Raw genomic sequence first — 56163 nt, 5'->3', positions numbered from 1 at the left:
ACAGCATCGCAGGCCGTCAACGACTGGGGCGTCAACTGAGCGTTACTGCCCGCCACAATTACAATCGCGTTCTGGCTGCTGTCATCCACCACGATCAGCGCGACACCACTGGAGCCGTCCACGGTGCTGATGGCCTGACAATCGATACCTTCGACCAATAGCGCATCGCGCAATTGGCCGCCATAGGCATCGCTGCCGACGCAACCGATCATGGCCACATCCGCCCCGAGACGCGCCAGGGCGACGGCCTGATTGGCGCCCTTGCCACCGGGGACAGTGGAAAACGTCTGGCCGACAAGTGTTTCACCGGCACGCGGCAAGCGACTGGCGCGGGTGACCAGATCCATGTTCAAGCTGCCTACTACCACTACGTTCGCTGGCATACATCAGTACTCATCAATTCGGTTCAGCGGTATTGGGCAAACACACCCGCCAACGGCGCCGTCGACTCACGCAAGACAATGCTTGGCGTCACGATGCGTTGATCGACCGGCAGTTGGGGTGTCGCTATACGTCGCAGTAATAATTCAGCCGCTGTCTCACCCAACTGTACGATCGACTGCCCGACCGTGGTCAGCGCAGGATAGACATAGCGACCCATTTGAATATCATCGAAACCTATCACCGACAGCTCGCCCGGCACACGGATATTGCGCTCTGCCGCGGCGCGAAGCACGCCAAAACCGATCATGTCGTTGCAGGCAAAAATCGCACTGGGCGGTTGCTGCGCAAGCAATTGCACGGCGGCGGCATAACCGCCGGTGCTGGTGAAATCACTTTCCCGGATGCGCTCGGCCGCTGTTTCAACACCCGCCTCGCGCAACGCACGTCGATAGCCTGCCAGACGCATTTGCGCCACGCGCGTATGCGCAGGGCCGGCGATGCAGGCGATGTCACGATGGCCCAATTCAAGCAAGTGCCGGGTCGCCAGGTAAGCACCCTCTTCATGATCGATGCGCACCAGGTCGACATCAATACCATCCAGTGCCCGGTCGACGATCACCATGGGCGTGCGCACCGCGCTCAAGCCAGCAGCAAGGCCGCTGTCATCGCCGCCCACCGAGGTCACGATCAAGCCGTCGACACGTTTCTCCAGCAACACGCGCAAATAGCTGCGCTGCTTTTCGGCGTTGTCGTCGGAGTTGCAGAGGATCACGCAATAGCCATTACGCTCGCAGTAATCCTCGATGCCCCGGGCCAACTCCGCGAAATACGGGTTGAGGCTGTTGGGCACCAGCAGCCCGATCGTCGCCGTGGTCTTGGCCTTGAGCGAGCGCGCTACCGCACTGGGCACATAGTCCAACTGCTTGATCGCCGCCTCGACCTTGACGCGCACAGGTTCGCTGACCGGGCGCGTCTTGTTCACCACATGGGACACCGTGGTATAGGAAATGCCCGCCAGCGCCGCCACATCCTTGATCGTTGCCATGGTTCAGCCCCGCCGACTGGCGCGCTGGCTGCGGTACGTATCGAGGACGACGGCGATCACGATCACCGCACCGGTAATGATGCGTTTGGTGGGTTCTGTCGCGCCGATCTGCGCCAGGCCCGCCGCCAGTACCGAAATAATCAGCACACCAAAGAACGTACTGATGACCGAGCCGCGTCCGCCCATCAGGCTGGTACCGCCAATCACCACAGCGGCGATCACTTGCAACTCCAGGCCTGAGCCGGCATTCGGGTCCGCCGCTTCCAGACGCGAGATCTGGAACAGCGCGGCCACACCGGCGAGCAGGCCCATCAGGCTGAACACCAGGATTTTGTAGGGCTTGGGGTTGATGCCGGCCAGGCGTACCGCTTCTTCGTTGGTCCCGATACCGATCAGGTAGCGACCGAACACGGTGCGGGTCAGCACCAGCTGCGCGGCGATGATTACCAGCAATGCGATGATGAACGACGGCGAAATCCCGAACGCGATCGGATTGGACAGCCAGGCAAACGAGTCACCGATGTAAGCGGTGCGCGAGCCGGTCATCTGGTACGCCACGCCCCGGGCCATCTCCAGCACGCCAAGGGACACGATAAAGGACGGAATACGCCAGGCCACGGTGATAGAACCAGTAAGCGTGCCGGCCAATGCGGCGCAGCCCATGCCCAGTACGGCAGCCGGCAATACGCTCCAGCCCCAGCTCAGAATCGCCACGCTGACCGCCGACGCCGCCAACGCCAGCACCGAGCCTACCGAGAGGTCGATGCCACCGATGATCAGGATGAAGGTCATGCCCACCGCCAACACCATCAGGTCCGGAATCTGGTTGGCCAGGGTGCTGAACGTGTCATAAGACAGGAAGTGATCGCTGAGTACCGAGAACAGCGCAATCATCGCCAGTAATGCGCCCGCCAGGCCCAGGTAGGTGCCCAGGCCGTAGAAGTTGCCGCCCGTTTTACCGGGGGAAGTGGTTGTTTTCATGGGGTATTCCTAGGCGCTGCCTCGTTGAGCAGCGCGTCACGTTTGTGATAGCCGGCAAAGGCGGCGGCGAGCAATTCGTCCTGGGTCCAGCGGTCGCGTTCGAATGTTTCGATCAGGCGTCCGGCGGACAATACGCCGATGCGGTCACAGATCAGCATCAGCTCGCGCAGATCACTGGAGACCACCACCAGCGCTTTGCCCTGGCGCGTCAACTCGCCGAGCAAGGCATAAATGTCGAACTTGGCGCCGACGTCGATGCCGCGCGTAGGCTCATCGAACAGCATCACCGCACAATCGCGCTCCAGCCAGCGGCCAATCACCACCTTTTGCTGGTTACCACCGGACAGCTCGGACACCAATTGCGCCGGGCTGGAGCTGCGGATGCGCATGGCGTCGATCTGACGCTTGGCCAGGGCGGTTTCATCGCGGCTGTTAACCAGACCGCCCGCAGATATCTCCGGCATGTTGCCCAAGGCGATGTTGGCGCTGATGGACTGGGTCAGCAGCAGGCCTTCACCCTTGCGGTCCTCGGTGATCAGGGCAATCCCATGGGCGACCGCGTCGACCGGGGAGCGAATGCTGACCACGTTGGCCTGCGGCCCCAGCGCCACCGTACCGCTGTCGGCCGGATCGGCACCAAAAATCAGGCGCAGCAACTCGGTACGACCGGCGCCGATAAGGCCGGAAATACCGTAGATTTCACCGGCGCGCACCTGAAAAGATACGTCGCGGACCTTGTCCGAGCGCGTCAGGCCTTTGACCGTCAAGGCCGGCTCGCCGATGGTGCGCGGGCCCAGGTCGATATGCTCGCCCAACTCGCGCCCTACCATCAGGGTCACCAGTTGTTCACTGTTGTAATTGGCCATCGGCTCGACACAGACCAGCTTGCCGTCGCGCAATACAGCGATGCGCTGGGCCACACGGGCCAGCTCTTCGAGCCGATGCGAAATATAAATAATCGCCACGCCTCGGGCCTGCAGGCGGGTGATCTGTTCGAACAGCATCTCGACTTCACGGGCAGTGAGCATCGCCGTCGGTTCGTCGAGAATCAGCACATGGCAATCGCCGATCAGATTGCGGGCAATCTCGACCATTTGCTGATGACCAATGCCCAGGCTGCCCACTAGGGTGTCCGGGTCGATTGCGTCCAGGCCCACCTGGGCCATGGCTTCGGTCGCGGCCGCGCGCAACTGTTTGCGGCTGATCCAGCCACCACGGCTGGGCAGGTTATGCAGGAACAGGTTTTCAGCCACCGTCAGCGTCGGCAGCAGGTTGAGCTCCTGCATGACCATGCGCACACCCAGCGCTTCGGCCTGGGTGCGGCTGCCGGGTTGATAATCCTGACCCTTGAACTGCATGTTGCCGGTGGTCGGCGTGACCAACCCGCCGATGATCTTCGACAAGGTACTTTTGCCTGCGCCGTTTTCACCGGTCAGCGCCAACACTTCACCACGATTGAGCGTGAGCGTGACGTCGGACAGAACCGGCTGGGCGTAGGTCTTGCCGATACCGCTGACCGAGAGGACAGCGTTCGGGGCGGAAGATGACATAGGAAAAATCTCCAGGCGCCCGCTCAGGACGAGCGAGCGCTGTTGGCTACTGCCGGGATTACTTCTTGAGGACGAGTTCGACCGGGGTTTCGATCACGCCATCGGTGGCATCGACCTTCTCGCCCTTGACCAGCTTCAGCGCATTCTGGATGCCGAACACGGCTTGCTGGGCAGCGGCCTGGTCGGCGGTTGCCAGCACGCGACCGTCCTGCAGCATCGGCTTGATGGCTTCGATATTGTCGTAGCCCACCACCAGCACTTTACCGGCCTTGCCTGCCGCACGTACGGCGGAGACGGCGCCCAGGGCCATGTTGTCGTTACCGGCCAGAAGTGCCTTGAGGTCCGGGTATTCGCTCAGCATCGCCGAGGCGACTTTCTGGCCCTGGTCGATTTCCCAGTTACCGGATTGGGTGGAGACAATCTTCATACCCGCCGCATCCATCGCATCCTTGAAGCCTGCGGTGCGCTGCTGCGCATTGGTGGTGGTCGGCACGCCTTCGATGATACCGACCTTGTCGCCCGCGGCCAGTTGCTTGGCCAGGTAGTCACCGACCAGCTTGGAGCCTTTGCGGTTGTCCGGGCCTACGAAAGGGATATCGAGTTTTTTGCTTTTCAGCACGTCCGGGTCCAGGCGGTTGTCAATGTTGACCACCTTGATGCCGGCATCCGAGGCTTTCTTCAGCACGGTGACCAGCGCTTTGGAATCGGCGGGTGCGATGACGATGGCGTTGACCTTGGCCAGGATCATCTGATTGACGATATCGATCTGCGCGCTGGTGTCGGTTTCGTTCTTGATGCCGTTGGTGATCATGTCGAAGTCGGCGGCGTGGGATTTCTGGTAGTCCTTGGCCCCTTCTTGCATGGTCACGAAAAATTCGTTGGCGAGGGACTTCATCACCAGGCCGACCTTGGGCTTGGCGGCAGCGTCGTCAGCGAATGCAGAAGAGAGAGGCAGGGCAGCGGATGCGGTGGCAAGCACAGCGACAGCGAGAAGACGTCCTGCAAATGGCAGCTTCATGGGTGTACTCCGATCTTATGATTATTGTGAGCAACGCTTGCACCGAAGAAACATCTCGCAAACGTTTGCGTTGGCAGAACTATGAGAACCTTGTCGAGATTTGTCAACGGTCGCCGCTCACCTTTCATTCCTGAAACCGCCGTTCACTCAGGCGCTGTTTAAAACGACAGGGCTGGCAACGATTTCACACGTGGCCCGACGTAAATACCATCAAGGCTTTCGGACAACCGAACATCACCGCCTCCCGCGTTCGGAAAGCCGGACAGCACCGTGTCAGACCAGCCTGAACAAGCAATTTAAGTTGTTCTAAATCAATAAGTTATTTTATCTATGCTTTCATCATTGGCCTGGTACAAATCCTGCTTTTTCACAGCGCCTCGGACGTTCAGAGTCGCCCGGGTGTTCTGGATAAATCTGCTACCGCACTCGTCAAAACCAGAGAGAAAAATAATGAAATCTGCATTGAAGTCCTTTGTTCCCGGGGCGCTAGCCCTCCTGCTGCTGTTCCCTGTCGCTGCTCAGGCAAAAGAAGTCGAGACCAAGCTCGCCAATGTGGTGATCCTCGCCACTGGCGGCACCATTGCTGGCGCGGGCGCCAGTGCGGCCAACAGCGCCACTTACCAGGCGGCCAAAGTCGGCATCGAACAATTGATCGCCGGCGTTCCTGAGCTTAGCCAGATCGCCCATGTTCGCGGCGAACAAGTGATGCAAATTGCGTCGGAAAGCATCAATAACGAAAACCTGCTGCAACTGGGTCGCCGCGTCGCCGAATTGGCTGACAGCAAGGACGTGGATGGCATCGTGATCACCCACGGTACCGACACCCTTGAAGAAACCGCCTACTTCCTCAACCTGGTTGAAAAAACCGACAAGCCTATCGTGGTGGTCGGCTCCATGCGCCCGGGTACCGCCATGTCGGCGGACGGCATGCTCAACCTGTACAACGCCGTCGCGGTAGCGGGCAGCAAGGATGCACGCGGCAAAGGCGTGCTGGTGACCATGAACGACGAGATCCAGTCGGGTCGCGACGTAAGCAAGATGATCAATATCAAGACCGAGGCGTTCAAGAGCCCATGGGGCCCATTGGGCATGGTCGTTGAAGGCAAATCCTACTGGTTCCGCCTGCCGGCCAAGCGTCACACCATGGATTCGGAATTCGACATCAAGACCATCAAGAGCCTGCCTGACGTTGAAATTGCCTACGGCTACGGCAACGTGAGCGACACTGCCTACAAAGCCCTGGCCCAAGCCGGCGCCAAAGCGATCATCCATGCCGGCACCGGCAATGGCTCGGTGTCATCCAAGGTCGTTCCGGCACTGGTGGAGTTGCGTAAACAAGGCGTGCAGATCATTCGCTCTTCGCACGTTAATGCCGGTGGCATGGTGCTGCGTAACGCTGAACAGCCAGACGATAAATACGACTGGGTGGCAGCCCTTGACCTGAACCCGCAGAAGGCCCGCATCCTGGCAATGGTCGCCCTGACCAAGACCCAGGACAGCAAAGAGCTGCAACGGATGTTCTGGGAATACTGATTCCAGACCTACCTGAAAGGGTGGCGAGGTAGCCTGCTTCCTCGCCACATCAGGTTTACGCCTAAAACTTCTCGCAGCAAATCACAGCAAATTTCCATTTTCGCTGTCAGACGGACGTCTTTGAATTTAAGCAGTTGCGAAATTACCTACAGTTAAATACTGTATGTGCGTACAGCTTACTAAGGAATACTCCGTGGCAAAGCCCTCCTCCGCAGCACCCGCAATGCCGGACGCCTACCAACGCCTGGCCATTCGCGTACAAAAAATCATTAATTCGACCAACGCCCAGAAAGCCAAGGCGGCGTTGATCTTCCGCCTGCCGGAAGAGCCCGAGGACGAGTGGGCGCGCCTGCTTGAAGAAATTGCGGAAAACGACAACGTCACCCTCGCCTACAGGGATGATGGCGGCGTGCAGATTTTCTGGGTTGTGCCGAAGGAAGATTGATTGAATGAGTGTCCGTTTTTTCGCTGTGTGCTGCCTGTTTTTTGCCGTCACCGCCAACGCCCAAGCCCCCCGAACCTTCAGTGAAGCCAAAAAAATCGCCTGGAAGCTCTACGCCCCTCAATCCACCGAGTTTTACTGCGGCTGCAAATACACCGGCAACCGCATAGACCTGAAAGCCTGCGGCTATATCCCGCGCAAGAACGCCAACCGCGCTGCGCGCATCGAATGGGAACATATTGTGCCCGCCTGGCAGATCGGCCATCAGCGCCAGTGCTGGCAAACTGGCGGGCGTAAAAACTGCACGCGCCATGACGACGTGTTCAAGCGTGCCGAAGCAGACCTGCACAACCTGGTGCCGAGCATCGGCGAGGTGAATGGCGACCGTAACAACTTCAGCTTCGGCTGGCTGCCGGTGCAGAGCGGGCAATACGGTTCATGCCTGACCCAGGTGGACTTCAAGGCCAAGAAGGTCATGCCGCGTCCGTCGATTCGCGGGATGATCGCACGCACCTATTTTTATATGAGCAAGCAATACGGCCTGCGCCTGTCGAAACAGGATCGCCAACTGTATGAAGCCTGGAACAAGACCTACCCGGTGCAAGCCTGGGAGCGCCAGCGCAACCAGACGGTGGGCTGTGTAATGGGCCGAGGCAATGAATTTGTCGGCCCGGTGAATCTGAAGGCCTGCGGCTGAAGGTGGGCGCAACTGGCGCCCACCCGGCCCGTTACTGCGCGACCTTGTGCTCGATGACCTCTGACACGGTGTCGTTCTTCTTGGCCCGCGCCATCTTTTCGTTGAGCAGTGCCTGCTTGGCCTCAGCCTCGGCCTTGGTGGCAAACGGGCCAAGCAGTACCTGGTCCTTGCCGTCTGCCTTCACGATATAAAAATTGAAACCATGTTCCAGCAACCAGGCGGTCAAGTCAGTGATCGCCTGCAGCTTGTGATCCGGCGCCCCCACCCATACATCCCATTCCTGCGCGGCAATCGCACCGGTCTGTGGCTGGCTTTCGGTCACGACAGGCTTGGCCTTGGGGGCATCGACAGGGTTACCTTCGCCGCATCCGGCCAATGCCAACACCGCAATTGCCATCGCTACTTTACGCACTGCCCTGCTCCTTTGAAGATAAAGAGGCGACTTTACCATTCACTGTCTATTCTGGCCGTCATAAACGTTGGCTTAAACAATGCGAATCATGTATCGCGACCTGTATGATGCCGCCATGGGAATTAATGTCGCCTCTATGCGTCCTAAAAGAGGCAGTCACAGGGAAGCGCTTCGCAGTAAGCTACGCACATCTGACACCTGCCCTGTCTGAACATGTGTCCTTAAAAGTAATCAAGGAGAAGTCCATGCTTATACTCACCCGCAAAGTTGGTGAAAGCATAAACATCGGTGATGACATTACGATCACCATCCTGGGCGTTAGCGGCCAGCAAGTACGAATCGGCATCAACGCCCCCAAGGATGTGGCCGTGCATCGCGAGGAAATCTATCAGCGCATCCAGGCTGGCCTCACTGCGCCGGACAAAAACCAGACGCCTTGAAGCACCTCCAGTAGCCAGCCTTTTGCTTCACCGTAACGGCTGGCGAAAACCTGATCGGCCCTTTCGCCTTCTTTATCCCAGCTGTACGCCTCGTACATGCCCCCGCGCTGCAAGATGAAACTGCCATGATGCCAGGAACTTGTTGCATCATTTGCAGCCAAATCCCACGTCATCCTGCGGTCCGTGTGCATTCAGGAGCACGTCGATGAGGCCAACCGTTACACAGCCCATGGTTTCCCTGTCCTGGACGATCACCTTGCTGATAGGCCTGGTCTTTCTGGCGCTAGGGTATGGGTTGCGATTGGAAGTCCAGGGGGCTGTCGACGCGGCTGACCACTCCTGGCTGGACCTGGCATTACTGCTGTGTGCCTACCTGTTTGCGTTCTGCCTCAAGCCGATGCAGAAGACAATCTTGCGCAAGCTATGCCAGCGTGAGGCGCATCGCGCGCATCAAAAAGCAACACGCTGACGGTCTTCCAGCTCGCGCACAGTCAGCAGGCCATCCGCTTCTCGCAGGACCTGCAGCCCCTCATACCCGTCGATACAGGCATGCTCGGTCGCCATGGCAGCCAGGTGCGTCGAGGTCACCACCATCACATCCGCTCCCGCCGCTTCTGCGGCTCGAATGCCTACCGTCGCATCCTCGAACACCAGGCAATCCTGCACCGCCACGCCCAGGCGCTGGGCACCGAGCACATAACAGGCCGGATTTGGCTTGCCGCTGGCGACATCTTCGGCCGTCACCATTACCGCCGGCACCGGAATACCCGCAGCGTCCATTCGGCGCAATGCCAGTGCCTTGGGCGCAGACGTGACCAGCGCCCACTGATCGGCAGGCAAGCGCTTCAAGAACTCTACCGCGCCGGCAATCGCCACGACGCCCTCGACATCGTTCACTTCAGCTGCGGTAATCCACGCCGCTTCAGCCTGGGCGTCCACACCCGGCAACGCCTGGCGCGTGATCGTATCAATCGCGCGTGCGCCATGGATGGTGGTCAGGAACGCCTCCACATCCAGGCCATGGCGTTCGGCCCAACGGCTCCATACCCGCTCGGCGGCGGCAATGGAGTTAAGCAGGGTCCCGTCCATATCGAACAGAAAGGCACGGTAACGCTGAGTCAATATGGCAGGATTTCGGTTGGACACGACGCGGCTTCCTCAAGTGCTCAAACCATGAGCGGCCCCTGCAATCTACGTTTCACCTCGCCACTTGTAAACGCTGCGAGGCACCCGCCTCAAGCCTTGAATGACGAACTTGTCATCATCCTGTTGGCTGGCTGTTCGGGTCGCCTGATTACTGTGAACTCACTGCCGACCCCGGCAGCCAACCTTCACAGAGAGATTTGGCCATGAAACGCTTTGCCCTCGCCTTGATTGCCTTGTTCGCCACCGCCTCGGTGTTTGCCGCCGACACCGCCCCAGCCGCTCCCGTGATCCATGATCAAACCGGCTTTTTCGTGCACCTGGATGTGGCGAAGGTGCTCTCCAGTACCGACACCTATGGCCAATGCGGTATCGTCCCGGCGCAACTGCGCTACCTGGATCATCAGGACCGGGAACATGTGCTGGACTACCGGGTGCAAGGCATCGGTTGCGCCAGTGACAATTGATCAGGCTACACTGGCGCAACCCATTGAATCAGGGCATTTCCCATGAACATCCTCATAGTCGAAGACGAACCCAAGGCCGGCAATTATCTGCTCAATGGCTTGCAGGAACTGGGCTACAGCGTGAGCCTGGCCCGCGATGGCGTGGACGGTTTGCACCAGGCCCTGGAAACGCCGTTCGACGTGATCGTGCTTGATGTGATGATGCCGAAAATGGATGGCTGGGAAGTGCTGCGCCGCCTGCGCAAGGAGGCCGATACGCCGGTATTGTTCCTGACCGCCCGCGATGATATCGCCGACCGCATCAAAGGCCTGGAGCTGGGCGCCGACGACTATCTGATCAAGCCCTTCTCCTTCGCCGAACTGGTCGCGCGCCTGCGCACCCTGACCCGACGCGGCCCGACTCGGGAAGAAGAGCACCTGCAGATCGCCGACCTGCAAATCGATGTGCTCAAGCGCCGCGTCACCCGCGCCGGCACGCGCATTACCCTGACCAATAAAGAGTTCGCCCTGCTGCACCTGTTCGCCACTCACCAGGACCAGGTGCTGTCACGCTCGCTGATTGCCTCGCGGGTTTGGGACATGAATTTCGACAGTGACACCAACGTGGTCGACGTGGCCGTGCGACGCCTGCGCTTGAAAATCGACGACCCGTTCCAGCTCAAGTTGATCCATAGCGTGCGCGGCATCGGCTACCGCTTCGATACCCAGCCATGAGTCGCAGCCGTCATCACTCGCTGACCCTGCGCCTGGCGCTGATCTTCGCCCTGCTCGCCTTTGCCCTGATGACCACCCTGGGCGTGGCACTGTACCGCGAGCTGGAGCGCGAGCTGATCCGCCGCGACGACACCGCGCTGATCTCCCGAGTGGATCAACTGCGCAACCTGCTCAGCGACAGCAATACCCTGGACCTGATCAAGACCAAACCCGAGTTGTTCCAGAACATGCTCGGCAACCGCGAATCCGTATTGAGCATCGCAGCCCCCGGTCAACAACCCTTGCTGTTGGTGAACCCGGCGAATATCAAACTGCCTGCGATAGAGCCGGTGCCCAGGGATCACGTACTGGCGCTGAGCGATGTGCAGCACGTGCCGGGGCTCAACGGCATTCCCTTCTCGACGGTAGCCGCGACCATCAACACCGGCGACCTGGGCAGCCTGCAAGTCACCAGCGGCCGCCTGATGACCGAGCGCACCGCCGTACTCGCCAGCTATCGATTGAGCGTTTACATCCTGGCGAGCATCGCTGCGATCATCCTGGCATTGGCCGGTTACCTGCTGGTGCATCGCGGCCTGCTGCCCTTGCGCCGCCTGGCCCGGCATGCGCATGGGATCGGCGTCGGCAACCTGGCCGAGCGCCTCGACAGCGAGGGCGCCCCGAAAGAACTGCTACCGATGATCGAGTCGTTCAACACCATGCTTGAGCGTTTATCCAAGGGCTTTGTGCAACTGGGCCAGGTCTCCACCGACATGGCCCACGAACTGCGCACGCCGATCAACAACCTGCTCGGCGAAACCCAGGTTGCCCTGCAGCAGCAACGCAGTGTCGACAGCTACCAGCAACTGCTGGCGTCCAATGTCGAGGAGCTCGAACGCCTGGCGCGGATGCTCGACAACATGCTGTTCCTGGCGCGCACCGACCCGGCCAGCGCGTTGCGCCAGCGCCAGGCGCTGGACGCAGCGGATGAAGTGGAGCGCATCGCGGATTATTTCGAAGGGTTGGCCGCTGACGTGGGCATGCATATCGTGGTCCAGGGCGCAGGCGAGATCTGGGCTGAGCCGATGCTCCTGCGCCGCGCCCTGGCGAACCTGTGCGCCAACGCCATCAAGTATGGAGCGCCGGGCTCGGCGCTGAGCATCCAGGCGATTGCAACCGACGAGGGCGTCAACGTGAGGGTCAGCAACCAGGGTGAGACCATTCCCGCCGAGCATTTGCCGCGGCTGTTCGAACGGTTCTACCGGGTGGATGAGTCCCGCGAGCGCTCCTCCCAATCCAATGGACTGGGGCTGTCGATCGTGGCCACCATCATGCAGCTGCATAACGGGCGGTATCGCGTCAGCAGTGAAGATGGCGTAACGACTTTCGAGTTGTTTTTTCCCGTACGGGAAGCGTGAACCATCGCCCCTTCAATCAAACGCCCCGTTGAGCACTTCGTAGATAATACCGGTGGCGATCGTTACCAATATCAGATCCGTACCCGCTTGCTGCCACTCATACCCATCGTAATGAGGCAGGCGCCCCGCCAGGCGACCATCGAGTTTCTTCGCGATACCGGGCGGCAGCGGCTTGCCGCGAGCCAGATTTTTCTGAATACCCGGCGGCAACGCAGGCCCTGGACTCCAGTAATCGCGGTTACCACCCACCAGGCTCAGCACACCGCCTCGATCAACGCTGGGCCCGCGGTTACCGGCCGAGCCTTTGCCTTTGGGTTTGTCGTGGCCCTGCCCCGCCGAATGATTACCTTTGTTGTTGCCCTGACCCTTGCCATTGCCGGGGTCAGCCAGGGCCATACCGCTGCCTGCCAACACTGCGAGCGACAACGCGACAGAGACGAACTTAGAGGACTTGATCATGGTGTACTTCCTAGGTGGACGCTTGTTTAACTGTAGTCGAGGTTATAGCCCCTCGAACTAAATCAGCTCACCCGGCCACCTGTTTCCACGATATCCATCCGGGTTCGCCAGGCGGCCGAGACCGCCAGGCGCAAGCCCTCCACCAACACAGGCAATTCCATCGACGGCTGACCGAACGCCGGCAAGCCCGGCACATGGATAAATCCACTGCGCACCTCAGTACCCACCAGCGCATGCTGCAATCGATAAAACACCTGATTGCACACGAAAGTCCCAGCCGTCTGCGAAACCGAGGCCGCAATACCCGCCTCACGTACCGTCCTGACCATGCTCTTGATCGGCAAAGTCGAGAAGTAAGCGGCAGGCCCACCTTCCACCACTGCCGTGTCGATCGGCTGGGCGCCGAGGTTGTCCGGGATACGCGCATCATTGACGTTGATCGCGACGCGCTCAATGGAAATATCACTGCGCCCGGGGCCCAGGCCGGTCGCGATGACCATGGCCGGTTGCAGCTCCTCTATCAGCCCAAGCAAGGTCTGGGCAGCAGTGGCAAAGGCGCAGGGCAATCGGCGCGCGACGATCCGCACGTCATCACTCAGCTCTACCCCTTCCAGCAGGCGTACCGCCTCCCAGGAGGGGTTCACCACGTCGTGGTCGAAAGGCTCGAAGCCGGTCAGCAATAGGGTTTTCATCCTGGCCTCACATCAACAGATAAAGCAGCACGATATTGACCACCAGCATCATCAACGCGGTGGGCAATTGGGCCTTGATCACCGCGTTCTTGTCCGGCAGTTCCAGCAATGCTGCCGGTACGATATTGAAGTTGGCCGCCATCGGTGTCATCAGCGTACCGCAGTAGCCGGAGAACATGCCGATCGCGGCCATGACCGCCGGGTTGCCGCCGTAGATGCCCACCAGCACCGGCACGCCGACGCCGCCGGTCATCACCGGAAACGCTGCGAAGCCGTTGCCCATGATCACCGTAAACAACGCCATGCCCAGCACATAGACCATTACCGCCACCAATTTGAAATCCAGATTGATGTAAGTGGTGGTGATGTGGGCGACCGCTGTGCCAACCCCGGCTTCATTGAACAACAGCCCGAGCATGGCCAGCATCTGCGGCAGCACCATGGCCCAGCCCAGGGCTTCGGTCAGGCGACGCGATTCGCGCAAGGCCTGCACGGGTGTATCGCGCGTCAGCCAGCAGGCCAGGCCAAGGGCGATCAGGCAGCCGATGCCGAGAGAGACGAAGGTAGTATTCTTCGGATCAAGCAGCGGCACACCGCCGATTTCGGTGTGCTTGAGCAATACCGAGCCAATCACCGTGGTCAGCGGAATGGCCAGCGCGGGTATGAATAGCTTGTGACCCAGGCGAGCGGCACTGGCGCGGGCCGCCTTGTCATGCAATTGCGCATGCTGGCCACGGCCAACGCCACCCAGGCCGGCAATCAGCGCCATTACTACAACGCCACCACCGATGACCACCGAGGGCAGGCGCTCTCCCACCAGGAACGGAATGGCAAACAGCAGCCAGAACAGCGCGCTCGACCAACGCTTGGGATGGGTGCGATCCAGCAGGATCATGCCGGCGGTGATCAGCAACAGCACACCGGCCAGCCAATACAGATATTGAATGGAAATAATCATTGCGCAGCCTCCACCGAGGGGGCGACGGTCATCTCACGGGTCAACCGTCGATCGAATCGATGCAGTCGAATGGCATGAATGATAAAGGCACAGATCGCCGTCGGGATGCCCCACACTGCGATATGCAGGGGCTCCACATCGATCCCCGAGCCCAGCAGAAAGGTATGCATCAAGGCGATCGCACCAAAGGCGACGAAGATGTCTTCACCGAAAAACAGCCCCACGTTGTCGGTGGCGGCACACATGGCCAATACCTTGTGACGCAGCTTGTCCGGCAGCTTGCCATAGCGTTTTTCCGCCGCGCCTTCGGCCATCGGCGCCAGCAACGGCCGCACCATCTGCGGATGCCCACCCAGGCTGGTCAGTCCCATGGCCGCAGTGGATTCACGTACAAACAGATAGATGATCAGCAGACGCCCGACCGTCGCGCGCTCGAAACGGGCGATCCAATTCTGTGCATGCAGGCGCAAGCCATGTCGCTCCAACAGGCCAATCACCGCCAGCGGTAATAACAGGATCAATTGCAGTGCACGGGTCTGAAGGAAACCGTCACCCATGGTGGCGAGAATTTTCTCCAGCGGAAACTGAGCGGCGAGCCCGGTAGCGATAGCGGCGGCAGTGACCACCAGCAACGGATTGAAGCGCAATACAAAGCCGACCACGATGACAAGTACGCCGATCAACGGCCATAAATTCACAACAGTTTGCATGGCGGAGAGGTCCTTTAGTGCGCGCTGCGGCGCCATTACAGCAGGATGTGAGCAAGAGGCTCACAGCATGAAAGTGGCGTGCAGTCGGCTCGGTTTTTTTATTGTTGACCCGGAAGGTCGAGCAGTGGCGGCAACTTTGCTGCCTTGAGGCGGGAGGTGTCCAACAAGAAAAACTGTTGCTGCAGACCAATAAATTTTGTCGAGATTGGCACTGCTGGAATCGGCAACTGGAGGGATTCGGGATTCGCCCTATACTCAACGATGATGCGCCTACGCAGCATCCAGGGTGCTATTGCCGACAATGAGGGCTCCAGCTATGTATGCCGGTCAGATGAGCAGTATGGCGACAGCAATTGGCGAGATACGTTGCCAGATGGTGGTCCAGATCATTTGCCTGCTGTCGGTGGCGACGCTTTTCTGTTGACCGAGACGTCAGCGTCGCAAGTGCGCCGCAACGCGCCGCTTTGCGTGGTATTGCCCGAATTTCAGGCAACAAAAAAGGGCCCACCTTTCGGTGAGCCCTTCTAGACCGCCCAGCAGAGCGGATTTTGTTTGGTAGGCGCGATTGGACTCGAACCAACGACCCCCACCATGTCAAGGTGGTGCTCTAACCAACTGAGCTACGTGCCTGCTGTGAGGCGGCATTCTACGGAATTCCGTAAGGGTGTCAACATCTTTTTTGCAGCTAACCCTATGAATATGCGAATTTTTTATTCGCGGGTCAGGCGCCCGCGAATTACGCGTGGCTGGCAGGCAATTTTCAACTCAGGTAGGATCGCCGCACTCGTAAAAAATATAAAACAGAGGTTCCAGGATGGCGAACACCCCCTACCCCCAGTCGTATTACGCCGCCTCCGCGAATGCGGTTCCGCCGCGCCCGGCATTGCAAGGCGAGGTCGAAACCGATGTCTGCGTAATTGGTGCCGGTTATACCGGTCTTTCCAGCGCGCTGTTTCTGCTCGAGAACGGTTTTCGCGTAACCGTCCTGGAAGCCGCCAGGGTAGGTTTTGGTGCGTCCGGCCGTAATGGCGGGCAGATCGTCAATAGCTACAGCCGCGACATCGACGTCATCGAGCGCAGCGTCGGGCCCAGGCAGGCGCAGTTGCTGGGCGAGATGGCATTCGAGGGTGGCAGGATCATTCGCGAGCGCGTGGCCAAATATCAGATCCAGTGCGACTTGAAGGACGGCGGTGTGTTCGCCGCCCTCAACAGCAAGCATATGGGCCATCTGGAATCACAGAAGCGCCTGTGGGAGCGCTACGGCCATACGCAACTTGAACTGCTGGACGAGCGCCGTATCCGCGAAGTCGTGGCCTGTGACAACTATGTGGGCGGCCTGCTGGACATGAGCGGTGGACACATCCATCCGCTCAACCTGGCATTGGGCGAAGCGGCGGCCGTCGAGTCCCTCGGCGGCACAATCTATGAGCAGTCGGCCGCCGTGCGCATCGAGCGCGGCGCCAACCCGGTGGTGCATACCGCCGAAGGCAAGGTCAGGGCCAAGTTCATCATTGTTGCGGGCAATGCCTACCTGGGGAACCTGGTGCCGGAGCTGGCGGCGAAATCAATGCCGTGCGGCACCCAGGTGATCACCACCGCACCACTGGGCGATGAGTTGGCCAAGACCTTGTTGCCGCAGGATTACTGTGTCGAAGACTGCAACTACCTGCTCGACTACTACCGCCTCACCCGCGACAAGCGTCTGATTTTCGGCGGCGGCGTGGTGTATGGCGCGCGGGACCCGGCGAATATAGAAGCGATCATTCGACCAAAGATGCTCAAGGCGTTCCCACAGCTCAAGGACGTGAAGATTGACTACGCCTGGACCGGCAATTTCCTGCTGACCCTGTCGCGCTTGCCACAGGTGGGCCGCCTCGGCGACAACATCTATTACTCACAGGGCTGCAGCGGCCATGGCGTGACGTATACGCACCTGGCAGGCAAGGTCCTGGCCGAGGCATTGAGAGGCCAGGCCGAGCGCTTTGATGCGTTTGCCGACCTGCCCCATTACCCGTTCCCAGGCGGACAGCTCTTACGCACACCGTTTGCCGCAATGGGCGCGTGGTATTACGGGCTGCGGGATAAACTGGGTTTTTGATGAACAACGGGAGCCGGTTCGCCGGCTACTCGCCTGGATTAGACAAATCGCAGACACAAAAAACCCCGGTCTTTCGACCAGGGTCTTTGCTATCGGATCAAAGCAGCCATCGGCTTCTTTGTGCTCCAAGGCGTTCAGCGGGCCTTGAGGCAGATATGGCGCAGCGGACGGGACTCGAACCCGCGACCCCCGGCGTGACAGGCCGGTATTCTAACCGACTGAACTACCGCTGCGTATCGCTTGGCTGACTGAGCGTAAAGCCTCAATCACCTTTGAACATCTGATCGATCAACCTGGGCTGTTCAATCTCAAGCTCGACACATCGAACCTGGAAAATATGGCGCAGCGGACGGGACTCGAACCCGCGACCCCCGGCGTGACAGGCCGGTATTCTAACCGACTGAACTACCGCTGCGCGTCGGTGCAACCTTTAACGTTGCGTCTTGCCCTAAGGCAAAACTCTCAAGAAGTGGTGGGTGATGACGGGATCGAACCGCCGACCCTCTGCTTGTAAGGCAGATGCTCTCCCAGCTGAGCTAATCACCCTTTGCTTCGTTGAGGCCGCGAAATTTACGCAGGTAGCGGACCTAAGTCAATAGCAGGATTGAGTTTTTTTCAAAAACAGCTGTAAGCAGCAAGCTTCAAGCCGCAAGTTCAAAGCCAGCAAAAATCTGCTCTCACTTGCAGCTTGCAGCTTGAATCTGCATCTCACTGCTCATAGATCATCTTCTTGCTCATGCCGCCGTCCACCACGAACTCTTGTCCGGTGACAAACCCGGCCTGGCGCGACAGCAGCCATGCCACCATGGCCGCCACGTCCTCCACCGTCCCTACCCGGCCCGCCGGATGCTGCGCATGATCGACATCGGTAAGCGGCTCGGCCCGCCGCGCAGCAGGATCACGCGCATCGATCCAGCCGGGGCTGACCGCATTGACCCGCACTTCCGGCCCCAGGCTCATCGCCAGGGCGTGAGTCAGCGCCAGCAGGCCACCCTTGCTCGCCGCGTAGGCTTCGGTGTCCGGCTCCGACTGGCGGGCCCGTGTCGAGGCCAGGTTGACGATAGCGCCACCATGGGCGCGCAGGTACGGCGCGCAATGCTTGGCCAGCAGCATCGGCCCACTGAGGTTCACTGCCAGCACGCGGTTCCAGTACGCCAGGTCGAGGCTTTCCAGGGTGATATTGCGCGGATCGGCCACCGCCGCATTGCACACCAACGCATCCAGGCGCCCAAACTGCCCCAATACCTCGGCGACACCCTGGGCCACCTGCTTCTCGTCGGCCACATCCATGGTGATAAACCAGGCATTCTCGCCCAGCACCTTGGACACCTTGGAACCGCGCTCTCGGTCCAGGTCGGTCAACACCACCTGCCAGCCCTCACTGATCAGCCACGCCGCAATCCCGAGACCAATGCCGCGCGCCGCGCCGGTTACCAGCGCAACGCGCCCGTTAGTGGCCGCTGCGGCCTCCATGGACCACTCGATCACAAGGCCGCCAGCCCGCGGGCCAGGTCAGCCTGCAAGTCCGCCACATCCTCCAGCCCGACCGCGATGCGAATCAGGCTGTCACGGATGCCCGCGGCTTCACGCTCCTGCGGCGCCAGACGCCCGTGGGAGGTGGTGCTCGGGTGCGTGATGGTGGTCTTGCTGTCACCCAGGTTGGCGGTGATCGAGATCAGACGCGTGGCATCGATAAAGCGCCAGGCGCCCTCTTTGCCACCCTTCACCTCGAAACTCACCACTGCGCCGAAACCGCGCTGCTGGCGCTGAGCCAAGGCGTGCTGCGGATGGCTTTTCAGGCCGGCGTAATGCACCTTCTCGATACCGTCCTGCTGTTCCAGCCATTCGGCCAGGGCCTGGGCATTGGCGCAATGGGCCTTCATGCGCAGGCTGAGGGTTTCCAGGCCTTTGAGAAAGATCCAGGCATTGAACGGGCTCAGGGTCGGGCCGGCGGTGCGCAGGAAGCCCACCACCTCCTTCATCTGCTCGCCGCGACCGGCCACCACGCCACCCATGCAACGGCCCTGGCCGTCGATAAACTTGGTGGCCGAATGCACCACAATGTCCGCGCCCAACTTCAACGGCTGTTGCAGGGCCGGGGTGCAGAAACAGTTGTCGACCACCAGCATGGCGCCCCTGGCATGCGCCACTTCGGACAGCGCGGCGATATCCACCAGTTCCGCCAGCGGGTTGGACGGCGACTCGACGAACAGCAGGCGGGTATTGGCCTTGATCGCCGCATCCCACCCGGACAAATCCGCCAGGGGCACGTAGTCCACTTCGATACCGAAGCGCTTGAAATACTTCTCGAACAGGCTGATGGTCGAACCGAACACGCTGCGCGACACCAGTACGTGATCGCCAGCACTGCACAGGCTCATCACCACCGCCAGGATGGCCGCCATGCCGGTCGCCGTGGCCACCGCCTGCTCTGCGCCCTCCAGGGCGGCGATGCGCTCTTCGAACGCACGTACGGTCGGGTTGGTATAGCGCGAGTAAACGTTGCCCGGCACTTCACCGGCAAAGCGCGCGGCGGCGTCGGCCGCCGTGCGGAACACATAACTGGAGGTGAAGAACATCGGGTCACCGTGCTCCGCTTCCGGGGTACGGTGCTGGCCGGCGCGCACAGCCAGGGTATCGAAAGCTACGCCATCGAGGTCGCTGTCCAACCGACCGGCATCCCATTCCTGACTCATGCTGCGACTCCTTACACAAATTCTTTGTTTAAGATACAAAACCGGCCCCTCAGGGCCGGTGTCTACTCAGTTGTTGTACAGATCGATGATCGCACTGACCGCCTGGGTCTTGATCTTGGACGAGTCGTTGCGCGCCTGCTCGATCTTGTTCAGGTAGGCCTCATCGACGTCACCGGTCACGTACTTGCCATCGAACACGGCGCAGTCGAACTCGGCGATCTTGATCTTGCCGCCGCCAACCGCCTCGATCAGGTCAGGCAGGTCCTGGTAGATCAACCAGTCGGCACCGATCAGGTCGGCCACGTCTTGCGTGGAACGATTGTGGGCGATCAGTTCGTGGGCGCTCGGCATGTCGATACCGTACACGTTCGGGTAGCGCACGGCGGGCGCGGCAGAACAGAAATACACGTTCTTCGCGCCGGCTTCACGGGCCATCTGGATGATCTGCTTGCAGGTGGTACCACGCACGATCGAGTCATCCACCAGCATAACGTTCTTGCCGCGGAATTCCAGCTCGATGGCATTGAGCTTCTGGCGCACCGACTTCTTGCGTGCCGCCTGGCCGGGCATGATGAAGGTACGGCCGATGTAACGGTTCTTGACGAAGCCTTCGCGGAACTTGACGCCCAGGTGGTTGGCCAGCTCCAGCGCAGCGGTACGGCTGGTGTCCGGGATGGGGATGACCACGTCGATGTCGTGCTCGGGACGCTCGCGCAGGATCTTCTCGGCCAGCTTCTCACCCATGCGCAGGCGTGCCTTGTAGACCGACACGCCGTCGATGATCGAATCCGGACGCGCCAGGTAGACGTGTTCGAAGATGCATGGCGTGAGTTTCGGCGCTACGGCGCACTGACGGGTGTGCAGCTTGCCGTCTTCAGTGATGTAGACCGCTTCACCCGGTGCCAGGTCGCGGATCAACGTGAAGCCCAGTACATCCAGGGACACGCTTTCGGAGGCGATCATGTACTCGACGCCTTCGTCGGTGTGACGCTGGCCGAACACGATCGGGCGGATGCCGTGGGGGTCACGGAAACCGACGATGCCGTAACCGGTGATCATCGCCACCACGGCGTAACCACCGACGCACCGGTTGTGCACGTCGATCACCGCGGCAAACACGTCTTCTTCGGTGGGCTGCAGCTTGCCGCGCTGGGCCAGCTCGTGGGCGAACACGTTGAGCAGTACTTCCGAGTCGGAACTGGTGTTGACGTGGCGCAGGTCGGATTCGTAAATCTCCTTGGCCAGCTGTTCAACGTTGGTCAGGTTGCCGTTATGCGCCAAGGTAATGCCGTAAGGCGAGTTGACGTAGAACGGTTGAGCTTCGGCCGAGGTCGAGCTACCGGCGGTCGGGTAACGCACATGGCCAATGCCCATGTGCCCGACCAGGCGCTGCATATGACGTTGGTGGAACACGTCACGCACCAGGCCATTGTCCTTGCGCAGGAATAACCGGCCGTCGTGGCTGGTCACAATACCGGCAGCATCCTGGCCGCGGTGCTGGAGGACGGTTAGCGCGTCATACAGCGCCTGATTGACGTTCGACTTACCGACGATACCGACGATGCCACACATGCGACGCAACCCCTACTTAATGAATCTTGACTGAACACCACTTACTGAGGCGTGTTGGCCGGCAAGAGGTGTTCCTTGAACGGAAGATCAGCGGGTACGCTGATTCCGCTGGCCAGCCACTGACTGCTCCACCCCAATATGAGGTTCTTGGACCAATCTGCAACCAATAGAAATTTTGGCACGAGTACCGACTCCTGCCACCACGCATCCTGCTGTACCGGCCCCAGGCTCAACAGCCCGACCGCCACGACCACCAGCAACGCGCCCCGCGCGGCGCCGAAGGCCATGCCGAGAAATCGATCGGTCCCGGAAAGACCGGTGACACGTATCAACTCGCCAATCAGATAATTGACCATTGCCCCCACCAGCAGCGTGGCGATGAACATGATGGCGCAGCCCGCGATGACGCGGGCCGAGGGTGTCTCGATGTACCCGGCCATGTAGACCGACAGTGAACCACCGAACATCCAGGCTACGACTCCTGCGATGATCCAGGTCAGCAACGACAGTGCTTCTTTTACGAAGCCGCGGCTCAGACTGATCAAAGCGGAGATGGCGACGATTGCAACGATCGCCCAATCAACCCAGGTAAATGGCACAGTGCAGCCTACGTACGGATAAGGCGGCGCATTTTAGCAGAGCGCCGGGCTATCGGTAAGCGGTGATTACGGGTGCTTTGCAAATCAATAGATTGGGCAGTGCGAACACTATTTCAAGACCGCTGAAAACAATGTGGGAGGGGGCTTGCCCCCGATGGCAGTGGTTCAGTGTCAGATGTACTGACTGACCCACCGCTATCGGGGGCAAGCCCCCTCCCACATTTTGACCTTATCGTGCCGCCTAGCCGCGCTCAGGCTGGAAACGGGTCACAAACCCCTTGAGGTTCTGCTGGCGATCGAGCAAATCGCGCAGGCGATCGGCTTCGGCGCGCTCGATCAGCGGGCCGATAAACACACGGTTCTTGCCATCGGCGCTGCGGATATACGCGTTGTAGCCTTGGGCGCGCAGCTTTTTCTGCAAGGCGTCGGCGCCTTCGCGGTTGCCCAGGCTGGCCACTTGAATCGACCAACTGATCGGCAACCCATTCGGGTCGATACGACTCTGACCGACATCCGGCTTGCCCGGCGCGGCCGGCTGTGGCGCGACCGGCTTGGGCGCAGGGGTCGGCGCGGCAGGCTTGGCGGCTGCGACAGGCGCTGCCGGAGCCGGCTTGACCACCGGAACACTCGGCTGCACCGGCATGGACGGCGCCTGCTGTGCAGCGACCTCGGCGTCGGTCGGCACGGGCTCTTGCTCAGGCAGCGCTTGCGGTTCAGGCACCACCACCGGTTCCACCTGAACCTGAGGCACCACCGGCGCCTGTGGCGCAGCCGGCGCTTCAACCACCACCTGGCGCTGTTCGTCCTGACGGGAGAACAGCATCGGCAGGAAAATCACCGCCAATGCCACCAACACCAGGGCTCCCACCATCCGCTGCTTGTATGCGCTATCGAGTAATGCCATGTGCAGCTTCCTCCGTGGAGCGCCGGGCCAGCCATTCGAGCGCCTCGGCAACACAATAAAATGATCCGAACAACAGAATCTCGTCGTCGGCCGTCGCCACCGCACATTGCGCCTCAAGGGCCGCAGTGACGCTTGCATACGACGCCACCGGCGCACCAAGGTTCTGCAAGGCAACTTGCAGTTCAGCTGCCGCACGGCTACGCGGGGTATCAAGCGGTGCAACGGCCCAGGCCCCTACGCTGCCGAGCAACGGCGCAACCACGCCATCAAGATCCTTGTCAGCCAGCAAGCCGAACACCGCCAGGCGACGGCCGGACAATGGCGTGCGCATCAGCCGCTGCGCCAGGTATTCAGCGGCGTGGGGGTTATGCCCCACATCCAGCAGCAGGTTAAGACGCTTGCCTTGCCACTCGACGGCGCGCCGATCCAGGCGCCCCACTACCCGCGTCGCCAGCAGGGTTGCGGCAATTTGCCCGGGATTCCACGGCAGATCCAGCAACAGATAGGCTTGCAGCGCGAGCGCGGCATTTTCCATCGGCAGGTTCAGCAGCGGCAAATCGCGCAACACTACCTGTTGACCCCGCGCATCGCGCCCGGACCATTGCCAATGCTGATCGCCGATCTCGAGACTGAAATCACGCCCGCGCAGGTAAAACGGGCAATCGAGCTCACGCACCTTGTCCAGCAAGGGTTGCGGTGGGTCAAGATCACCGCACAGCGCAGGCTTGCCCGGGCGAAAGATCCCGGCCTTTTCGTACGCCACGGATTCGCGGGTATCGCCCAGGTAATCGACATGGTCGACACCGATACTGGTGACCAGCGCCACGTCGGCATCCACCACGTTGACCGTGTCCAGACGCCCGCCCAGGCCCACTTCCAGCACGACGATATCGAGCTGCGCACGCTCGAACAGCCACAACGCCGCCAGGGTGCCCATCTCGAAATAGGTCAGGGAAATATCGCCACGCCCCGCATCGAGGGCGGCGAAGGCTTCGCAGAGTTGCGCGTCGCTCGCTTCGACGCCATTGAGCTGCACCCGCTCGTTATAGCGCAGCAGATGCGGCGAACTGTATACGCCGACTTTCAGCCCTTGGGCTTGCAGCAACGCGGCGACAAAGGCGCAGGTCGAGCCTTTGCCATTGGTGCCGGTAACGGTGATCACACGCGGTGCCGGACGCCCCAACCCCAGGCGGGCCGCTACCTGTTGCGAGCGCTCCAGGCCCATGTCGATGGCGGACGGATGCAACTGCTCAAGGTAGGCGAGCCATTCGCCCAGGGAACGTTCGGTCATAGGTTTGCCGGCACCGGCGGCACAACGATCGGCTCGACTTTGGGTGCGACGTAGACAGGCGTTGGCAGGCCCATCATTTGCGCCAGCAGGTTACCCAGCCGTGGCCGCAGCTCGCCGCGCGGGATAATCAGGTCGATGGCGCCGTGTTCCAGCAGGAACTCGCTGCGCTGGAAACCTTCCGGCAGTTTTTCACGCACGGTCTGCTCGATGACGCGCGGGCCGGCGAAGCCGATCAGGGCCTTCGGCTCGCCGACGATCACATCGCCCAGCATCGCCAGGCTGGCGGAAACGCCGCCGTACACCGGGTCGGTCAATACCGAGATGAACGGAATGCCTTCTTCGCGCAGACGCGCCAATACCGCCGAGGTCTTGGCCATTTGCATCAGGGAAATCAGCGCTTCCTGCATACGCGCGCCACCGGAGGCGGCGAAGCAGATCATCGGGCAACGGTTTTCCAGGGCATAGTTGGCAGCGCGCACGAAACGCTCGCCGACGATGGCACCCATCGAGCCGCCCATGAAGGAGAACTCGAACGCCGACACCACTACCGGCATGCCCAGCAGCTTGCCGCTGACGGAGATCAGCGCGTCTTTCTCGCCGGTCTGCTTCTGCGCACCGACCAGACGGTCCTTGTACTTCTTGCTGTCGCGGAACTTGAGACGGTCGACCGGCTCCAGGTCAGCGCCCAGCTCGTTGCGGCCGTCGGCGTCGAGGAAGATGTCGATACGCGCGCGTGCGCCAATACGCATGTGGTGGTTGCACTTGGGGCAAACGTCCAGGGTCTTTTCCAGTTCCGGGCGGTACAGCACCGCGTCGCAGGACGGGCACTTGTGCCACAGACCTTCAGGAACCGAGCTTTTCTTCACCTCGGAACGCATGATCGAAGGGATCAGTTTGTCTACTAACCAGTTGCTCATGCTTTCTTTCTCCAGTACCGGTGGCTTGAACACAGCCCCGCGTATGCCCTTGAGCTAAATTCATATGTGGCGATGATGTCGGCGGGACGGGGTCAGAGGCTCGACCAGCCATTTCCCGCCTGTATCCTCAGCCTTCCAGACAACCTGCCAGCGCAGGGTTGCCACTTCGTTTCCGGGCCTCCCGCAGGCGGCGCCGGTGCTGTTTTACACAGTGGTAGTTATGGACGGCGGCAGACTGCCAGCCGTCACATCGCACCGCTGCTGTTGCGCACGGCCTGCACGAATGCGCGAATCCTGGCGTGATCCTTGATGCCCTTGCCCTGCTCCACCCCGCCGCTGACATCCACGGCATACGGCCGGACCTGCTCGATGGCCGCGCCGACATTCAAAGGGGTGAGCCCACCGGCCAGAATCACCGGCTTGCTCAAGCGCGCCGGGATCAGCGACCAGTCGAACGCTTCGCCCGTACCGCCGGGAACGCCTTCGACATAGGTGTCCAGCAGAATCCCGCGCGCCCCCGTATAGGCGGCACAGGCGGCAGCGATATCATCGCCGGCCTTGACGCGCAGCGCCTTGATGTAGGGGCGCTGATAGCGCTCGCATTCGTCCGGGGTTTCGTCGCCATGAAACTGCAGCATGTCCAGCGGCACGGAATCCAGGGTTTCATTGAGTTCACACCGGCTGGCGTTGACGAACAAGCCCACAGTGGTCACGAACGGTGGCAGCGCAGCGATGATGGCCCGCGCCTGCAACACATTCACCGCTCGCGGGCTCCTGGCGTAAAACACCAGACCAATGGCATCCGCCCCCGCCTCGACCGCCGCCAACGCGTCTTCGATGCGGGTAATCCCGCAAATCTTGCTGCGAACGGCTGACATATCGTAGAAACCTCAGGGATTGAACCGAGAAAGTCCCGGATGGTAACAAAAGCTCTTCCGGGCGTCAGCCGTCAAGTTCGCTGAAACCGGTGAGGAAGTGTGGCCCGATAAAACGCTCCGGCAGCTCGAACTCATCACGGTACTCCACCTCCACCAGATACAGGCCGAACGGATGCGCCGTCACCCCACCGGTACGGCGCACGCGGCTTTCCAGCACTTCCCTGGCCCATTGCACCGGACGCTCGCCGGTACCGATGGTCATCAGCACACCCGCAATGTTACGCACCATATGGTGCAGGAACGCCCCGGCACGGATATCCAGCACAATCATCTTGCCATGACGGGTCACGCGCAGATGGTGGACTTCCTTGATCGGCGATTTGGCCTGGCATTGGCCGGCACGGAACGCGCTGAAATCATGCACCCCCACAAGGTGTTGCGCAGCCTCGGCCATGCGCTCGGCATCCAGCGGGCGGTGGTTCCAGGTAATTTCCTGGTTCAGGTGCGCCGGGCGGATCTGATCGTTATAGATCACGTAGCGGTAGCGCCGGGCGATGGCCTTGAAGCGCGCATGAAAATGCGCCGGCATGACCTTGGCCCAGGTGACGCTAACGTCATGGGGCAGATTGATATTGGCGCCCATTACCCAGGCCTTCATCGAGCGTTCGGCCTGGGTGTCGAAATGCACCACCTGACCGCAGGCATGCACGCCCGCGTCGGTCCGCCCGGCACACATCAGCGACACCGGCGAGTCAGCGACTTTCGATAAAGCGTTTTCCAGGGTTTCCTGCACCGTCAGCACGCCGGATGCCTGGCGTTGCCAGCCGCGATAGCGCGAGCCTTTGTATTCCACGCCCAGCGCGATGCGGTAAAAGCCTGCGGCCGCCATTTCGGCGGCCGCGTTATCTATATTTGCCAAGAACTGAGAGCCTGATGAGTTGCGCGAAGGCAGCCATTATAAAGGCGACGGCTGCGCGACGGGCGCTTTTGTTGGAGAGGGGCGCCAAGCCAACTGTGGGAGGAAGCACGCCCTGTCTCACAATGGATGTTTATCAGCCTTCAGATTCGGCCGAGCATTTCCTTGGCCTCGCCGCGCTGGGTCTCGTTGCCCTCGGTCAGTACTTCGGACAGGATGTCCTTGGCGCCATCGGCATCCCCCATGTCGATATAAGCCTGGGCCAGGTCCAGCTTGGTGGCGACTTCATCGGTACCCGACAGGAAGTCGAACTCAGGCTCATCGTCACCGAGCGCCGCATCTTCAGCCGTGAACGAGGGTTCGATGGAGGGGTGCTCCAGGCTCTGGGACAGACGGTCCAACTCGGCGTTGACGTCATCCAGCTCCGACGCGAAGGCATCCGGCTTGGGCGCCGATTCGGGCTCATCCGCCAGGGAGAGGTCGAAATCTTCCGGCAAATCGAAGTCGTCCAGAGCTGCTGGGGTCAGGGTCGGCGGCTCGACGGCAGACACGTCCTTCATCTGCTCTTCGAGCCCGGACAGGAAGTCGTCATCCGATTGCGCAGACGCCGGTGCGTCCAGTTGCAGATCAAGGTCGAAGTCCGACAGTTCATCGGCACGTGCATTGGCTGCCGTCTGCTGCTGAAGAAGCGCCTCGAATGTCTGCTGATCATCGACCTCAGCCGGCGATGCCGCTTCCAGCTCGTCCAGGCTCAGATCGAAATCGGTGTCCAACGGTTCCGGCTGCGACGCAGCCGGCTTGTCTTCCAGCAAATCCTTGACGTACTGGGCGTCCAGGGCTGCAGCGGCCACTGCCGCGCTTACACCTGCCGCCAATACCGCCATGGCCGGGAAACGGCGTTTGAGCTGCTCGACCTGGGCATGGTTTTCACCGTTGGCCACCAGTTGCCGCTCCTGATTGACGAAACCGTCCTTGTCATTTTGCAGGCCGTACACTTCCATCAGCTTCAAACGCAGATCGCTGCGCTTGGGCTCGTGCTTGATCGCTTGTTCGAGCACATCGGCCGCCTGGTTCAGGTGGCCACGGTCGATATGGGACTGGGCCTGGGCCAGCGCATCGTTGGCGTTCTGCGGGGCAACCGCAACCGCCAGCGGCGCAAGCACCGAGGCGACGCTCGGCACGACCGGCTCAACCACCGGAGCGCGCGCAGGCGCGGGTGCAGGCGCTACATTCGGCGGCGGCACTTCCAGGCCTTCGAAACTGTCGGAGGGCAGGTCGCGCTCCAGGCTCGATGTGAACTCCGGCTCCTCAGCCAGCGCTCGCGCCATGCGCAGGTGCTTCTCTTCTTCAAGACGGGCGTTGCGATGACGCACCCACAGCAGCAGGAGCAGCAACGCCAGAATGATGGCCGCACCACCGAGCACACCGAGCACGATAGGGTTGGTCAACAGCTCATTGAATTTGCCTTCGGTGGTTGCAGGCGCGGCAACCGGCTTGGCAGGTTCCGGAGCAGGTGCGGCAACCGGGGCTTGTGCGGCAGGCGCCGGCTCATCGGCCGACGGCGCAGGCATCGCCGCCGCCTCGGGCGCTGCTGCTGCCGTCACGGGCGCCACTGCATCGCCCTTCTCGGCCTGCAACCGGGCCAGTTGATCATTTTTCAGTTGAATCAGCTTTTGCAGCTTGTCCAACTGGCTTTGCAAATCTGCCGCGCGGCTTTTGAGCTCTTCGTTATCGCGACGGGTGGTGTCCAGTTGCTCTTGAGTCATCGCCAGCTTGTCGCTCAACGCACGGCTGTCGCCCGCCTTGCCGTTTGCACCTTTTTTGGCTGCTTCGGCCGACACCAGGCTCAGGTTGTCCTTGGCATTGGTGCTCGACGGCGCGTTGCCAGTCTCGGTGCGCTTGGTGGCGTCCAACTGGGCCTTGCCTGCCACTTGCTGGTTGGCGGTACGGCGGCCCTGGCGCCAGGCGGCGTTCTGCGCAGTCACTTCGGCGATCGCCTGGGGTTGCGCCAGCGCGGTGCTTTGCACGGTGTCCGGCAGGCGCAGGACCTGGCCGGTTTTCAAGCGGTTGATGTTGCCATCGACAAAGGCATTTGGGTTGAGCGCCTGAATGGCCAGCATGGTCTGTTGCACAGAGCCACCATTGCGGTTTTTCTCGGCAATTTCCCACAAGGTGTCGCGAGCCGTGGTGGTATGTTGCGCAGGCTTGCTGACGGCGGACGCGGTGCCGGCCGGCGCACTCAAGCGCGGCGCCGGGGCGCTGGCAGCCGATGTAGGCGGGTCGAATTTGGCGGGATCGAGCAGCACGCTGTAGTCACGCATCAGGCGGCCATTAGGCCATTGCACCTGCAACAGAAAGCGCACATAGGAATCGGGCAGCGGTTTGTCGGAGGTGACGCGCACCACGCTGCGGCCATTGGGATTGACCACCGGCGTAAAGGTGAGCTGGTCGAGAAAGGCCTGGCGATCGACACCCGCATCGACGAACGCCTGGGACGACGCCAGGCTCGGGGTGATCTCGGACGCCGTGAGGCCACCGACGTCGAGCAACTCGATTTCCACCGACAGCGGCTGGTTCAACTTCGACTTGAGGGTCATCTCCCCAAGTTGCAGCGCCTGCGCCATACCGGAGGACAGCGCCGAGGCGGCCGCTATTGCTAACACCAGTTTGCGAACTTGAACCATAGCCTCATCCTTTGTCTGAACACTCCCCGGCTTGCGAGAAGGTTGGTAACCGCTGCCATAAGGCATGGCGAGCCGATAGGTCACCGACACGCTTGTGTTCCGCTTTGGGCCAAGCATAGCGCTTGGTGAGAATCAATCTACAAATTGACGCCAAGTATCTTTTACGCAAGGCCTTTTATCAACAACTGCGCCAGCTGCACGGCGTTAAGCGCAGCCCCTTTGCGTACGTTATCTGACGTCAGCCACAGATTTAGTTCCGCCGGGTCGTCGACGCCCGCGCGCACTCGTCCTACATAAACAACGTCCTGACCCACTGCATCGCCGACTGCCGTTGGGTAGTCGCCCGCCTCGACCAGCTCGATACCCGGCGCCGCCTCAAGCGCGCCGCTCACCGCAGCCAGATCGGCCGGCGCGCCCAACTGCAGCGACACAGTCAGGCTATCGCCGAAAAACACCGGGGCTTGAATGCACGTGGCGGAAATTTTCAGTAAAGGTGTTTCCAGTACGGCGCGCAATTCATGTACGAGACGTTTCTCCAGCGCCGTGTGACCCTGGGCGTCTGGCGTGCCGACTTGTGCCAGCAGGTTGAAGGCCACTTGCCGATCAAAGAAGGTCGGCTCCAGCGGACGCACATTCAACAGCTCGGCGGTCTGGCGGGCCAACTCACTCACGGCCTCGCGGCCCAGGGCAGACACGGCCAGGTTGGCGGTGACGCTCACGCGCTGGATATCCAGCAGGCCACGCAACGGCGCCAGCACCACCGCCAGGTAAGTGGCGGACGGGCTCGGGCTGGCGATTTGAAACGGTTTCTTCAAGTCTTTGAGCACATGGGCATTGGCTTGCGGCACCACGTGCGGCGCCTGCTCGGCAGGCAACGCGCCAGACAAGTCGATCACCGAACAACCGGCGGCAATGGCGCGTGGAGCGAAGCTCAAGGTCACCGCCGGGCCGGCCGCGAAGAAAGCCAGTTGCGCCTTGCTGAAATCGAATTCGTCGACTTCCTTTACCCGCAGATTCTTGCCCCGGAACGGTACCGAGGCACCGGCGGAATTGTTGCCCGCCAGCAAATAAAGGGTGCCTACCGGGAAGTCCAGCTCTTCGAGAATCTGTACCAGGGTTTCGCCAACGGTGCCGGTGGCGCCGATCACGGCGATTTCAAAGGTCTGGGTCATGGGGCTTGCCTCGGGCATTGCGGGGGAGCGGCACTTTACCGGGTGACAGGGGGTGAGGCAATTGGCCTGGGGCTTGTGGAGTGGCTGATGGCCTAATCGGGGGCAAGCCCCCTCCCACAGGGTGATGTGTGAACGCATTCAAATGTGGGAGGGGGCTTGCCCCCGATTAGGCCCTGGCAGGCAACAAAAAACCCGCGCCTGTCACCAGAGCGCGGGTTTCCCGGTACAAGCAGCGATCAACGCTCGAGCAAAATCCGCAGCATGCGACGCAACGGCTCGGCCGCGCCCCACAGCAACTGGTCGCCAACGGTAAACGCGCCGAGGAACTGGCTGCCCATGTTCAGCTTGCGCAGACGGCCCACCGGTACATTCAGGGTGCCGGTGACCTTGGTCGGGCTCAGCTCCTGCATGCTGATATCGCGGTTGTTCGGCACCAGCTTGACCCAGGGGTTGTGCTGGCTGATCAACCCTTCGATATCGGCGATCGGCACGTCTTTGTTCAGCTTGATGGTCAGCGCCTGGCTGTGGCAGCGCATGGCGCCGATGCGCACGCAGATGCCATCCACCGGGATCGGATTCTTGAAGCGACCGAGGATCTTGTTGGTCTCGGCCTGGGCCTTCCACTCTTCGCGGCTCTGGCCGTTCGGCAGTTCCTTGTCGATCCACGGGATCAGGCTACCGGCCAATGGCACGCCGAAGTTTTCGGTCGGATAAGCTTCGCTGCGCATGGCGTCGGCCACGCGGCGGTCAATATCCAGGATCGCGCTGGCGGGGTCGGCCAGTTGATCGGCAACCGCAGCGTGGGTCGCGCCCATCTGTTTGATCAGTTCACGCATGTTCTGCGCGCCGGCACCGGAGGCCGCCTGATAGGTCATGGCGCTCATCCACTCGACCAGACCGGCCTCGAACAAGCCACCCAGGCCCATCAGCATCAGACTGACGGTGCAGTTGCCGCCCACATAATTGCGGGTGCCGGCGTCCAGCTGCTGGTCGATGACCTTGCGGTTGACCGGGTCGAGGATGATCACCGCATCGTCCTGCATGCGCAGGCTCGACGCGGCGTCGATCCAGTAGCCCTGCCAGCCGGCTTCGCGCAGCTTGGGGAAGACTTCGCTGGTGTAGTCGCCACCCTGGCAGGTCAGAATCACATCGAGGGTCTTGAGCTCTTCAATGCTGTAGGCATCCTTGAGCGGCGCAATATCCTTGCCCACGGACGGCCCTTGGCCACCTACGTTCGAAGTGGTGAAAAACACCGGCTCGATAAGATCGAAATCCTGCTCTTCCAGCATCCGCTGCATGAGCACGGAACCGACCATGCCGCGCCAACCGATCAGACCTACACGTTTCATCGCAACTACACCTTGTTAAAAAGTGGGCCGCCTTGCAGCAACAACTGCAAGCGGGCCCGAGAGATTACAGATTCCGCAGCGCGGCGACTACAGCATCGCCCATTTCTTGCGTCCCGACTTTGGTGCAGCCCTGCGACCAGATGTCGCCGGTGCGCAAGCCCTGGTCCAGTACCAGGCTTACGGCCTTCTCGATCGCATCGGCCGCATCGCTCAGGTTGAAGCTGTAACGCAGCATCATCGACACCGACAGAATCGTCGCCAACGGGTTGGCAATGCCCTGGCCTGCGATGTCGGGTGCAGAACCGTGGCACGGCTCGTACATACCTTTGTTGTTTGTGTCCAGGGAGGCCGACGGCAGCATGCCGATGGAACCGGTGAGCATCGACGCCTGGTCGGACAGGATATCGCCGAACAGGTTGTCGGTGACGATCACGTCGAACTGCTTGGGCGCACGCACCAGTTGCATGGCGGCGTTGTCGACGTACATGTGGCTCAGCTCGACGTCCGGGTAATCCTTGGCGACCTCTTCGACGATCTCACGCCACAGTTGGCTGGAAGCCAGTACGTTGGCCTTATCGACCGAGCAGACCTTCTTGCCACGTACACGGGCCATGTCGAAACCGACACGGGCGATGCGGCGGATTTCGCTCTCGCTGTACGGCAGGGTGTCGTAGGCCTGACGCTCGCCATTCTCCAACTCGCGCACGCCGCGTGGCGAGCCGAAATAGATACCGCCGGTCAGCTCACGCACGATCAGGATATCCAGGCCCGCCACCACTTCCGGCTTGAGGCTCGAGGCGTCGGCCAGTTGCGGATAGAGGATGGCCGGGCGCAGGTTGCCGAACAGGCCCAGTTGCGCACGGATTTTCAGCAGGCCGCGCTCAGGACGGATATCCCGCTCGATCTTGTCCCACTTCGGGCCGCCCACGGCGCCCAGCAGCACAGCGTCGGCCGCGCGGGCACGGTCCAGGGTCTCGTCGGCCAGGGGCACGCCGTGCTTGTCGATGGCTGCGCCGCCGATCACGTCGTGGCTCAGCGCGAAGCCCAGGCTGTATTTGGCGTTGGCCAATTCCAGCACCTTGACCGCCTCGGCCATGATTTCCGGACCAATACCGTCGCCAGGGAGAATCAGAATCTGCTTGCTCATGGGTTCCTCATTTCATCGAGCGACCTGCTCGTGGGCAGGTCGGGAAAAATCAATCAGCGCTCGGCCCACACCACCAGCACGTCAGTGCTGAAGGTGCCGTCGGCTTGAATCTCGTAATAATCGCGCACTTCCTGGCCCATTGCCTGTTGCAGCTCCAGGATGGCTGCGCGCAAAGCCTGCGGGGTACGCATGCGTTCGACCCACGACGTGTATTCCAGGCGCAGGCGCTGGCGGCTGCTGTTGCGCACATGCAAGCCGGCCTCGCTGAGCTGGCGCATCCACTCGGCGGCGGAGTAATCACGCACATGGCTGGTGTCGCGCAGCACTTCGACGGTTTGCAGGTAAGTGTCCAGCAACGGGCTGCCCGGTGACAACACGTCCACGAAGGCCGCCACGCCGCCCGGCTTGAGCACTCGCCGCACTTCGCGCAGGGCCAGGCCGAGGTCGCTCCAGTGGTGGGCCGAATAACGACTGAACACGAAGTCGAACTCGCCATCGGCGAACGGCAGGCGTTCAGCGGCGCCGTTCACGGTGCTGATATTGGTGAAACCGCGATCTTGCGCAGCGGCGGCCACCACGTCGAGCATTGGCTGGGACAGGTCGTAGGCCACCACCTCTTTCACCAACGGCGCGACATGGAAACTGACATGACCGGCACCGCAACCCAGGTCCAGCAGTCGTGCACTGCCCTGCCCGGCCAGTTCGGCCTGAAGCAGCGCGAATTCGGTGCCCTGGGCGTGAACGGCGCTGCTCAGGTAGGCGGCGGCTTGTTCGCCGAATTGTTTTTGCACGACTTGGGTGTGGGCGGTGGTGGTCATGGGGGCTTTCCCTGGATTTTGTGTTGTTAACACCGGCCTCATCGGGGCAAGCCCCTCCCATCTTTTGATCTGTGAATACATTCAAATGTGGGAGGGGGCTTGCCCCCGATAGCGACGGTCCTGCCTACCTCAATCGCGAAACAACCACGGCTGGCTCGCCCGCTGCTTGCGCTCAAATGCCGCAATCGCATCGCCGTCCTGCAAGGTCAGGCCGATATCGTCCAGACCATTGATCAAGCAGTGCTTGCGAAAGGCGTCCACTTCGAAGTGGTACACCTTGCCATCCGGACGGGTCACGGTCTGTGCGGCCAGGTCCACCGTCAACTGGTAGCCCACATTGGCCTCCACTTGCTGGAACAGCTCATCCACTTCGGCGTCGCTCAGGATGATCGGCAACAAGCCATTCTTGAAGCTGTTGTTGAAGAAGATGTCCGCATAGCTCGGCGCGATAATGCTGCGAAAGCCATATTCTTCCAGGGCCCACGGCGCGTGTTCACGGCTGGAGCCGCAACCGAAGTTTTCCCGGGCCAGCAGCACACTGGCGCCCTGGTAACGCTCGGCGTTGAGCACGAAGTCCTTGTTCAGCGGGCGCTTGGAGTTGTCCTGGTAGGCATAGCCCACGTCCAGGTAGCGCCATTCGTCGAACAGGTTGGGGCCGAAACCGGTGCGCTTGATCGACTTCAGGAACTGCTTGGGGATGATCTGGTCGGTGTCCACGTTGGCACGGTCCAACGGCGCGACTAAACCTGTGTGTTGTGTAAAAGCACGCATCGGGTATTCCTCAGATCAATTCGCGAACGTCGATGAAACGACCGTTGACGGCGGCGGCGGCGGCCATGGCCGGGCTGACCAGGTGGGTACGCCCACCGGCGCCCTGGCGACCTTCGAAGTTACGGTTGGAGGTCGATGCGCAATGCTCGCCCGACTCCAGGCGGTCAGGGTTCATCGCCAGGCACATGGAACAGCCCGGCTCACGCCATTCGAAACCGGCTTCGAGGAAGATCTTGTCCAGGCCTTCCGCTTCGGCTTGCGCCTTGACCAGGCCCGAACCCGGCACGACGATGGCTTGTTTAATGGTCGACGCAACCTTGCGGCCCTTGGCGATCACTGCTGCGGCGCGCAGGTCTTCGATCCGCGAGTTGGTGCAGGAACCGATGAACACGCGATCCAACTGGATGTCGGTGATCGCCTGATTGGCTTTCAAGCCCATGTACTTCAGGGCGCGCTCAATGGAACCGCGCTTGACCAGGTCGGCTTCCTGGGCCGGGTCCGGCACCTTCTGGTCGACGGCCAACACCATTTCCGGCGACGTGCCCCAGCTGACTTGCGGCTTGATCTGGGCAGCGTCGAGTTCGACCACGGTGTCGAACACCGCGTCGGCGTCGGACACCAGGTCTTTCCAGGCTTCGACGGCGGCGTCCCAATCAGCGCCCTGCGGAGCGAATGGACGGCCCTTGACGTACTCGACGGTCTTTTCGTCCGCCGCCACCATGCCGACGCGGGCACCGGCTTCGATGGACATGTTGCAGATGGTCATGCGGCCTTCGATGGACAGGTCGCGAATGGCGCTGCCGGCGAATTCGATGGCATGGCCGTTGCCGCCGGCGGTGCCGATCTTGCCGATCACCGCGAGCACGATGTCCTTGGCGGTCACGCCAAACGGCAAGGTGCCTTCGACGCGAACCAGCATGTTTTTCATCTTCTTGGCGACCAGGCACTGGGTGGCGAACACATGCTCCACCTCGGAGGTGCCGATGCCATGGGCCAGGGCACCGAACGCACCGTGGGTGGAGGTGTGGGAGTCACCGCAGACCACGGTCATGCCCGGCAGGGTCGCGCCCTGCTCCGGGCCGATCACGTGGACGATGCCTTGACGCACGTCATTCATCTTGAATTCGGTGATGCCATATTCATCGCAGTAGTCGTCAAGCGTCTGCACCTGCAAACGCGACACCTGGTCGGCAATGGCTTCGATGCCGCCTTTGCGCTCCGGGGTGGTTGGCACGTTGTGGTCCGGGGTGGCGATGATGGAGTCGACGCGCCAAGGCTTGCGCCCGGCCAGCCGCAGGCCTTCAAACGCTTGGGGCGAGGTCACTTCATGGATGATGTGACGGTCGATGTAGATCAGCGACGACCCATCATCGCGCCGTTTCACTTCATGGGAATCCCAAAGCTTGTCGTAAAGCGTTTTGCCGGCCATCAGTCGGTCCTCATCAGCGGTGTTTCTATGCGCCGGGCTTTCAATAACCCTTTGGCTTGTGAGGCTGATGGTATGGCGCTACATTAAATAACTCAAATTCATATTTTTTATGCTTTGGATTACCAACTGGAATAGCACCATGGACCTGGCCAACCTCAACGCCTTTATCGCCATCGCCGAAACCGGCAGCTTCTCCGGCGCCGGTGAACGCCTGCACCTGACTCAACCCGCCATCAGCAAACGCATTGCCGGCCTGGAGCAACAATTGAAGGTGCGCCTGTTCGATCGCCTGGGTCGTGAAGTGGGCCTGACCGAAGCCGGGCGGGCCTTGCTGCCGCGTGCTTATCAGATTCTGAATGTGCTGGACGACACCCGTCGCGCCTTGACCAACCTGACCGGAGAAGTCAGCGGGCGCCTCACGCTGGCTACCAGTCACCATATAGGCCTGCATCGCCTGCCGCCGGTTTTGCGCACCTTCACTCGGCAATACCCGAGCGTGGCGCTGGATATTCAATTCCTCGATTCGGAAGTGGCCTACGAAGAAATCCTCCACGGACGCGCCGAAGTGGCGGTCATCACCCTGGCGCCCGAGCCGCACAACCTGGTGCGCGCGACGTCCGTGTGGGACGACCCGCTGGATTTCGTGGTGGCCCCCGAACACAGCCTGATCAGCAACGGCTCGGTCAGCCTGGCCGATATCGCCGGGCACCCTGCGGTGTTTCCCGGCGGCAACACCTTTACCCACCATATTGTCAGCCGCCTGTTCGAAGCCCAGGGCCTGACGCCGAACATCGCGATGAGCACCAACTACCTGGAAACCATCAAGATGATGGTGTCCATCGGCCTGGCCTGGAGCGTGCTGCCACGCACCATGCTGGATGATCAGGTGGCAAGTATCGCGTTGCCGGGCATACAGCTGCGTCGCCAGCTAGGCTATATCGTGCACACCGAAAGGACGCTGTCGAACGCTGCGCGGGCTTTCATGAGCCTTCTGGATGCACAGGTCGATCCGCCAGGGATACCGGCATGACGTTGTGCGGCCTCGGGCTTCAAGCGAACCGCGCTGTCTTCCCATCGAGCCGAGGCCCTTTGAATAATGCCCAACCCCGTTGATTCCGTGCCACCACTGCCCCGCATCTACGCCTTGGATCCCCAAGAGGCGGAACAACGCTGGGACAGCGCCCCGCAACTGCTGTCGGCACTCAATGCCGCGCGGCTGGGCGCATGGTGCTGGGAAATCGACAGCGGGAAAATCAACTGGTCCCGAGGCACTCAGGCATTGTTTGGCTACGATCCGCGCCAGCCATTGCCCAATGACCTCAACTACCTCGACCTTTTGGCGCCGGAAGACCGCGCCCACGTAGTCAGGGCATTTCATGCGGTGCTGGCCGGCGAACCGGTCGAACAGGCCATGCATCACCGCATCCAATGGCCCGACGGCAGCCTGCACTGGCTGGAAATCAACGGCAGCCTGGTGCCGGACAAAAACGGCAGGCGCCAAATGATCGGGGTGATCCGCGAGATCACTCACCAGCGCGAGCGGGAACACGCCCTCAGCCACTCTGAAAAACGCTTCGCCACGCTCTTTCACCTGTGCCCGAACATGGTGCTGCTGACGCGCCAGTCCGACGGCCTGATCAGCGAGGCCAACCACCATTTCGAACTGCTGTTCGGCTGGCCGGTGGCGCAAGTCATTGGCCGTACGACGCTGGAGTTGGGCCTGTGGCGTCATCCGGAGCAACGCACGCACCTGGTCAAGGCGACTCAGCGCAAAGGTGAATCCATCACCATGGAAGTGCAGTTCTGCGCCAGCAACGGCCAGATCCACGATGGCACGCTCAGTGCGCAAAAGGTCGAACTGGACGGTGAGGCCTACCTGATCAGCACCTTCCTCGACACCACCGAGCGCAAAAACGCCGAGCAGGCGCTCAAGGACAGCCAGGAGCGCCTGGACCTGGCGCTGGACTCGGCACAACTGGGCACCTGGGACTGGCACATCCCCACCGGCATGCTTTACGGCTCGGCCCGCGCCGCCCAGCTCCATGGCCTGCCGAGCGAACCGTTCCACGAGTCCTTCGATGCGTTTTTTGAAGGCATGTCCGATCAGGACCGCGAGGGCATGCGCCATGCCTACCGCAGCCTGCGCGAAGGCGCCGACGGCAACTACCAGTTGACCTACCGCGTACCCGCCGAGGATGGCAGCGTGCGCTACCTGGAAAGCCGCGCACGGCTGTATCGTGACGAATCCGGCAAGCCCCTGCGCATGGCCGGTACCTTGCTCGATATCACCGATCAGGTGGAACGCGAGCAGCGCCTGAGCGCGTCCGAAGAGAAATTCGCCAGCCTGTTCCAGGCCAGTCCCGACCCGATCTGCGTCACCTGCCTGGACAGTGGCGAGTTCATCGAGATCAACCCGGCGTTCACCCAGACGTTTGGCTGGACGGCCGCCGAAGTGATCGACAAAAGCGCCGAGCAGATCGGCCTGTGGGATGAATCGAGCAAGCGCCTGCAACGCATCCAGCGGGTGATTCGCGAACAGTCATTGAGCAATGTGGCCATCGTGGTGCATGCCAGGAACGGCCAGAGCCTGACCTGCGTGATTTCCAGCCGCCTGATCAAGGTCAATGAGCAGCCGTGCATCGTCACGACCCTGCGCGATATCACCCAGCAGCAACGTTCGGAGGCGGCGCTCAAGGCCAGCGAAGAGAAGTTCGCCAAAGCCTTCCATTCCAGCCCCGACGCCATTTCGATCACCGAGCGCGACACGGGTCGATATGTGGAGGTCAATGATGGGTTTTGTCGCCTGACCGGCTATCGCGCCGAAGAAGCCATCGGCCTCACCCTGTACCAGATTGGCATCTGGGCCGATGAAAACCAGCGCACCGCGCTGCTGGCCGAACTGCAGATCAAGGGGCGCATCCATCATCTTGAAATGCTTTGGCACAACAAGCGTGGCGAGGTGCTGGCAGTGGAGGTGTCGGTCGAACCGATTACCTTGAATGAAACGCCGTGCCTGCTACTGACCGCACGGGACGTGAGCCTGCTGAAAAGCGCCCAGGCACAGATCCGCCACCTGGCCTATCACGACCCGCTGACCAACCTGCCCAACCGCGCGCTGCTGATGGACCGCCTGAGCCAGCAGATCGCCCTGCTCAAGCGCCACAACCTGCGCGGCGCGCTGCTGTTCCTCGACCTCGACCACTTCAAGCACATCAACGACTCCCTCGGTCACCCGGTGGGCGATACCGTGTTGAAAATCGTCACCGCACGGCTGGAAGCCAGTGTGCGCATGGAGGATACGGTGGCGCGCCTGGGCGGTGACGAGTTCGTGGTCCTGCTCAGCGGCCTGGAGGGCTCACGCACGCAAGTCAGCAGCCAGGTACAGGCGCTGGCCGATACCCTGCGCGAATTGCTCTCCGAACCGATGTTCCTCGACGGCCACCGTCTGCAGGTGACGCCAAGCATCGGCGTGGCGCTGATCCCCGACCATGGCACCACCCCCGCCGACCTGCTCAAACGCGCCGACATCGCCCTGTACCGCGCCAAGGATTCGGGGCGCAACACCACCCAAATGTTTCACAACAGCATGCAAAAAACCGCCAGCGAGCGCCTGCGCATGGAAACCGACCTGCGTCTGGCCCTGTCGCGCGGTGAATTCAGCGTGCACTACCAGCCCCAGGTGGATGCGCGTGGCAATAGGATCGTCGGCGCCGAGGCCCTGGTGCGCTGGCAGCACCCGCAACTGGGGGCGCAGTCGCCGGCGGAATTCATCAAGGTGCTGGAGGACAGCGGCTTGATCCTCGAGGTGGGTACCTGGATTCTTGACGAAGCATGCAGCGCATTGGCGCGGTTGATTGCCGAGGGCCTGGTGGACCCGTTGAATTTCAGCCTGTGCGTGAATATCAGCCCGCGGCAGTTTCGCCAGAACGACTTTGTGGAGCGGGTCGAGCGCAGCCTCACGCAACACCATCTGCCCTACAGTTTGCTGAAGCTGGAAATCACTGAAGGCATCGTGATTCAGAATCTGGACGACACGGTAATGAAGATGCGTCGCCTGAAAAAACTTGGCGTGAGCTTTGCGATGGATGATTTTGGCACCGGTTACTCATCCCTGACCTACCTCAAGCGTTTGCCGGTGGATGGGCTGAAAATCGACCAGTCGTTTGTGCGTGACGCGACTCACGATCCCAATGACGCTGAAATCATCCGTGCCATTGTTGCCATGGCCCGCAGCTTGAATCTGGAAGTAATTGCCGAAGGCGTGGAAACCGTGGAACAACTGGCCTTCCTGCAGAAGCTCGGCTGTCATTTGTATCAGGGGTACTTGCATAGCCGGCCATTGCCGATAGAGGGGTTCAGGCAGTTACTGGAATAGGCATTTTCTGAAATGCAGCATTGCAACAAAATGCACCCTGGGTTATCCCTGCCCAGGTGCACCATGGTCAAATCAGTGCAACGGCCTGACCACGTGTGGGGGGTCGCCCCTGTTTTCCCCATAGCTCCTCGCGGCCGTTGATGACCGCCACCGAATGCCCAGTACGGTTGCACATGCCTATCTGACCTCGGGCAAGGTCACTCACCGACACTCGTTTCATGTGGCTTTTCAACCCAAGGCGCAGAAAGCCTTCGCCCGGGCCGTTTTCATCCTCCCCGTTATTCAGACTATAAATCGCAGCCTGATAACTGCGACCGGCCGTGCGATCGTTGTTCTCCATCTGCGCACGCTTGGCGCTGACGGCAAACAGGAACTGCGCATCCTTGAGCATGCCATTATCGGGCCCGGAGAACTTGGCGCCTCGGGTGCCCTCGGCCAATTCGCCGTCAGTCAACGTGAGCCGAAAGCCATCGCGCATGACGACGTGATACCCGCCATTGGTCTTGGCCACTTCCTGGAAAATATCCGTGGGGCTTTGTCCGAATCGGTACATCGCGGCCTTGATGGCCGATACCGTCACACAGTTGCCATCCGGGCCCTGGCGAAAGCCACTCCAGATATTGTCGGGCTTCGCGCCACCGCGCTTGCTCGACAAACCCGGAATGCTCGCTGCGGCATCCGGTTTTGGCATCACCGGCTGGGGGGTTACCTGCGGAACAACAGGTGAAGGAACAGCGTCAGGAATAGTCTTTTGTTTCTTATCTGCTACCAGCGCGAGCAACTGAGTCAAAAGCGAAGTGAATAACGCCACGACTGAGTTGATCGCCTGCGCGTCGTTCTCGACAACCGCAGAACGCTGCACGATATCACCATACTTTATATCAGGCGTCGCCCTGACCGACGCGCGACCACCCTCTGCTTTAATAGTGGGTTCATTACTTGCGCTGAGTGCATCGATCGATAATGACTGCCTTACATCAATGACCCGTGCAATGTTATTAATTGGAAAGAGTGACATGGAGTTCTCCCTGCACAGGCACCTCTTCGAACTACACGTTCGAAAAAATGCCTGCACTTATAAAAAGACCGAAACGCGATGACTGCCTTTAAAACCTGGAACTTAGCCGATTAAAGCGCCCATGCCTGCCAGCAGATCGGTCGTCGACGGGACACGGACTGGTCAGGTCCGGAGTGGGAGCGTCGGGCAAGGGCGTTGGCTTGGGTTGCGGTTTGGTATCCGTTGGCACATTAGGCCTTGGGAAGTTGCCCGGAAGCACGGTTGGCTGGGGCTTGGCGTCCGGCACGGGTGGCTGGGGCTTCGCATCCGGCACGGTTGGCCGGGGCTTGGCGTCCGGCACGGGTGGCTTGGGCTTGGCGTCCGGCACGGTCGGCTGGGGCTTCGCATCCGGCACGGTTGGCCGGGGCTTGGCGTCCGGCACGGGTGGCTGGGGCTTGGCGTCCGGCACGGTCGGCTGGGGCTTCGCATCCGGCACGGTTGGCTGGGGCTTGGCATCCGGCACGGTTGGCCGGGGCTTGGCGTCCGGCACGGTTGGCCGGGGCTTGGCGTCCGGCACGGTTGGCTGGGGCTTCGCATCCGGCACGGTTGGACGGGGCTTGTTATCCGGCACGGGTGGCTGAGGCTTGTGATCCGGCACGGGCGGCTGGGGCTTGTGATCCGGCACGGGTGGCTGGGGCTTGTGATCCGGCACGGGCGGCTGGGGCTTGTGATCCGGCACGGGCGGCTGGGGCTTGTGATCCGGCACGGGTGGCTGGGGCTTGTGATCCGGCACGGGCGGCTGAGGCTTGTGATCCGGCACGGGCGGCTGGGGCTTGTGATCCGGCACGGGCGGCTGGGGCTTGTGATCCGGCACGGGTGGCTGGGGCTTGTGATCCGGCGAGACTTTTCCATCAGGGCAGTGGCAATGAGCGACTACCACATTCACGTTTACGTTTGTCCTGGGGTCGTTGTTTACGCTTATCCCGGGCGTCGGCACCGTTAGGGGGATCGGCATGGGGTGCGGTTTATTCCCTCCAGGCAGGTTGACTGAAGGATCATTGGGTTGTGGTAGCACCCGCAACCCGCCTGCGTCCGGTTTCACCAGCTCTTTGTTGGTGTCCGGCAGCACCGGCAGCTTGCCCGTATCCGGCTTGACCAACTCTTTACTGGTATCCGGTTTCACCGGCAGCTTGCCTGCATCCGGCTTGACCAACTCCTTGCTGGTGTCCGGTTTCACCGGCAACTTGCCCGCATCCGGCTTGACCAGCTCCTTGCTGGTGTCCGGTTTCACCGGCAACTTGCCTGCATCCGGCTTGACCAACTCCTTGCTGGTGTCCGGTTTCACCGGCAACTTGCCCGCATCCGGCTTGACCAGCTCTTTGCTGTTATCCGGTTCAATCGGTAATTTGCCTGAGTCGGGCTTCACCGGTGTTTTGCCCGAAAATATGTCGCGCATGGCCCTAAAGATACCGTCAAGCATATCGAACAACTGCCTCAGCGCGGTCTCAGGAGTGACTGCCGTATTGTCCGGGCGCAATGACGTCAGGAGAGGTGTTGTGCCAGGAGACTGAACGGTCGGTTTGAGAATAACTTTAGTGTTCGAAACCGCTGGTTGCTCAAGAGCAGATGTATCGACTTTTACCAGTGGCGGAGTGTTAATCGACATAGACATACGCACGTTCCTTTATTTCATACAACTCGACCGGTTTAGGGTCAGAGGGAGTGATAGTTTTATCGACTGAAAACAGCAGCACTGCTTCAGTCCCTCCATTCGTGGGAAGTTGAGCTATCGAGTTCCGCAAATCGCAGTTCATATAAGGAAACCAAAGCGTATTATCAGACTTTGCCCCATGGACAATTTCCGCCAAGCCTTGATTTATGGCTTTTTTAATACGCAAGTGTGGTCACATGCGTTAATACTCTGTAGGAATGTCACTCGTCGATAACATTCCATGTATTTACTCGCCCATGGTTTGTGTTAACTCGCACGCGTAAAAAAGGCGCCTGCAGTGGCGCCTTTAGGCAGGTCAATTGTAAGAACTCGGTTGCCTGGCTTCAGACAGGCACCGGATGGGGCATCCTCAGCAGGCGACTGACCTGCTCCAGGCCGGTCTCGCGACGCAAGGCGGTGAACAGCTCCACCGCTTCGGGGTAGTTGCGCGTCAGCATCGCCAGCCACTGCTTCAAGCGGCCGGGTGCCTGACGCTCGGTCAATTGCGCCACCGATTGGGTCCAGAATTCCTGGAGCATCGGCTGCATCTGTGCCCATGTCATTTCCACCACCTCTTGCCCTGCACGCGCCGCCGCGATCTGCCGCGCCAGGTCAGGACGCGCCACCAGGCCACGGCCAAGCATGATGTGTTCGGCGCCGCTGACTTCGCGGCAACGTTTCCAATCGTCGACGCTCCAGATGTCGCCATTGGCAAACACCGGCACCTTGACCACCTCCTGCACCCGCGGGATCCACTCCCAATGGGCTGGCGGCTTGTAGCCATCGGTCTTGGTGCGCGCATGCACCACGATATGCGCGGCCCCGCCTTCGGCCAGCGCCGTAGCGCAGACCAATGCGCCATCCGGGCTGTCGAAGCCCAGGCGCATTTTGGCGGTGACCGGAATATGCGCCGGGACCGCACGACGCACGTGCTCGACGATCCGGTTGAGCAACTCAGGCTCCTTGAGCAGCACCGCACCGCCGCGGGACTTGTTGACGGTCTTGGCCGGGCAGCCGAAGTTGAGGTCGATCACCTGCGACCCCAACTCGCAGGCCAAGGCCGCGTTTTCCGCCAGGCATACCGGGTCAGACCCCAGCAATTGCACGCGTAGCGGCACGCCCGCTGCGGTATGGGCACCCTGCAGCAGTTCCGGAGCAAGCTTGTGGAAATAGGCGGGGGTGAGCAATCGGTCGTTGACGCGGATGAATTCGGTCACACACCAGTCGATACCGCCCACACGGGTCAACACGTCCCGCAGGATGTTGTCGACCAACCCCTCCATGGGCGCCAAAGCAATTTGCATGGAAAACACTCAACAAAAATCGTGGCGCAGTTTACTGGGTTTCCCGTAACAACCGTTAACCCCCTGTCAGCGCAGGCCCATATCCCTCGATGAACTCGGCGGGCATGCGCTTGGGCCTGCCGCTGGACAGCTCGATGCAAACGAAGGTGGTGTGCGCACGCAGCAAGGTGGCACCATCACGCGGGCGCACCAGCTGAAAGCGGCGCGTCATCTTCAGGCGCTGGTCCCAATCGACGATCCACGTGGCCAGTTGCAGCTCATCGCCTTCGTAGCCGGCCGCCAGGTAGTCGATCTCATGACGCACCACGGCCATCGCGCGGTCCAGGTGCCGATACTCGGCAAGGTCCAGCCCCAGGCGCTGGGAATGGCGCCAGGCGCAACGCTCCAGCCAGGACACGTACACCGCGTTATTGGCGTGCCCCAGGCCGTCGATGTCCTCAGCGGCGACCTGCAGGTCGATGATGAACGGCGTTGCCAGATCCCAGCCCATGCCTTGCTCCAGTCGATTGATGTCGGCGGGCGCAGTGTATCAGGCGGTCTGGCGCTCCTGTACATGACAGCTCGCCAACAGGGCGAGTACGCCTTCGATTACCCGTGGATCGGCCAGCACCTTCTGATGCCCGCCCTGCTCCAGGCGCATCAGACGACTGTCTGGCCAGGCCTCGTGGATGGTCTGCGAGGCTTTGACCGGGACGAACGTATCGTCTTCGGCATGCACGATCAGGCCGGGAAGGTTCATCTGGTAGTGCGCGACATCCAGGTGCTTGAGCGGCATGCCGAATGCCAGCTCCACCATCTGGATGAACGCCGAACGTGCGCGCGGCGGCAACCCCATCATGCGCGTGAAACCGCGCAGCGCATCGAGAAACCGCGACGGCGCGGCGATACTTACCAACGCCCGCGTACGCAGCCCCAACTGCACAGCCAGCATCGCGCTGGCACCGCCCATCGAGTGGCCGACCACCGCATGCAGCGGGGGCAGCTCGGCCGCTGCCTCGAGCATGGCGCGGGCGAACAGCAGCACGTGTGCTTCACGCCCTGGCGAATGACCATGGGCCGGGCCATCCAGCGCAATCACCGAGTAGCCGCCTTCGACCAACGCCGTGATCAGGCTGGCGAATTGCGTAGGCCGGCCTTCCCAGCCGTGCATCAGCAACACCGCCGGCCCGTGCCCCCAGCGCAGCGCCGAGAGGCCGAAACGCAAGGTGATGCGCTGCGATTGCGCCAGCACCGGCAGCTCCCACGCCCGTGGCGGCAGCTCACGGGGCGTCATGAAGGTGCGCCGCATCCGGTTGGCCACCGTTTGCGGCGCGAGTCGGCCGACAGTGCCGTTGAAGCCACGCACCCAACTCAAGTCGCCCATGTTCTGAACCCTCTTCAGCGGACTGCCGACTTGGCGGCGCGCAGCACACGATCGGACAGCTCTCCCGGCCCCAAGGCCCGCGCCAGCGTCAGGCCGCCGACCATCAGCGCCATGTCGGCCAGGGCCTTGTCGGTATCTTCCGGGGTGGCCGCCAGCTGGGCCGCCATCAGCTCGCAATGTTCGCTCAGTGCCTGGCGGAACGCGTCCGGCAAACGGCCCATTTCGCCAACCGTCGCAGGTAGCGGGCACGCCTGGCCGGTGGAGTCCCGGTGTTTGCGCGACAAGTAAAACGCCGCCACCAGGCTTCGACGTTCTTCGCCGGTCAGTTGCGTGTCCAGGTCTTCTATCGCCGCGCGGCGCTTGGCCAGCAACTGAGTGAAGGCCTCCAGCATCAACGCATCCTTGCTTTCAAAGTGCGCATAAAAACCACCGACCGTCAGCCCCGCCGCCCCCATGACTTCGCCGACACTCGGCTCGGCCGGGCCACGCTGGATCAATGCCGCGCTGGCGGCCTGCAAGATGCGTTCGCGTGTTTGCGCTTTTTTATCGCTCATCAAAGCCTCCGTCTCTCATGGGTTGAATATTATTACCATAATAATATTGCGCAAGCGACAAGCGCGACCATTGGTCAGAACAGAAGAAAGGAAGTGGGGAAAGAATTGGCCAAACGCCAGACAAACAAAAGGGCCATTCAATAATTGAATGACCCTTAAAAATCCCGCAGAGCGGGTAATCGTGGCGTCCCCTAGGGGACTCGAACCCCTGTTACCGCCGTGAAAGGGCGGTGTCCTAGGCCACTAGACGAAGGGGACAAAACCTTCTGTACAGCTGATCGGCGCTGAGTGCCGATCGATTCAAGGACGGTGTGGCCAGACCTTGAACCTGTAAATTGGTGGAGCTAAACGGGATCGAACCGTTGACCTCTTGCATGCCATGCAAGCGCTCTCCCAGCTGAGCTATAGCCCCGATTTTTCGCCTGGCGGCGCAGCAGCCCTTTCGAGCTGCTTGTTGAAACTGGCGTCCCCTAGGGGACTCGAACCCCTGTTACCGCCGTGAAAGGGCGGTGTCCTAGGCCACTAGACGAAGGGGACAAAACCTTCTGTACAGCTGATCGGCGCTGAGTGCCGATCGATTCAAGGACGGTGTGGCCAGACCTTGAACCTGTAAATTGGTGGAGCTAAACGGGATCGAACCGTTGACCTCTTGCATGCCATGCAAGCGCTCTCCCAGCTGAGCTATAGCCCCTCATCGGTGAGGACGGGGCGAATCTTAATGGCGGTTTCGAAACGTGTCAAATTTATTTTCAACAATTTTCAAAATTTTTTGCCGGGATAACAATCACTTACCGACGAAACCCCGGAAAACCGGGGTTTCGTCCTTACAACCGTCTGCTTAAGCGATGGCGCCCAGCAGCTTTTCCCACTCTTTGTTTTCTTTCTTCGAAACACCACCAAGCAAATCAAGGGCTTGGCGCAGACGGAAACGCGTGAGGTCCGGGCCGAGGATTTCCATCGCGTCGAGCACCGACACCGAACTGGCCTGCCCGGTAATCGCGGCAAACATCAATGGCATGGCATCACGCAACTTCAGTTCCAGGGACTCGACCACCGCCTGGATCGTCGCGGTGATCGCATCCTTCTCCCATTGGCGCAGGCTTTCGAGCTTCCACAGGATCAACTGCATCAACTGACGCACTTGGTCACCCGAGAGCTTTTTCGATTCAAACAGTTTGGCATCCGGGTTTACGCCACCGGCGAAGAAAAAGCTGGCCAGCGGTGCGACCTGGCTGAACGTTTCCACCCTGCCCTGCACCAGCGGCGCGATCTTCATCATGTACTCAGGGTTCAACGCCCACTGCTGCACACGGCTGGCGAACTCGTGCACCGGCAGGTCGCGCAGCCACTGACCGTTGAGCCACGACAGCTTCTCGATATCGAAAATCGGCCCGCCCAGGGAGACGCGGGACAGGTCGAAGTGATCGACCATTTCCTGCAGCGAGAACTTCTCGCGCTCGTCCGGCATCGACCAGCCCATGCGGCCCAGGTAATTGAGCATGGCTTCGGGCATGAAGCCCATGCGCTCGTAGAAGGTCACCGACGTCGGGTTCTTGCGCTTGGACAGTTTGCTCTTGTCCGGGTTACGCAACAGCGGCATGTAGCACAACTGCGGCTGTTCCCAGCCGAAGTATTCGTAGAGCAGGATCAGCTTGGGCGCCGACGGCAGCCATTCTTCGCCGCGCAGCACGTGGGTGATGCCCATCAGGTGGTCGTCGACCACGTTGGCCAGGAAGTACGTCGGCAGGCCGTCGGTCTTCATCAGTACCTGCATGTCCATGCGGTCCCACGGAATCTCGACATCACCGCGCAGCATGTCCGGCACTACGCACACGCCTTCGCTCGGCACTTTCATGCGAATCACATGGGGCTCGCCGGCGGCCAGGCGCGCGGCCACTTCTTCGGGAGGCAACAGCAACGCGCGGCCATCATAGCGCGGGGTTTCGCCACGGGCCTGTTGCTCGGCGCGCATCTGGTCGAGTTCTTCAGCGGTGCAGAAGCATGGGAACGCATGGCCCATGTCCACCAGTTGCTGGGTGTACTGCTTATAGATGTCGCTGCGCTCGCTCTGGCGATACGGGCCGTGGGGGCCGCCGACATCCGGGCCTTCCGCCCAGGTGATGCCCAGCCAGCGCAGGGCATCGAAAATCTGCTGTTCCGACTCACGGGTCGAGCGCAGTTGATCGGTGTCTTCGATCCGCAGGATGAATTCACCGCCGTGCTGCTTGGCAAAGCAGTAGTTGAACAGGGCGATGTAAGCAGTGCCGACGTGGGGATCCCCAGTAGGCGATGGCGCAATGCGCGTGCGGACGGTGGTCATGGCAGGTCTCGAATGGGCGATAAGACTGAAAATTGAAACAAGGGGCGAATGGTAACAGCCTGGGTGATTTCTGGAAAACCGCGGCGCGGCCATCGGGGGCAAGCCCCCTCCCACACTTGACTGTATTCACACATCAACAGGTGGGAGGGGGCTTGCCCCCGATGAGGCCAGTGAAGTCACCCCAGATCAAACAGCCAGCAACCGCTCGCGCAACTTGCCAATCTCATCGCGCGTCTGCGCCGCCGCCTCAAACTCCAGATCCCGCGCCAACTGATACATTTTCTCTTCCAACTGCCGAATCCGCTTGGTGATCTCACTCGGCGAGCGCAGTTCGTTCTCGTACTTGGCGCTTTCCTCAGCAGCCTTGGCCATGCCCTTGCGCTTCTTGCTGCGCGAACCCGGCACGGTGGCACCTTCCATGATGTCGGCCACATCCTTGAACACACCTTTGGGGGTAATGCCGTGTTCCAGGTTGAACGCAACCTGCTTCTCACGACGACGCTCGGTCTCGCCGATCGCCCGCTCCATGGACCCGGTGATGCGGTCCGCATACAGGATCGCCCGGCCGTTGAGGTTGCGCGCCGCGCGGCCGATGGTCTGGATCAGCGAACGTTCGGAGCGCAGGAAGCCCTCCTTGTCCGCGTCCAGGATCGCCACCAGCGACACCTCGGGCATGTCCAGGCCTTCGCGCAGCAGGTTGATGCCCACCAGCACATCAAAGGTGCCCAGGCGCAGATCGCGAATGATTTCCACACGCTCCACGGTGTCGATGTCCGAGTGCAGGTAGCGCACGCGCACGCCGTGATCGGCCAGGTAATCGGTCAAGTCTTCGGACATGCGCTTGGTCAGGGTAGTGACCAGCACGCGCTCTTCCAGGGCCACGCGCTTGTTGATCTCCGACAGCAGGTCGTCGACCTGGGTCAGCGCCGGGCGGATTTCGATCTGCGGGTCGACCAGGCCCGTCGGGCGCACCAACTGCTCGATCACTCGGCCGGCGTGTTCGGCCTCGTAGTTGCCAGGCGTTGCGGAGACAAAGATGGTCTGCGGGCTGATGGCCTCCCATTCGTCGAAACGCATCGGCCGGTTATCCAGCGCCGATGGCAGGCGGAAGCCGTACTCCACCAGGGTTTCCTTGCGTGAGCGGTCACCCTTATACATCGCACCGACTTGCGGCACGCTGACGTGGGACTCGTCGATCACCAGCAAGGCATCCGGCGGCAGGTAATCATAGAGTGTCGGCGGTGGCGCGCCGGACTCGCGGCCCGACAGGTAGCGCGAATAGTTTTCGATGCCGTTGCAGTAGCCCAGCTCCAGGATCATCTCCAGGTCGAAGCGGGTACGCTGCTCCAGGCGCTGGGCTTCCACCAGCTTGTTGTTGGAACGCAGGTATTCCAGGCGCTCGGCCAACTCGACCTTGATGCCCTCGATCGCGCCCATCAGGGTTTCACGCGGGGTCACATAGTGGCTTTTCGGGTAGAAGGTGAAGCGCGGCAATTTGCGGATCACCTCGCCGGTCAACGGGTCGAAGGCCGATAGGCTTTCGACTTCATCGTCGAACAGCTCGATGCGGATCGCTTCCAGGTCGGATTCGGCCGGGTAGATATCAATCACATCGCCGCGCACGCGGAACGTGGCACGGGCAAAGTCCATGTCGTTGCGGGTGTACTGCAGGCTCGCCAGGCGCCGCAGCAGCTCGCGCTGGTCGAGCTTGTCGCCGCGATCAACGTGCAGCACCATTTTCAAATAGGTTTCCGGGCTGCCCAGGCCGTAGATACACGACACCGTGGTCACGATGATCGCGTCCTTGCGTTCCAGCAAGGCCTTGGTCGCCGACAGCCGCATCTGCTCGATATGGTCGTTGATCGACGCATCCTTCTCGATAAAGGTATCGGAGGACGGCACATAGGCTTCGGGCTGGTAGTAGTCGTAGTAGGAAACGAAATACTCCACCGCGTTGTTCGGGAAGAACGCCTTGAACTCGCCATACAGCTGAGCAGCCAGGGTTTTGTTCGGTGCCAGCACCAGGGTCGGGCGATTGACCTGCGCGATCACGTTGGCAATGCTGAATGTCTTGCCTGAACCGGTCACCCCGAGCAGCGTCTGATGCGCCAGGCCGGCCTCAATGCCTTCGACCATCTGGCGAATCGCTTCCGGTTGGTCGCCGGCAGGTTCAAAACGGGTGACGAGCTGGAAATCCGACATAACGTACCTCGTGTAGTCACCCCAGACTCAACACCGCCAGGGACGAAATAGCTCAGCAACCCACGAATAATCATCGCAGGTTGCAGGAAAAAACCATGATAGCCGTAGTAGTGGTGACGAATGTGACGGGTTTCAAGGCAATCGTCCTACCTGCCGTCCGGGATCAATCTGCAATAAGACTAACGGTCGGCCATTAAACCGAAAAACTTGGCCGAAAAGCCATTTCCGCTGTCGCCCTCAGCCGTGATGGCCTCTATACTAGCTCCCCGTTTGTGCACCGCTCTAGTGCAACCGGCTGGAGCGCGACACGTCCCTCCCTTCCCCCATAGAGCTGCCGCAAAAATGAGCCTGTTCTCCGCTGTCGAAATGGCACCACGCGATCCAATCCTGGGCCTCAACGAAGCATTCAACGCCGATACTCGAGCCACCAAGGTCAACCTTGGCGTGGGCGTTTACTGCAACGAGGAGGGGAAGATTCCGCTCTTGCGTGCCGTTGCCGAAGCGGAAGCCATTCGCGTGGCGCAACATGCCGCCCGTGGCTACTTGCCGATTGACGGCATCGCCGCCTACGACAAGGCCGTGCAAACCCTGCTGTTCGGTGATAAGTCGCCGCTGCTTGAAGCCAGCCGTGTGGTCACCGTGCAGGCCGTGGGTGGCACCGGCGCGCTGAAGATCGGCGCCGATTTCCTCAAGCAGTTGCTGCCCGACGCCGTGGTGGCCATCAGCGACCCGAGCTGGGAAAACCACCGCGCACTGTTCGAAACCGCCGGTTTCCCGGTGCAGAACTACCGCTATTACGACGCAGCCACCCACGACGTCAACCGTAGCGGCCTGCTCGAAGACCTCAACGCCCTGCCGCCACAGTCCATCGTGGTGTTGCACGCCTGCTGCCACAACCCGACCGGCGTCGATCTGAGCCCGGCGGACTGGCAGAACGTACTGGACGTGGTCAAGGCCAAAAACCTGGTGCCATTCCTTGATATGGCCTACCAGGGCTTCGGCGACGGCATCCATGAAGACGCCGCCGCCGTGCGCCTGTTCGCGGAGTCGGGCCTGACCTTCTTTGTGTCCAGCTCGTTCTCCAAATCGTTCTCTCTGTACGGCGAACGCGTGGGCGCCTTGTCCATCGTCAGCGACTCCAAGGAAGAAAGCGCGCGCATCCTGTCCCAGGTCAAGCGTGTGATCCGTACCAACTACTCCAACCCGCCCACCCACGGCGCGGCAATCGTTGCAGCGGTACTGAACAACCCTGAACTGCGCGCCCAGTGGGAAACTGAGCTGGCCGAAATGCGCCTGCGCATCCGCGGCATGCGCGAGCAGATGGTGGCGGAACTGGCCAAGGCCGCGCCAGGCCATGATTTCAGCTTTGTCGGTCGCCAGCGTGGGATGTTTTCCTACTCCGGATTGACGGTTGAGCAAGTGACCCGCCTGCGCAACGAGTTTGGCATCTACGCACTGGACACCGGCCGTATCTGTGTGGCGGCGCTGAACCAGTCGAACATTGCTGCGGTCACACAGGCAATCGTTCAGGTGCTGTAAACCTGCCAGCGTTGAACGAGGGGGAAGCCAAGGGCTTCCCCCTTTTTGTTGGCGAACCCACTAGACTGCATACCGACTGCCCCTTTGCTGTGAGAGCCCTATGAGAAACGACGACCTGGACCTGCGCGCCGACCGCGACGAACTGCACGACTATGCTCCACGTGCGCCGCAAGCCAAGCGCCAGAAAAGCCTGGTACTGCAAGTGGCGCTGGGGGTGTTTCTGGGTGGCTTGGCGTTGTGGCTGGTGCAACTGGGTGCCACGGCGATCATGGCCAAGCTGGCCATGGGTACCTTCCAGTTCGGCGGCTGAGCGCAAGAGGAACCAACATGTGGGAGGGGGCCTGCCCCCTCCCACATTGGCTTCAGGCTGCTGCAAGCCCGCGTTCCTCCAGGAGTTTTACGAAGCTGTTGAGGCTCTGCGACACGGTGCCCCGGCGCCAGATCAGCCAGGTATTCAACACACGGAAGTTGTCCGCCAGCGGCCACACGCTGACCGCCGCCGCCCCCGGCATGCTTTCCAACATACTGCGCGGCATCAACGCCAGCCCTGCCCCGGCGCTGACGCAGGCCAGCATGCCGTGGTAAGACTCAATCTCGAAGATCTTGCCCGGCACCGCACCGTCCTGGGAAAACCAGCGCTCGAAGTGATGTCGATACGAGCAGTTGGAGCGAAAGGTATAGATATTCTCGCCGGACACATCCTGCCCGCGCGTGATCGGCGCATGGTGCAGCGGCGCGATCACCACCATCTCCTCTTCAAACACCGCCACGCCCTCCAGTGTGGAGTGCAGCACCGGGCCATCGACAAAGGCCGCCGTCAAACGCCCGGACAGCACGCCTTCGATCATTGTGCCCGACGGTCCCGTGCTCAGGTCCAGCTCGACCTTGGTGTACTGCTGGTTATACGCCGCCAGCAACGCGGGAATACGCACCGCTGCGGTACTTTCCAGCGAGCCGAGGGCAAAGGCGCCCTGGGGTTCCTCCCCCGCCACCGTGGCGCGGGCCTCCTGTACCAGATCGAGAATACGCCGCGTATAGCCCAGGAAATTCCACCCGGCCGGTGACAGGCGCAAGCGGCTCTTTTCGCGGATGAACAACTCCACGCCCAGATCCTGCTCCAGTTGCTTGATACGGGTGGTCAGGTTCGACGGCACCCGGTGAATCAATTGTGCGGCGGCGCTGATGCTGCCTTGCTCGGCAACGGCCTTGAAGATTTCCAGTTGCACCAGATCCAATTCATTCTCCAATCGTGAATGTATTGCTTAATATTATTCAGTTTTAAGAAAAGGTACAGCATCGTACGCTGGGCTCCATTCCCATCACCCCAGCAGGACGGTGCCATGAACGCTATTTCTCACCAGACCCACGCGTTGTCGATCAACCCGGCCAACGGCGAAACCGTCGGCAGCTACGCGTATGAAAGCCAGCCGCAGCTGGATGCCGCGCTCACCCGTTCCACCGCTGCCTTCCGCACCTGGCGCCGCCAGCCCGTAGGCCAGCGCGCCGAGTTGCTGTCCGCCCTGGCCAGCGCCCTGCGTGAGCAGGCCGAAGCGATGGCGCAGATGATCACCCTGGAGATGGGCAAACCCATCGCCCAGGCCCGCGCCGAAATCGAGAAGTGCGCGCAGCTCAGCGAGTGGTATGCGCAGCACGGTCCCGCCATGCTCGCGCCGGAACCGACCCTGGTAGACAACGGTAGCGCCCGGATTGAATACCGCCCCCTGGGGCCGATCCTTGCCGTGATGCCGTGGAACTTCCCGGTGTGGCAAGTGCTGCGCGGCGCCGTGCCGACTATGCTCGCCGGCAACACCTACGTGCTTAAACATGCGCCGAACGTCATGGGCAGCGCTTACCTGATCCAGCAGGCGTTCCAGAAGGCCGGCTTCGCTGCAGGCCTGTTCGAGGTCATCAACGTCACCACCGAAGGTGTGTCCAGCGCCATCGCCGACCCACGCATCGCCGCCGTCACCCTCACCGGCAGCGTGCGCGCCGGTATCGCCATCGGTTCCCAGGCCGGTGCGGCACTGAAAAAATGCGTGCTGGAACTGGGCGGCTCCGACCCGTTCATCGTGCTCAACGACGCCGACCTCGACGCCGCCGTACAGGCCGCGTTGATCGGTCGCTTCCAGAACAGCGGCCAAGTCTGCGCCGCCGCCAAGCGCCTGATCATCGAGGAAGGTGTGGTTGAAGCCTTTACCGCCAGGTTCCTCGAAGCCAGCCGCAACCTGGTGATGGGCGATCCAACCTCGCCCGCTACGTACATCGGCCCCATGGCACGCTTCGACCTGCGCGATGAGCTGCACGGTCAGGTCCAGGCCACCCTCGAAGAAGGCGCGACCCTGCTGCTGGGCGGCAACAAGGTGGCTGGCGCAGGCAACTATTACGAGCCCACCGTACTGGCTGACGTCACCGACCAGATGACCTCGTTCAAACAGGAACTGTTCGGCCCCGTCGCGTCCATCATTACCGCCCGCGACGCCGACCATGCGGTGGCACTGGCCAACGACAGCGAGTTCGGCCTGACCGCCAGTATCTTCACCAACGACCCGGCGAAGGCGCAGGACATCGCCAACCAGTTGGACACCGGTGGGATCTTCGTCAACGCTTACAGCGTCTCCGACCCTCGGGTGGCATTCGGTGGCGTGAAGAAAAGCGGATTCGGCCGTGAGCTGTCGCACTTCGGCGTGCGCGAGTTCTGCAACGCGCAGACGGTGTGGCTCGACCGTCAATAAACAGCCCTGGCTTCAACACACATCAACTGTGGGAGGGGGCTTGCCCCCGATGGCGGTGGATCAGCCAGACCTCTGTCAGTGACACACCGCTATCGGGGGCAAGCCCCCTCCCACAGTTGGATCCAGGCAGCCTCGGAGGCCGTACCTACTTTAAGCAATCAGCGAATATGCCGCCGCACGCACTGCACCAACCCATCCAGTGCCTGCGACTTCACCGGCGCCAACACGCACACCGTGTGTTCACGCTCGCCCTCGGTCACGGTGAGCGTGTAATGCACCTGCCCCGGTTTGCCGGAGGGTTGAGTACTTTGCGGCAGCTGAAAGAACTTCGACTGCTCGATCAGTTGCCGCAACTCCTGCTGGTCCTGCTCGGGCAGTGCTTCGAGCTCGACACTGCGAGGTGTGACCAAGCCCGGAAAATAAGCCGGGCCGCCGTTTTCCTTGATCGAGATTCGCATGGCTGTTCCTCACCGCCCAGGCGGCGTGTCAGACGTTGATACCCACCGCTTTCCACCCTTCCTTGACGGCCTTCTGCTCATCCTTGTTCGCGCCGTAGAGACGCCCGGCGATATCGTAAGTGATACGTGCAAAACGCAGAAACCCCGAGTTCGGCCGCAACCGCGCGTCGCGCAACGCGTCGTACCAGATGCGCCCGGCACGCTCCCAGGCAAAGCCGCCGATCCGGGTGGCAACCTGATAGAAGGCATGGTTGGGAATGCCGGAATTGATGTGCACGCCACCATTGTCGTCATAGGTTTGCACAAAGTCATCCATGTGGCCGGG

General features: G+C 61.1%; 52 protein-coding genes and 8 tRNA genes (2 of these 60 only partly in view). 14 read left to right on the top strand and 46 right to left on the bottom strand.

The features are described 5' to 3' along the window. The 5 genes in view from rbsK to PspCFBP13528_RS10320 are tightly spaced (at most 58 nt apart) and all read right to left on the bottom strand, a layout consistent with a single transcriptional unit that may run on beyond the window. On the bottom strand, nucleotides 1-383 hold the beginning of the coding sequence (rbsK, locus tag PspCFBP13528_RS10340; RefSeq protein WP_137200143.1) for a ribokinase. 535 nt of this gene lie to the left of the window's left edge; the window shows 383 of its 918 coding nt (coding positions 1-383); the start codon lies at nucleotides 381-383; its stop codon lies off the left edge, out of view. 23 nt (nucleotides 384-406) lie between these two features. Next, nucleotides 407-1429: a LacI family DNA-binding transcriptional regulator gene (locus PspCFBP13528_RS10335; protein ID WP_065952942.1), complete on the bottom strand. Its 1023-nt coding sequence runs from the start codon at nucleotides 1427-1429 to the stop codon at nucleotides 407-409. 3 nt (nucleotides 1430-1432) lie between these two features. Continuing rightward, entirely contained in the window at nucleotides 1433-2410 is a 978-nt protein-coding gene (locus tag PspCFBP13528_RS10330) for an ABC transporter permease (protein WP_003174987.1), read from the bottom strand. Next, the gene (locus PspCFBP13528_RS10325) at nucleotides 2407-3960 is read right to left on the bottom strand and encodes a sugar ABC transporter ATP-binding protein (RefSeq protein WP_065952941.1); all 1554 of its coding nucleotides are present in this window, start codon (nucleotides 3958-3960) and stop codon (nucleotides 2407-2409) included. Before PspCFBP13528_RS10325 ends, PspCFBP13528_RS10330 begins: the two co-directional genes overlap by 4 nt. A 58-nt stretch (nucleotides 3961-4018) precedes the next feature. Continuing rightward, a complete protein-coding gene (locus tag PspCFBP13528_RS10320; protein WP_137200142.1) occupies nucleotides 4019-4978 on the bottom strand; it encodes a sugar ABC transporter substrate-binding protein in 960 nt (319 codons plus the stop codon). A gap of 450 nt (nucleotides 4979-5428) precedes the next feature. Between PspCFBP13528_RS10320 and PspCFBP13528_RS10315 the strand changes: the two genes are divergently transcribed. The 3 genes from PspCFBP13528_RS10315 to PspCFBP13528_RS10305 all read left to right on the top strand — a co-directional run bounded on the left by PspCFBP13528_RS10315 (nucleotide 5429) and on the right by PspCFBP13528_RS10305 (nucleotide 7650). Beyond that, entirely contained in the window at nucleotides 5429-6511 is a 1083-nt protein-coding gene (locus PspCFBP13528_RS10315) for an asparaginase (RefSeq protein ID WP_065952939.1), read from the top strand. 193 nt (nucleotides 6512-6704) lie between these two features. Further along, nucleotides 6705-6956 carry a DUF1654 domain-containing protein gene (locus tag PspCFBP13528_RS10310; RefSeq protein ID WP_175413316.1) on the top strand — a complete coding sequence of 84 codons (252 nt, stop codon included), beginning with the start codon at nucleotides 6705-6707 and terminating at the stop codon, nucleotides 6954-6956. Between the two features lie 4 nt (nucleotides 6957-6960). Further along, entirely contained in the window at nucleotides 6961-7650 is a 690-nt protein-coding gene (locus PspCFBP13528_RS10305) for an endonuclease I family protein (protein ID WP_065952937.1), read from the top strand. Nucleotides 7651-7681: 31 nt separating this feature from the next. On the opposite strand, the gene PspCFBP13528_RS10300 is transcribed toward PspCFBP13528_RS10305, so the two are convergent. Further along, entirely contained in the window at nucleotides 7682-8047 is a 366-nt protein-coding gene (locus PspCFBP13528_RS10300; protein ID WP_065952936.1) for a penicillin-binding protein activator LpoB, read from the bottom strand. A 260-nt stretch (nucleotides 8048-8307) separates the two neighbouring features. Between PspCFBP13528_RS10300 and csrA the strand changes: the two genes are divergently transcribed. Together csrA and PspCFBP13528_RS10290 are read left to right on the top strand one after the other, a co-directional pair. Beyond that, nucleotides 8308-8502 (top strand): carbon storage regulator CsrA, encoded by a 195-nt coding sequence (gene csrA / locus PspCFBP13528_RS10295; RefSeq protein ID WP_003192511.1) that lies wholly within the window; start codon nucleotides 8308-8310, stop codon nucleotides 8500-8502. A 205-nt stretch (nucleotides 8503-8707) separates the two neighbouring features. Further along, nucleotides 8708-8971, top strand: a complete 264-nt coding sequence (locus tag PspCFBP13528_RS10290; protein ID WP_065952935.1) for a hypothetical protein — start codon at nucleotides 8708-8710, stop codon at nucleotides 8969-8971. On the opposite strand, the gene PspCFBP13528_RS10285 is transcribed toward PspCFBP13528_RS10290, so the two are convergent. Then, entirely contained in the window at nucleotides 8953-9648 is a 696-nt protein-coding gene (locus PspCFBP13528_RS10285; RefSeq protein ID WP_137200141.1) for an HAD-IA family hydrolase, read from the bottom strand. The genes PspCFBP13528_RS10290 and PspCFBP13528_RS10285 overlap by 19 nt on opposite strands. Nucleotides 9649-9851: 203 nt before the next feature. On the opposite strand from PspCFBP13528_RS10285, the gene PspCFBP13528_RS10280 reads away from it, so the two are divergent. The 3 genes from PspCFBP13528_RS10280 to PspCFBP13528_RS10270 are packed head-to-tail and all read left to right on the top strand — an operon-like array spanning nucleotide 9852 to nucleotide 12223. Further along, nucleotides 9852-10112: a DUF2790 domain-containing protein gene (locus PspCFBP13528_RS10280; protein WP_065952933.1), complete on the top strand. Its 261-nt coding sequence runs from the start codon at nucleotides 9852-9854 to the stop codon at nucleotides 10110-10112. Between the two features lie 42 nt (nucleotides 10113-10154). Further along, nucleotides 10155-10826, top strand: coding sequence for a heavy metal response regulator transcription factor (locus tag PspCFBP13528_RS10275; RefSeq protein WP_137200140.1), 672 nt, complete (start codon nucleotides 10155-10157; stop codon nucleotides 10824-10826). Then, nucleotides 10823-12223, top strand: coding sequence for a heavy metal sensor histidine kinase (locus tag PspCFBP13528_RS10270; RefSeq protein ID WP_137200139.1), 1401 nt, complete (start codon nucleotides 10823-10825; stop codon nucleotides 12221-12223). The genes PspCFBP13528_RS10275 and PspCFBP13528_RS10270 overlap by 4 nt, the downstream gene beginning before the upstream one ends. A gap of 12 nt (nucleotides 12224-12235) precedes the next feature. Here the strand turns inward: PspCFBP13528_RS10270 and PspCFBP13528_RS10265 are convergent, their stop codons facing one another. From PspCFBP13528_RS10265 to PspCFBP13528_RS10245, 5 genes are all read right to left on the bottom strand, one after another. After that, nucleotides 12236-12682, bottom strand: coding sequence for an anti-virulence regulator CigR family protein (locus PspCFBP13528_RS10265; RefSeq protein WP_101220267.1), 447 nt, complete (start codon nucleotides 12680-12682; stop codon nucleotides 12236-12238). A 62-nt stretch (nucleotides 12683-12744) separates the two neighbouring features. Then, nucleotides 12745-13374, bottom strand: a complete 630-nt coding sequence (gene pcp / locus PspCFBP13528_RS10260) for a pyroglutamyl-peptidase I (RefSeq protein WP_137200138.1) — start codon at nucleotides 13372-13374, stop codon at nucleotides 12745-12747. 7 nt (nucleotides 13375-13381) lie between these two features. Beyond that, nucleotides 13382-14332, bottom strand: coding sequence for a DUF979 domain-containing protein (locus tag PspCFBP13528_RS10255; protein ID WP_065952928.1), 951 nt, complete (start codon nucleotides 14330-14332; stop codon nucleotides 13382-13384). Then, the gene (locus PspCFBP13528_RS10250; protein WP_137200137.1) at nucleotides 14329-15042 is read right to left on the bottom strand and encodes a DUF969 domain-containing protein; all 714 of its coding nucleotides are present in this window, start codon (nucleotides 15040-15042) and stop codon (nucleotides 14329-14331) included. Before PspCFBP13528_RS10250 ends, PspCFBP13528_RS10255 begins: the two co-directional genes overlap by 4 nt. Nucleotides 15043-15595: 553 nt before the next feature. Further along, nucleotides 15596-15672: transfer RNA gene (locus PspCFBP13528_RS10245), tRNA-Val, on the bottom strand. Nucleotides 15673-15856: 184 nt separating this feature from the next. Between PspCFBP13528_RS10245 and PspCFBP13528_RS10240 the strand changes: the two genes are divergently transcribed. After that, on the top strand, nucleotides 15857-17140 hold the full coding sequence (locus PspCFBP13528_RS10240; protein ID WP_137200136.1) for an FAD-binding oxidoreductase: 1284 nt from the start codon (nucleotides 15857-15859) through the stop codon (nucleotides 17138-17140). Between the two features lie 156 nt (nucleotides 17141-17296). Here the strand turns inward: PspCFBP13528_RS10240 and PspCFBP13528_RS10235 are convergent. The 19 genes from PspCFBP13528_RS10235 to leuC all read right to left on the bottom strand — a co-directional run bounded on the left by PspCFBP13528_RS10235 (nucleotide 17297) and on the right by leuC (nucleotide 36283). Next, a tRNA-Asp gene (locus PspCFBP13528_RS10235) sits at nucleotides 17297-17373 on the bottom strand. A gap of 105 nt (nucleotides 17374-17478) precedes the next feature. Further along, nucleotides 17479-17555: transfer RNA gene (locus PspCFBP13528_RS10230), tRNA-Asp, on the bottom strand. A gap of 55 nt (nucleotides 17556-17610) precedes the next feature. Further along, nucleotides 17611-17686: transfer RNA gene (locus tag PspCFBP13528_RS10225), tRNA-Val, on the bottom strand. A gap of 162 nt (nucleotides 17687-17848) precedes the next feature. Continuing rightward, entirely contained in the window at nucleotides 17849-18613 is a 765-nt protein-coding gene (locus tag PspCFBP13528_RS10220) for an SDR family oxidoreductase (RefSeq protein WP_137200135.1), read from the bottom strand. A gap of 11 nt (nucleotides 18614-18624) precedes the next feature. Further along, entirely contained in the window at nucleotides 18625-19836 is a 1212-nt protein-coding gene (locus tag PspCFBP13528_RS10215) for an O-succinylhomoserine sulfhydrylase (protein ID WP_137200134.1), read from the bottom strand. Nucleotides 19837-19902: 66 nt separating this feature from the next. Beyond that, nucleotides 19903-21408 (bottom strand): amidophosphoribosyltransferase, encoded by a 1506-nt coding sequence (gene purF, locus PspCFBP13528_RS10210; protein ID WP_065952922.1) that lies wholly within the window; start codon nucleotides 21406-21408, stop codon nucleotides 19903-19905. 41 nt (nucleotides 21409-21449) lie between these two features. Continuing rightward, a complete protein-coding gene (locus PspCFBP13528_RS10205; protein WP_137200133.1) occupies nucleotides 21450-22007 on the bottom strand; it encodes a CvpA family protein in 558 nt (185 codons plus the stop codon). A gap of 241 nt (nucleotides 22008-22248) precedes the next feature. Next, a complete protein-coding gene (locus tag PspCFBP13528_RS10200) occupies nucleotides 22249-22911 on the bottom strand; it encodes an SPOR domain-containing protein (protein WP_065952920.1) in 663 nt (220 codons plus the stop codon). After that, on the bottom strand, nucleotides 22895-24202 hold the full coding sequence (gene folC / locus PspCFBP13528_RS10195; RefSeq protein WP_137200132.1) for a bifunctional tetrahydrofolate synthase/dihydrofolate synthase: 1308 nt from the start codon (nucleotides 24200-24202) through the stop codon (nucleotides 22895-22897). The genes PspCFBP13528_RS10200 and folC overlap by 17 nt, the downstream gene beginning before the upstream one ends. Next, entirely contained in the window at nucleotides 24199-25119 is a 921-nt protein-coding gene (gene accD, locus PspCFBP13528_RS10190; protein WP_005789754.1) for an acetyl-CoA carboxylase, carboxyltransferase subunit beta, read from the bottom strand. The genes folC and accD overlap by 4 nt, the downstream gene beginning before the upstream one ends. 245 nt (nucleotides 25120-25364) lie before the next feature. Beyond that, entirely contained in the window at nucleotides 25365-25997 is a 633-nt protein-coding gene (locus tag PspCFBP13528_RS10185; protein WP_137200131.1) for a phosphoribosylanthranilate isomerase, read from the bottom strand. A gap of 64 nt (nucleotides 25998-26061) precedes the next feature. Then, the gene (gene truA, locus PspCFBP13528_RS10180; protein WP_101220273.1) at nucleotides 26062-26886 is read right to left on the bottom strand and encodes a tRNA pseudouridine(38-40) synthase TruA; all 825 of its coding nucleotides are present in this window, start codon (nucleotides 26884-26886) and stop codon (nucleotides 26062-26064) included. Nucleotides 26887-27056: 170 nt separating this feature from the next. After that, complete coding sequence (locus tag PspCFBP13528_RS10175) at nucleotides 27057-29597, bottom strand: FimV/HubP family polar landmark protein (RefSeq protein ID WP_137200130.1); 2541 nt, start codon at nucleotides 29595-29597, stop codon at nucleotides 27057-27059. Nucleotides 29598-29758: 161 nt separating this feature from the next. Further along, nucleotides 29759-30769, bottom strand: a complete 1011-nt coding sequence (locus PspCFBP13528_RS10170) for an aspartate-semialdehyde dehydrogenase (RefSeq protein WP_065952915.1) — start codon at nucleotides 30767-30769, stop codon at nucleotides 29759-29761. Between the two features lie 236 nt (nucleotides 30770-31005). Continuing rightward, a complete protein-coding gene (gene asd / locus PspCFBP13528_RS10165) occupies nucleotides 31006-32118 on the bottom strand; it encodes an aspartate-semialdehyde dehydrogenase (RefSeq protein WP_057721535.1) in 1113 nt (370 codons plus the stop codon). A gap of 64 nt (nucleotides 32119-32182) precedes the next feature. Beyond that, entirely contained in the window at nucleotides 32183-33265 is a 1083-nt protein-coding gene (gene leuB / locus PspCFBP13528_RS10160; protein WP_065952914.1) for a 3-isopropylmalate dehydrogenase, read from the bottom strand. Nucleotides 33266-33318: 53 nt separating this feature from the next. Beyond that, nucleotides 33319-34083: a class I SAM-dependent methyltransferase gene (locus PspCFBP13528_RS10155; protein ID WP_137200129.1), complete on the bottom strand. Its 765-nt coding sequence runs from the start codon at nucleotides 34081-34083 to the stop codon at nucleotides 33319-33321. A 129-nt stretch (nucleotides 34084-34212) separates the two neighbouring features. Then, nucleotides 34213-34854, bottom strand: coding sequence for a 3-isopropylmalate dehydratase small subunit (gene leuD, locus PspCFBP13528_RS10150; protein ID WP_137200128.1), 642 nt, complete (start codon nucleotides 34852-34854; stop codon nucleotides 34213-34215). A gap of 10 nt (nucleotides 34855-34864) precedes the next feature. Further along, nucleotides 34865-36283: a 3-isopropylmalate dehydratase large subunit gene (gene leuC, locus PspCFBP13528_RS10145; RefSeq protein ID WP_137200127.1), complete on the bottom strand. Its 1419-nt coding sequence runs from the start codon at nucleotides 36281-36283 to the stop codon at nucleotides 34865-34867. A gap of 139 nt (nucleotides 36284-36422) precedes the next feature. Between leuC and PspCFBP13528_RS10140 the strand changes: the two genes are divergently transcribed. Both PspCFBP13528_RS10140 and PspCFBP13528_RS10135 read left to right on the top strand, forming a co-directional pair. Then, nucleotides 36423-37313, top strand: coding sequence for a LysR family transcriptional regulator (locus PspCFBP13528_RS10140; protein WP_065952910.1), 891 nt, complete (start codon nucleotides 36423-36425; stop codon nucleotides 37311-37313). 66 nt (nucleotides 37314-37379) lie between these two features. Beyond that, on the top strand, nucleotides 37380-40658 hold the full coding sequence (locus PspCFBP13528_RS10135; RefSeq protein WP_137200126.1) for a PAS domain S-box protein: 3279 nt from the start codon (nucleotides 37380-37382) through the stop codon (nucleotides 40656-40658). Nucleotides 40659-40725: 67 nt separating this feature from the next. Here PspCFBP13528_RS10135 and PspCFBP13528_RS10130 read toward each other — a convergent pair whose 3' ends face one another. The 12 genes from PspCFBP13528_RS10130 to uvrB form a co-directional block, all read right to left on the bottom strand. Then, nucleotides 40726-41676 carry a hypothetical protein gene (locus PspCFBP13528_RS10130; protein WP_065952908.1) on the bottom strand — a complete coding sequence of 317 codons (951 nt, stop codon included), beginning with the start codon at nucleotides 41674-41676 and terminating at the stop codon, nucleotides 40726-40728. Nucleotides 41677-41764: 88 nt separating this feature from the next. Then, on the bottom strand, nucleotides 41765-43111 hold the full coding sequence (locus PspCFBP13528_RS27785) for a hypothetical protein (RefSeq protein WP_241669078.1): 1347 nt from the start codon (nucleotides 43109-43111) through the stop codon (nucleotides 41765-41767). Between the two features lie 599 nt (nucleotides 43112-43710). Beyond that, nucleotides 43711-44670, bottom strand: a complete 960-nt coding sequence (locus PspCFBP13528_RS10120; protein ID WP_101220280.1) for a tRNA-dihydrouridine synthase family protein — start codon at nucleotides 44668-44670, stop codon at nucleotides 43711-43713. A gap of 55 nt (nucleotides 44671-44725) precedes the next feature. After that, nucleotides 44726-45160, bottom strand: coding sequence for a thioesterase family protein (locus PspCFBP13528_RS10115; RefSeq protein ID WP_137200125.1), 435 nt, complete (start codon nucleotides 45158-45160; stop codon nucleotides 44726-44728). Nucleotides 45161-45199: 39 nt separating this feature from the next. Continuing rightward, nucleotides 45200-46033, bottom strand: a complete 834-nt coding sequence (locus PspCFBP13528_RS10110; RefSeq protein ID WP_065952905.1) for an alpha/beta fold hydrolase — start codon at nucleotides 46031-46033, stop codon at nucleotides 45200-45202. 14 nt (nucleotides 46034-46047) lie between these two features. Next, nucleotides 46048-46587 carry a TetR/AcrR family transcriptional regulator gene (locus PspCFBP13528_RS10105; protein WP_065952904.1) on the bottom strand — a complete coding sequence of 180 codons (540 nt, stop codon included), beginning with the start codon at nucleotides 46585-46587 and terminating at the stop codon, nucleotides 46048-46050. A gap of 182 nt (nucleotides 46588-46769) precedes the next feature. Further along, nucleotides 46770-46845: transfer RNA gene (locus tag PspCFBP13528_RS10100), tRNA-Glu, on the bottom strand. A 78-nt stretch (nucleotides 46846-46923) separates the two neighbouring features. Then, nucleotides 46924-46999 (bottom strand) — tRNA-Ala (locus tag PspCFBP13528_RS10095). Nucleotides 47000-47048: 49 nt separating this feature from the next. Further along, a tRNA-Glu gene (locus tag PspCFBP13528_RS10090) sits at nucleotides 47049-47124 on the bottom strand. Nucleotides 47125-47202: 78 nt separating this feature from the next. After that, nucleotides 47203-47278: transfer RNA gene (locus tag PspCFBP13528_RS10085), tRNA-Ala, on the bottom strand. A gap of 147 nt (nucleotides 47279-47425) precedes the next feature. After that, nucleotides 47426-48907, bottom strand: a complete 1482-nt coding sequence (gene gltX / locus PspCFBP13528_RS10080; RefSeq protein ID WP_065952903.1) for a glutamate--tRNA ligase — start codon at nucleotides 48905-48907, stop codon at nucleotides 47426-47428. A 186-nt stretch (nucleotides 48908-49093) separates the two neighbouring features. Continuing rightward, the gene (gene uvrB / locus PspCFBP13528_RS10075) at nucleotides 49094-51109 is read right to left on the bottom strand and encodes an excinuclease ABC subunit UvrB (protein WP_065952902.1); all 2016 of its coding nucleotides are present in this window, start codon (nucleotides 51107-51109) and stop codon (nucleotides 49094-49096) included. 342 nt (nucleotides 51110-51451) lie between these two features. On the opposite strand from uvrB, the gene PspCFBP13528_RS10070 reads away from it, so the two are divergent. After that, nucleotides 51452-52648 (top strand): amino acid aminotransferase, encoded by a 1197-nt coding sequence (locus tag PspCFBP13528_RS10070; RefSeq protein ID WP_137200124.1) that lies wholly within the window; start codon nucleotides 51452-51454, stop codon nucleotides 52646-52648. Nucleotides 52649-52748: 100 nt separating this feature from the next. Continuing rightward, nucleotides 52749-52958: a hypothetical protein gene (locus PspCFBP13528_RS10065; RefSeq protein ID WP_043047518.1), complete on the top strand. Its 210-nt coding sequence runs from the start codon at nucleotides 52749-52751 to the stop codon at nucleotides 52956-52958. Between the two features lie 52 nt (nucleotides 52959-53010). On the opposite strand, the gene PspCFBP13528_RS10060 is transcribed toward PspCFBP13528_RS10065, so the two are convergent. Continuing rightward, entirely contained in the window at nucleotides 53011-53883 is an 873-nt protein-coding gene (locus tag PspCFBP13528_RS10060) for a LysR family transcriptional regulator (protein WP_065952900.1), read from the bottom strand. 105 nt (nucleotides 53884-53988) lie between these two features. On the opposite strand from PspCFBP13528_RS10060, the gene PspCFBP13528_RS10055 reads away from it, so the two are divergent. Then, entirely contained in the window at nucleotides 53989-55380 is a 1392-nt protein-coding gene (locus PspCFBP13528_RS10055; RefSeq protein WP_137200123.1) for an aldehyde dehydrogenase family protein, read from the top strand. Nucleotides 55381-55538: 158 nt separating this feature from the next. Here the strand turns inward: PspCFBP13528_RS10055 and PspCFBP13528_RS10050 are convergent, their stop codons facing one another. Both PspCFBP13528_RS10050 and PspCFBP13528_RS10045 read right to left on the bottom strand, forming a co-directional pair. Beyond that, nucleotides 55539-55838: a protealysin inhibitor emfourin gene (locus PspCFBP13528_RS10050; RefSeq protein ID WP_065952898.1), complete on the bottom strand. Its 300-nt coding sequence runs from the start codon at nucleotides 55836-55838 to the stop codon at nucleotides 55539-55541. Nucleotides 55839-55866: 28 nt separating this feature from the next. After that, a protein-coding gene (locus tag PspCFBP13528_RS10045) for a M4 family metallopeptidase (protein WP_065952897.1) crosses the window boundary here: on the bottom strand, nucleotides 55867-56163 show its 3' portion. Its footprint extends 765 nt past the window's final position; 297 of the gene's 1062 nt are visible here — the last part of the coding sequence; its start codon lies off the right edge, out of view; the stop codon is at nucleotides 55867-55869.

It is taken from the genome of Pseudomonas sp. CFBP13528 (assembly GCF_005233615.1).
Lineage (GTDB): Bacteria > Pseudomonadota > Gammaproteobacteria > Pseudomonadales > Pseudomonadaceae > Aquipseudomonas > Aquipseudomonas fluorescens_AM.
This window is presented reverse-complemented; position numbering and strand designations above follow the sequence as displayed.

Coding starts and splice junctions, on each gene's coding strand:
- PspCFBP13528_RS10335 (WP_065952942.1), bottom strand. CDS start 1,429: ATGGCAACGATCAAGGATGTGGCGGCGCTGGCGGGCATTTCCTATACC.
- PspCFBP13528_RS10330 (WP_003174987.1), bottom strand. CDS start 2,410: ATGAAAACAACCACTTCCCCCGGTAAAACGGGCGGCAACTTCTACGGC.
- PspCFBP13528_RS10325 (WP_065952941.1), bottom strand. CDS start 3,960: ATGTCATCTTCCGCCCCGAACGCTGTCCTCTCGGTCAGCGGTATCGGC.
- PspCFBP13528_RS10320 (WP_137200142.1), bottom strand. CDS start 4,978: ATGAAGCTGCCATTTGCAGGACGTCTTCTCGCTGTCGCTGTGCTTGCC.
- PspCFBP13528_RS10315 (WP_065952939.1), top strand. CDS start 5,429: ATGAAATCTGCATTGAAGTCCTTTGTTCCCGGGGCGCTAGCCCTCCTG.
- PspCFBP13528_RS10305 (WP_065952937.1), top strand. CDS start 6,961: ATGAGTGTCCGTTTTTTCGCTGTGTGCTGCCTGTTTTTTGCCGTCACC.
- PspCFBP13528_RS10300 (WP_065952936.1), bottom strand. CDS start 8,047: ATGGCAATTGCGGTGTTGGCATTGGCCGGATGCGGCGAAGGTAACCCT.
- csrA (WP_003192511.1), top strand. CDS start 8,308: ATGCTTATACTCACCCGCAAAGTTGGTGAAAGCATAAACATCGGTGAT.
- PspCFBP13528_RS10290 (WP_065952935.1), top strand. CDS start 8,708: ATGAGGCCAACCGTTACACAGCCCATGGTTTCCCTGTCCTGGACGATC.
- PspCFBP13528_RS10280 (WP_065952933.1), top strand. CDS start 9,852: ATGAAACGCTTTGCCCTCGCCTTGATTGCCTTGTTCGCCACCGCCTCG.
- PspCFBP13528_RS10275 (WP_137200140.1), top strand. CDS start 10,155: ATGAACATCCTCATAGTCGAAGACGAACCCAAGGCCGGCAATTATCTG.
- PspCFBP13528_RS10270 (WP_137200139.1), top strand. CDS start 10,823: ATGAGTCGCAGCCGTCATCACTCGCTGACCCTGCGCCTGGCGCTGATC.
- PspCFBP13528_RS10265 (WP_101220267.1), bottom strand. CDS start 12,682: ATGATCAAGTCCTCTAAGTTCGTCTCTGTCGCGTTGTCGCTCGCAGTG.
- pcp (WP_137200138.1), bottom strand. CDS start 13,374: ATGAAAACCCTATTGCTGACCGGCTTCGAGCCTTTCGACCACGACGTG.
- PspCFBP13528_RS10255 (WP_065952928.1), bottom strand. CDS start 14,332: ATGATTATTTCCATTCAATATCTGTATTGGCTGGCCGGTGTGCTGTTG.
- PspCFBP13528_RS10250 (WP_137200137.1), bottom strand. CDS start 15,042: ATGCAAACTGTTGTGAATTTATGGCCGTTGATCGGCGTACTTGTCATC.
- PspCFBP13528_RS10240 (WP_137200136.1), top strand. CDS start 15,857: ATGGCGAACACCCCCTACCCCCAGTCGTATTACGCCGCCTCCGCGAAT.
- PspCFBP13528_RS10220 (WP_137200135.1), bottom strand. CDS start 18,613: ATGGAGGCCGCAGCGGCCACTAACGGGCGCGTTGCGCTGGTAACCGGC.
- PspCFBP13528_RS10215 (WP_137200134.1), bottom strand. CDS start 19,836: ATGAGTCAGGAATGGGATGCCGGTCGGTTGGACAGCGACCTCGATGGC.
- purF (WP_065952922.1), bottom strand. CDS start 21,408: ATGTGTGGCATCGTCGGTATCGTCGGTAAGTCGAACGTCAATCAGGCG.
- PspCFBP13528_RS10200 (WP_065952920.1), bottom strand. CDS start 22,911: ATGGCATTACTCGATAGCGCATACAAGCAGCGGATGGTGGGAGCCCTG.
- folC (WP_137200132.1), bottom strand. CDS start 24,202: ATGACCGAACGTTCCCTGGGCGAATGGCTCGCCTACCTTGAGCAGTTG.
- accD (WP_005789754.1), bottom strand. CDS start 25,119: ATGAGCAACTGGTTAGTAGACAAACTGATCCCTTCGATCATGCGTTCC.
- PspCFBP13528_RS10185 (WP_137200131.1), bottom strand. CDS start 25,997: ATGTCAGCCGTTCGCAGCAAGATTTGCGGGATTACCCGCATCGAAGAC.
- truA (WP_101220273.1), bottom strand. CDS start 26,886: ATGGCGGCCGCAGGCTTTTACCGCATCGCGCTGGGCGTGGAATACAAA.
- PspCFBP13528_RS10175 (WP_137200130.1), bottom strand. CDS start 29,597: ATGGTTCAAGTTCGCAAACTGGTGTTAGCAATAGCGGCCGCCTCGGCG.
- PspCFBP13528_RS10170 (WP_065952915.1), bottom strand. CDS start 30,769: ATGACCCAGACCTTTGAAATCGCCGTGATCGGCGCCACCGGCACCGTT.
- asd (WP_057721535.1), bottom strand. CDS start 32,118: ATGAAACGTGTAGGTCTGATCGGTTGGCGCGGCATGGTCGGTTCCGTG.
- leuB (WP_065952914.1), bottom strand. CDS start 33,265: ATGAGCAAGCAGATTCTGATTCTCCCTGGCGACGGTATTGGTCCGGAA.
- PspCFBP13528_RS10155 (WP_137200129.1), bottom strand. CDS start 34,083: ATGACCACCACCGCCCACACCCAAGTCGTGCAAAAACAATTCGGCGAA.
- leuD (WP_137200128.1), bottom strand. CDS start 34,854: ATGCGTGCTTTTACACAACACACAGGTTTAGTCGCGCCGTTGGACCGT.
- leuC (WP_137200127.1), bottom strand. CDS start 36,283: ATGGCCGGCAAAACGCTTTACGACAAGCTTTGGGATTCCCATGAAGTG.
- PspCFBP13528_RS10140 (WP_065952910.1), top strand. CDS start 36,423: ATGGACCTGGCCAACCTCAACGCCTTTATCGCCATCGCCGAAACCGGC.
- PspCFBP13528_RS10135 (WP_137200126.1), top strand. CDS start 37,380: ATGCCCAACCCCGTTGATTCCGTGCCACCACTGCCCCGCATCTACGCC.
- PspCFBP13528_RS10130 (WP_065952908.1), bottom strand. CDS start 41,676: ATGTCACTCTTTCCAATTAATAACATTGCACGGGTCATTGATGTAAGG.
- PspCFBP13528_RS27785 (WP_241669078.1), bottom strand. CDS start 43,111: ATGCGCGACATATTTTCGGGCAAAACACCGGTGAAGCCCGACTCAGGC.
- PspCFBP13528_RS10120 (WP_101220280.1), bottom strand. CDS start 44,670: ATGCAAATTGCTTTGGCGCCCATGGAGGGGTTGGTCGACAACATCCTG.
- PspCFBP13528_RS10115 (WP_137200125.1), bottom strand. CDS start 45,160: ATGGGCTGGGATCTGGCAACGCCGTTCATCATCGACCTGCAGGTCGCC.
- PspCFBP13528_RS10110 (WP_065952905.1), bottom strand. CDS start 46,033: ATGGGCGACTTGAGTTGGGTGCGTGGCTTCAACGGCACTGTCGGCCGA.
- PspCFBP13528_RS10105 (WP_065952904.1), bottom strand. CDS start 46,587: ATGAGCGATAAAAAAGCGCAAACACGCGAACGCATCTTGCAGGCCGCC.
- gltX (WP_065952903.1), bottom strand. CDS start 48,907: ATGACCACCGTCCGCACGCGCATTGCGCCATCGCCTACTGGGGATCCC.
- uvrB (WP_065952902.1), bottom strand. CDS start 51,109: ATGTCGGATTTCCAGCTCGTCACCCGTTTTGAACCTGCCGGCGACCAA.
- PspCFBP13528_RS10070 (WP_137200124.1), top strand. CDS start 51,452: ATGAGCCTGTTCTCCGCTGTCGAAATGGCACCACGCGATCCAATCCTG.
- PspCFBP13528_RS10065 (WP_043047518.1), top strand. CDS start 52,749: ATGAGAAACGACGACCTGGACCTGCGCGCCGACCGCGACGAACTGCAC.
- PspCFBP13528_RS10055 (WP_137200123.1), top strand. CDS start 53,989: ATGAACGCTATTTCTCACCAGACCCACGCGTTGTCGATCAACCCGGCC.
- PspCFBP13528_RS10050 (WP_065952898.1), bottom strand. CDS start 55,838: ATGCGAATCTCGATCAAGGAAAACGGCGGCCCGGCTTATTTTCCGGGC.